This window comes from Stenomitos rutilans (assembly GCF_059505485.1).
The window spans coordinates 1-57,671 of sequence record NZ_JCACKR010000040.1; the positions used below are offsets into that span (position 1 = coordinate 1).

Annotated in this window: 52 protein-coding genes (1 of these 52 running past the window's edge); 25 read left to right on the top strand and 27 right to left on the bottom strand. The window is 50.7% G+C overall.

The genetic code is table 11. The features are described 5' to 3' along the window. Positions 1–205 precede the first annotated feature (205 nt). Positions 206–1,105 carry a prohibitin family protein gene (locus AC5JLP_RS06185; RefSeq protein WP_496067046.1) on the bottom strand — a complete coding sequence of 300 codons (900 nt, stop codon included), beginning with the start codon at positions 1,103–1,105 and terminating at the stop codon, positions 206–208. Positions 1,106–1,621: 516 nt separating this feature from the next. Here AC5JLP_RS06185 and AC5JLP_RS06190 point away from each other — a divergent pair. The 3 genes from AC5JLP_RS06190 to AC5JLP_RS06200 all read left to right on the top strand — a co-directional run bounded on the left by AC5JLP_RS06190 (position 1,622) and on the right by AC5JLP_RS06200 (position 4,847). Continuing rightward, positions 1,622–3,085 (top strand): APC family permease, encoded by a 1,464-nt coding sequence (locus AC5JLP_RS06190; RefSeq protein WP_496067047.1) that lies wholly within the window; start codon positions 1,622–1,624, stop codon positions 3,083–3,085. Between the two features lie 57 nt (positions 3,086–3,142). Then, the gene (locus AC5JLP_RS06195; RefSeq protein ID WP_496067048.1) at positions 3,143–3,871 is read left to right on the top strand and encodes a cadmium resistance transporter; all 729 of its coding nucleotides are present in this window, start codon (positions 3,143–3,145) and stop codon (positions 3,869–3,871) included. A 343-nt stretch (positions 3,872–4,214) separates the two neighbouring features. After that, positions 4,215–4,847, top strand: a complete 633-nt coding sequence (locus tag AC5JLP_RS06200) for a hypothetical protein (protein WP_496067049.1) — start codon at positions 4,215–4,217, stop codon at positions 4,845–4,847. A gap of 76 nt (positions 4,848–4,923) precedes the next feature. Here AC5JLP_RS06200 and AC5JLP_RS06205 read toward each other — a convergent pair whose 3' ends face one another. Genes AC5JLP_RS06205 through AC5JLP_RS06215 form a run of 3 tightly spaced genes read right to left on the bottom strand, consistent with a single transcriptional unit; the run spans position 4,924 to position 7,021 of the window. Further along, positions 4,924–5,715: an SDR family oxidoreductase gene (locus AC5JLP_RS06205; protein WP_496067050.1), complete on the bottom strand. Its 792-nt coding sequence runs from the start codon at positions 5,713–5,715 to the stop codon at positions 4,924–4,926. 30 nt (positions 5,716–5,745) lie between these two features. After that, a complete protein-coding gene (locus AC5JLP_RS06210; protein WP_496067051.1) occupies positions 5,746–6,222 on the bottom strand; it encodes a GNAT family N-acetyltransferase in 477 nt (158 codons plus the stop codon). A gap of 40 nt (positions 6,223–6,262) precedes the next feature. Then, positions 6,263–7,021 carry an enoyl-CoA hydratase/isomerase family protein gene (locus AC5JLP_RS06215; protein WP_496067052.1) on the bottom strand — a complete coding sequence of 253 codons (759 nt, stop codon included), beginning with the start codon at positions 7,019–7,021 and terminating at the stop codon, positions 6,263–6,265. A 49-nt stretch (positions 7,022–7,070) separates the two neighbouring features. On the opposite strand from AC5JLP_RS06215, the gene AC5JLP_RS06220 reads away from it, so the two are divergent. Continuing rightward, the gene (locus AC5JLP_RS06220) at positions 7,071–7,802 is read left to right on the top strand and encodes a class I SAM-dependent methyltransferase (RefSeq protein WP_496067053.1); all 732 of its coding nucleotides are present in this window, start codon (positions 7,071–7,073) and stop codon (positions 7,800–7,802) included. A gap of 39 nt (positions 7,803–7,841) precedes the next feature. Here AC5JLP_RS06220 and AC5JLP_RS06225 read toward each other — a convergent pair whose 3' ends face one another. Further along, the gene (locus tag AC5JLP_RS06225; RefSeq protein ID WP_496067054.1) at positions 7,842–8,570 is read right to left on the bottom strand and encodes a peroxiredoxin-like family protein; all 729 of its coding nucleotides are present in this window, start codon (positions 8,568–8,570) and stop codon (positions 7,842–7,844) included. Between the two features lie 39 nt (positions 8,571–8,609). On the opposite strand from AC5JLP_RS06225, the gene AC5JLP_RS06230 reads away from it, so the two are divergent. Both AC5JLP_RS06230 and AC5JLP_RS06235 read left to right on the top strand, forming a co-directional pair. Continuing rightward, positions 8,610–9,509 carry a LysR family transcriptional regulator gene (locus AC5JLP_RS06230; RefSeq protein ID WP_496067055.1) on the top strand — a complete coding sequence of 300 codons (900 nt, stop codon included), beginning with the start codon at positions 8,610–8,612 and terminating at the stop codon, positions 9,507–9,509. Positions 9,510–9,827: 318 nt separating this feature from the next. Continuing rightward, positions 9,828–10,262 carry a YidH family protein gene (locus tag AC5JLP_RS06235; protein WP_496067056.1) on the top strand — a complete coding sequence of 145 codons (435 nt, stop codon included), beginning with the start codon at positions 9,828–9,830 and terminating at the stop codon, positions 10,260–10,262. A 16-nt stretch (positions 10,263–10,278) separates the two neighbouring features. Here the strand turns inward: AC5JLP_RS06235 and AC5JLP_RS06240 are convergent, their stop codons facing one another. The 3 genes from AC5JLP_RS06240 to AC5JLP_RS06250 form a co-directional block, all read right to left on the bottom strand. Continuing rightward, entirely contained in the window at positions 10,279–10,965 is a 687-nt protein-coding gene (locus AC5JLP_RS06240) for a phosphatase PAP2 family protein (protein ID WP_496067057.1), read from the bottom strand. 138 nt (positions 10,966–11,103) lie between these two features. Beyond that, entirely contained in the window at positions 11,104–11,904 is an 801-nt protein-coding gene (locus AC5JLP_RS06245) for a sulfite exporter TauE/SafE family protein (protein ID WP_496067058.1), read from the bottom strand. A gap of 11 nt (positions 11,905–11,915) precedes the next feature. Then, a complete protein-coding gene (locus AC5JLP_RS06250; RefSeq protein ID WP_496067059.1) occupies positions 11,916–12,395 on the bottom strand; it encodes a DUF7980 family protein in 480 nt (159 codons plus the stop codon). A 461-nt stretch (positions 12,396–12,856) separates the two neighbouring features. Between AC5JLP_RS06250 and AC5JLP_RS06255 the strand changes: the two genes are divergently transcribed. After that, complete coding sequence (locus AC5JLP_RS06255) at positions 12,857–14,011, top strand: pyridoxal-phosphate-dependent aminotransferase family protein (RefSeq protein ID WP_496067060.1); 1,155 nt, start codon at positions 12,857–12,859, stop codon at positions 14,009–14,011. A gap of 168 nt (positions 14,012–14,179) precedes the next feature. Here AC5JLP_RS06255 and AC5JLP_RS06260 read toward each other — a convergent pair whose 3' ends face one another. The 7 genes from AC5JLP_RS06260 to AC5JLP_RS06290 form a co-directional block, all read right to left on the bottom strand. Further along, on the bottom strand, positions 14,180–15,283 hold the full coding sequence (locus AC5JLP_RS06260; protein ID WP_496067061.1) for a hypothetical protein: 1,104 nt from the start codon (positions 15,281–15,283) through the stop codon (positions 14,180–14,182). Positions 15,284–15,639: 356 nt separating this feature from the next. After that, a complete protein-coding gene (locus AC5JLP_RS06265) occupies positions 15,640–15,834 on the bottom strand; it encodes a DUF2949 domain-containing protein (protein ID WP_496067062.1) in 195 nt (64 codons plus the stop codon). Positions 15,835–16,754: 920 nt separating this feature from the next. Next, complete coding sequence (locus AC5JLP_RS06270) at positions 16,755–17,156, bottom strand: DUF192 domain-containing protein (protein WP_496067063.1); 402 nt, start codon at positions 17,154–17,156, stop codon at positions 16,755–16,757. A 13-nt stretch (positions 17,157–17,169) separates the two neighbouring features. Beyond that, entirely contained in the window at positions 17,170–17,442 is a 273-nt protein-coding gene (locus AC5JLP_RS06275) for a hypothetical protein (protein WP_496067064.1), read from the bottom strand. Then, positions 17,423–18,118, bottom strand: a complete 696-nt coding sequence (gene nblR, locus AC5JLP_RS06280) for a response regulator transcription factor NblR (protein ID WP_496067065.1) — start codon at positions 18,116–18,118, stop codon at positions 17,423–17,425. Before nblR ends, AC5JLP_RS06275 begins: the two co-directional genes overlap by 20 nt. Positions 18,119–18,324: 206 nt before the next feature. Further along, positions 18,325–19,242, bottom strand: coding sequence for an NAD(+) kinase (locus tag AC5JLP_RS06285; RefSeq protein ID WP_496067066.1), 918 nt, complete (start codon positions 19,240–19,242; stop codon positions 18,325–18,327). A 199-nt stretch (positions 19,243–19,441) separates the two neighbouring features. Further along, positions 19,442–20,422, bottom strand: coding sequence for an SDR family oxidoreductase (locus tag AC5JLP_RS06290; RefSeq protein ID WP_496067067.1), 981 nt, complete (start codon positions 20,420–20,422; stop codon positions 19,442–19,444). A gap of 980 nt (positions 20,423–21,402) precedes the next feature. Here AC5JLP_RS06290 and AC5JLP_RS06295 point away from each other — a divergent pair. The 5 genes from AC5JLP_RS06295 (at position 21,403) to AC5JLP_RS06315 (ending at position 33,390) form a co-directional block, all read left to right on the top strand. After that, positions 21,403–23,799, top strand: a complete 2,397-nt coding sequence (locus AC5JLP_RS06295; RefSeq protein ID WP_496067068.1) for a beta strand repeat-containing protein — start codon at positions 21,403–21,405, stop codon at positions 23,797–23,799. Between the two features lie 83 nt (positions 23,800–23,882). Beyond that, on the top strand, positions 23,883–24,452 hold the full coding sequence (locus AC5JLP_RS06300; RefSeq protein ID WP_496067069.1) for a hypothetical protein: 570 nt from the start codon (positions 23,883–23,885) through the stop codon (positions 24,450–24,452). Positions 24,453–24,574: 122 nt separating this feature from the next. Next, complete coding sequence (locus tag AC5JLP_RS06305; protein ID WP_496067070.1) at positions 24,575–26,146, top strand: hypothetical protein; 1,572 nt, start codon at positions 24,575–24,577, stop codon at positions 26,144–26,146. Beyond that, a complete protein-coding gene (locus tag AC5JLP_RS06310; protein WP_496067071.1) occupies positions 26,143–29,940 on the top strand; it encodes a TonB-dependent receptor in 3,798 nt (1,265 codons plus the stop codon). Before AC5JLP_RS06305 ends, AC5JLP_RS06310 begins: the two co-directional genes overlap by 4 nt. A gap of 165 nt (positions 29,941–30,105) precedes the next feature. Next, positions 30,106–33,390: a beta strand repeat-containing protein gene (locus AC5JLP_RS06315; RefSeq protein ID WP_496067072.1), complete on the top strand. Its 3,285-nt coding sequence runs from the start codon at positions 30,106–30,108 to the stop codon at positions 33,388–33,390. 13 nt (positions 33,391–33,403) lie between these two features. Here the strand turns inward: AC5JLP_RS06315 and AC5JLP_RS06320 are convergent, their stop codons facing one another. The 7 genes from AC5JLP_RS06320 to AC5JLP_RS06350 form a co-directional block, all read right to left on the bottom strand. After that, the gene (locus tag AC5JLP_RS06320; protein ID WP_496067073.1) at positions 33,404–34,117 is read right to left on the bottom strand and encodes a rhomboid family intramembrane serine protease; all 714 of its coding nucleotides are present in this window, start codon (positions 34,115–34,117) and stop codon (positions 33,404–33,406) included. 174 nt (positions 34,118–34,291) lie between these two features. Next, positions 34,292–34,621 carry a cytochrome c6 PetJ gene (petJ, locus tag AC5JLP_RS06325; protein ID WP_496067074.1) on the bottom strand — a complete coding sequence of 110 codons (330 nt, stop codon included), beginning with the start codon at positions 34,619–34,621 and terminating at the stop codon, positions 34,292–34,294. Between the two features lie 250 nt (positions 34,622–34,871). Continuing rightward, positions 34,872–35,246 carry a plastocyanin gene (gene petE / locus AC5JLP_RS06330; protein ID WP_496067075.1) on the bottom strand — a complete coding sequence of 125 codons (375 nt, stop codon included), beginning with the start codon at positions 35,244–35,246 and terminating at the stop codon, positions 34,872–34,874. A 172-nt stretch (positions 35,247–35,418) separates the two neighbouring features. Continuing rightward, entirely contained in the window at positions 35,419–35,916 is a 498-nt protein-coding gene (psbV2, locus tag AC5JLP_RS06335) for a photosystem II cytochrome PsbV2 (RefSeq protein WP_496067076.1), read from the bottom strand. A gap of 118 nt (positions 35,917–36,034) precedes the next feature. Further along, entirely contained in the window at positions 36,035–36,526 is a 492-nt protein-coding gene (psbV, locus tag AC5JLP_RS06340) for a photosystem II cytochrome c-550 (RefSeq protein WP_496067077.1), read from the bottom strand. A 396-nt stretch (positions 36,527–36,922) separates the two neighbouring features. Beyond that, positions 36,923–37,852, bottom strand: a complete 930-nt coding sequence (gene accD / locus AC5JLP_RS06345; RefSeq protein WP_496067078.1) for an acetyl-CoA carboxylase, carboxyltransferase subunit beta — start codon at positions 37,850–37,852, stop codon at positions 36,923–36,925. A gap of 156 nt (positions 37,853–38,008) precedes the next feature. Next, positions 38,009–38,221: a hypothetical protein gene (locus AC5JLP_RS06350; RefSeq protein ID WP_496067079.1), complete on the bottom strand. Its 213-nt coding sequence runs from the start codon at positions 38,219–38,221 to the stop codon at positions 38,009–38,011. A 190-nt stretch (positions 38,222–38,411) separates the two neighbouring features. Between AC5JLP_RS06350 and AC5JLP_RS06355 the strand changes: the two genes are divergently transcribed. Continuing rightward, positions 38,412–39,467 carry a squalene/phytoene synthase family protein gene (locus AC5JLP_RS06355; RefSeq protein WP_496067080.1) on the top strand — a complete coding sequence of 352 codons (1,056 nt, stop codon included), beginning with the start codon at positions 38,412–38,414 and terminating at the stop codon, positions 39,465–39,467. Between the two features lie 59 nt (positions 39,468–39,526). Next, the gene (locus AC5JLP_RS06360) at positions 39,527–39,985 is read left to right on the top strand and encodes a phosphohydrolase (protein ID WP_496067081.1); all 459 of its coding nucleotides are present in this window, start codon (positions 39,527–39,529) and stop codon (positions 39,983–39,985) included. Between the two features lie 79 nt (positions 39,986–40,064). Here AC5JLP_RS06360 and hemH read toward each other — a convergent pair whose 3' ends face one another. Then, entirely contained in the window at positions 40,065–41,228 is a 1,164-nt protein-coding gene (gene hemH / locus AC5JLP_RS06365) for a ferrochelatase (RefSeq protein ID WP_496067082.1), read from the bottom strand. 244 nt (positions 41,229–41,472) lie between these two features. On the opposite strand from hemH, the gene AC5JLP_RS06370 reads away from it, so the two are divergent. The 5 genes from AC5JLP_RS06370 to rpmA all read left to right on the top strand — a co-directional run bounded on the left by AC5JLP_RS06370 (position 41,473) and on the right by rpmA (position 44,975). Then, on the top strand, positions 41,473–42,756 hold the full coding sequence (locus AC5JLP_RS06370) for a site-specific integrase (protein ID WP_496067083.1): 1,284 nt from the start codon (positions 41,473–41,475) through the stop codon (positions 42,754–42,756). A gap of 25 nt (positions 42,757–42,781) precedes the next feature. After that, on the top strand, positions 42,782–43,411 hold the full coding sequence (locus tag AC5JLP_RS06375) for a class I SAM-dependent methyltransferase (RefSeq protein WP_496067084.1): 630 nt from the start codon (positions 42,782–42,784) through the stop codon (positions 43,409–43,411). A gap of 9 nt (positions 43,412–43,420) precedes the next feature. After that, entirely contained in the window at positions 43,421–44,023 is a 603-nt protein-coding gene (locus AC5JLP_RS06380; RefSeq protein ID WP_496067085.1) for a 5-formyltetrahydrofolate cyclo-ligase, read from the top strand. Between the two features lie 181 nt (positions 44,024–44,204). Then, entirely contained in the window at positions 44,205–44,597 is a 393-nt protein-coding gene (gene rplU / locus AC5JLP_RS06385) for a 50S ribosomal protein L21 (RefSeq protein ID WP_496067086.1), read from the top strand. 105 nt (positions 44,598–44,702) lie between these two features. Continuing rightward, positions 44,703–44,975, top strand: coding sequence for a 50S ribosomal protein L27 (gene rpmA, locus AC5JLP_RS06390; RefSeq protein WP_496067087.1), 273 nt, complete (start codon positions 44,703–44,705; stop codon positions 44,973–44,975). 233 nt (positions 44,976–45,208) lie between these two features. On the opposite strand, the gene AC5JLP_RS06395 is transcribed toward rpmA, so the two are convergent. Next, positions 45,209–46,780, bottom strand: coding sequence for an ArnT family glycosyltransferase (locus AC5JLP_RS06395; RefSeq protein WP_496067088.1), 1,572 nt, complete (start codon positions 46,778–46,780; stop codon positions 45,209–45,211). A gap of 241 nt (positions 46,781–47,021) precedes the next feature. Between AC5JLP_RS06395 and AC5JLP_RS06400 the strand changes: the two genes are divergently transcribed. From AC5JLP_RS06400 to AC5JLP_RS06410, 3 genes are all read left to right on the top strand, one after another. Next, the gene (locus tag AC5JLP_RS06400) at positions 47,022–48,146 is read left to right on the top strand and encodes a THUMP domain-containing class I SAM-dependent RNA methyltransferase (RefSeq protein ID WP_496067089.1); all 1,125 of its coding nucleotides are present in this window, start codon (positions 47,022–47,024) and stop codon (positions 48,144–48,146) included. 312 nt (positions 48,147–48,458) lie between these two features. Continuing rightward, a complete protein-coding gene (locus tag AC5JLP_RS06405; protein WP_496067090.1) occupies positions 48,459–49,004 on the top strand; it encodes a GNAT family N-acetyltransferase in 546 nt (181 codons plus the stop codon). Between the two features lie 147 nt (positions 49,005–49,151). Further along, positions 49,152–49,868, top strand: a complete 717-nt coding sequence (locus AC5JLP_RS06410) for an SDR family NAD(P)-dependent oxidoreductase (protein WP_496067091.1) — start codon at positions 49,152–49,154, stop codon at positions 49,866–49,868. A gap of 131 nt (positions 49,869–49,999) precedes the next feature. On the opposite strand, the gene AC5JLP_RS06415 is transcribed toward AC5JLP_RS06410, so the two are convergent. Then, positions 50,000–50,185 carry a hypothetical protein gene (locus AC5JLP_RS06415; RefSeq protein WP_496067092.1) on the bottom strand — a complete coding sequence of 62 codons (186 nt, stop codon included), beginning with the start codon at positions 50,183–50,185 and terminating at the stop codon, positions 50,000–50,002. A gap of 279 nt (positions 50,186–50,464) precedes the next feature. On the opposite strand from AC5JLP_RS06415, the gene AC5JLP_RS06420 reads away from it, so the two are divergent. Further along, positions 50,465–53,209, top strand: a complete 2,745-nt coding sequence (locus AC5JLP_RS06420) for an ATP-binding protein (RefSeq protein WP_496067093.1) — start codon at positions 50,465–50,467, stop codon at positions 53,207–53,209. Positions 53,210–53,445: 236 nt separating this feature from the next. Here the strand turns inward: AC5JLP_RS06420 and AC5JLP_RS06425 are convergent, their stop codons facing one another. Further along, positions 53,446–54,534 (bottom strand): glycerate kinase, encoded by a 1,089-nt coding sequence (locus AC5JLP_RS06425; protein WP_496067094.1) that lies wholly within the window; start codon positions 54,532–54,534, stop codon positions 53,446–53,448. A 12-nt stretch (positions 54,535–54,546) separates the two neighbouring features. After that, on the bottom strand, positions 54,547–55,011 hold the full coding sequence (locus AC5JLP_RS06430; protein WP_496067095.1) for a hypothetical protein: 465 nt from the start codon (positions 55,009–55,011) through the stop codon (positions 54,547–54,549). Between the two features lie 229 nt (positions 55,012–55,240). Between AC5JLP_RS06430 and AC5JLP_RS06435 the strand changes: the two genes are divergently transcribed. After that, a complete protein-coding gene (locus AC5JLP_RS06435; protein ID WP_496067096.1) occupies positions 55,241–57,253 on the top strand; it encodes an ABC transporter substrate-binding protein in 2,013 nt (670 codons plus the stop codon). Between the two features lie 183 nt (positions 57,254–57,436). Next, positions 57,437–57,671 carry the 5' end (the start) of a nickel pincer cofactor biosynthesis protein LarB gene (larB, locus tag AC5JLP_RS06440; protein ID WP_496067097.1) on the top strand. Its footprint extends 704 nt past the window's final position, so only the first 235 of its 939 coding nucleotides appear in the window; the start codon lies at positions 57,437–57,439; its stop codon lies beyond the right edge, outside the window.

The following is a 57,671-nucleotide window of genomic DNA, read 5'->3' on the forward strand; positions in this document are numbered from 1 at the left end:
AGCCTTCGGCATTCTCCATCAACCCATTGTTAAGATACGGATGCGTTCACCCTGCAACTGTGACTGATTGGCTTGATACCAGACTGAATTAAAATGCGTTGCATTCTGTGGAGGCAAGGGCATTGCCTTACTCCTACTCAACGGTTATTCGTAGCGATTGTTGTTTAAATCGGTATGAGAACCGCTATACATACTTAAGCCACGTTCATTTTGGCTGAGCATTCAGAATGCGGCTCGTTTCAATCAACTGTTTCAAGTCCAGCACTTTGGTGCCGTCGCTACCGATGATAAACGGCAAATTGCCATTCCACTTTTCGATCGCTTGTCGCTGCAAAAGCTCAGGCGTTAAGTTTTCCCGCAACAGCCGTTGGGCTTCTGCGTCTCCCCTCGCTAAATGGACTCTGGCTTCGGCTTCTTTCACCGCCTTTAACGCCACAAATTCTGCCCGTTTTGCCTCTTGCTCTGCAACCTGCTTTGCCTCTACAGCATCGCTAAACCGTTTGGTAAAGTGAACGTGGACTAGCGAAATGTCATCCACCGCAAGGTTATAAGGGGTGAGACGTTCAGTTAAGGCACGATCGACGGCTGTTTTCACTTCTCCTCGTTTAGTGATGATTTCCTCTGCTGTATACATTGCCATCACCGCTTTCAAGACTTCTTCAACGGCTGGATTGATGATGCTTTCTACGATCGCGCGTTCATCGCCGATCCGTTGAAAAATAACATTGGCTTTTTCAGGTGCAAGATGCCAATTCAAAGCAACGTCTGTATAAACATCTTGGAGATCTTTAGAGGATGCCTCTGCTGTAATCTGATGGCTTTGCACACGTACACTCAACTTTTGCACCGTTTGAGCAAGCGGGATGATGGGATGGATGCCTTCGCCCAGAACGGATGCTTGAACTTCCCCAAAGGTCATCAGCACGCCCCGTTCGCCAGCATTGACAATGACAAAAAAGCTAGAGAGTAAGGCCAGCAGTAATAACAGCAAGAAAACTTTGGCCGCCGCATACACATCTTTGTGGCTTTTGAGGTTGCCTTTCACGGGACTAATGTTTAGTACCGCTGCTTCTGGCTTCTTGGGTGGCTCTAGGAGGTCAGTCATACCGATTTCTGATGCTCAAGCCTTGAATGAGGGCAAAGCAGATTCTACAGTAAGCAAGTGTGAATGTATTCGAGACGCAGAGGCTCAATGCTGGACGAGTGCAAGAGACTCTCAAGTTACGTATATCAATCTATTCAACTCTAAGCGATCGCTGCAACCAAGTGCCATTCTGCAAGCGATCATTTGGGAAATGTGAGATGAGAAACCAACCCGATTCTCTAAAATTTCAGGAAGCCCTAACAACATTTGCTGAGAACAGCCAAGACTAAAAATTTTCAGATATTGAATTGTCCGCTCAAAGGTCTGCCAAAGCAGGTTTTAAGAAAGAGCCTTACTGGTCAATAAGTTCGGTTTATCGTCTCAACAAATAATACTATTTGCTTCTATGGGTTGAAATCCATAAAGTGAAAGCATTGATTTGCAATAGATCCTTGTAGAAATAGCGGAGACGACAGTGATTGCACCGTGCAGTCGCCTGATGTTCTGCTGAAAACCCATACTCTAGAAGCCATCAGCATGACTAGTGAAATTCAATTGCATCAAACAGAGCGAAGTACTCACGGTTTGAAATCTGACTGTCTCTCGTTTGGAGAAGTGCTGGCTCAATCATTTGCGGTGATTGCTCCAACGACCATTCCTGCCTCTAATCTCGGTTTAATTGTGGCGCTGGCTGGAAACGGTGCGTGGTTGAGCTTTTTGATTGGTTTGATAGGTCTGGTGTTTGTTAGCATCAACATTAATCAATTTGCCAGTCGCTCTGCGTCTCCAGGTTCTCTTTACTCTTATATTGTTAAAGGTCTGGGGCCAACGGCAGGTGTGATCTGTGGTTGGAGTTTGGTATTGGCTTATCTGTTTACAGGTATGTCGGTTCTATGCGGCTTTGCAAACTTTAGTGCTGTATTCATTGGGCATTTAGGCATTCATCCCTCAAGTATCACGTTGCTGGCGATCGGTGCTGGTATTGCCTGGTACACAGCGTATCGAGACATTCAACTTTCTGCGATTGCCATGCTATGGATTGAAGGCTTATCGCTGGGTTTAATTACGCTGCTGTGTTTGATTATCTGGGCACACAAAGGGTTTGCGCTGGATCTATCGCAGCTAACGTTGCAAGGTGTCACACCGGGTCATATTGCCACAGGGATGGTGTTAGTAATGTTTGCGTTCTCCGGCTTTGAAAGCGCGACTTCGCTGGGTGATGAGGCTAAAAAGCCATTGAAAACCATTCCCAGAGCGGTGATGGGAAGTGTTGTGTTGGCAGGGCTATTCTTCACGTTCACGACCTTTATTGAGGTGATGGGCTTTCAGGGAACGGGTGTGGCGATCGCGACTTCAGAAGAGCCGTTGAGCTTTTTATCAGAACATTATGGTATCGGCTTTTTGGGGCAATGGGTGGCGATCGGTGCGCTGGCAAGTTTCTTTGGTTGTGTCATTGGTACCATCAACCCAGCCGCCCGCATTTTCTTCTTAATGGCACGGCATGGTTTGTTCCATTCCAGGTTGGGAGCCGCACATGCTGCAAATCGAACGCCCCACATTGCCGTGTCGCTGTGTACATTAGTGATGTTTCTGGTGCCTGCGATCATGTCTATGTGTGGCATCAAACTGTTTGAGAGCATGGGCTATTTGGGTGCGATGTGCAGCTATGGCTTTTTAACGGTCTATGTGTTGATCGCGATCGCGGCTCCCATCTATCTACACCGTTTGCATCAGCTACGTCCACGAGACTTGATCATTTCCATGCTTTCGATCGGGTTCATGATGATTCCGGTGCTGGGGAGTGTGGGTATTCCGGGCAGTGAGATGTTTCCGGTGCCAGAAGCGCCCTACAATCTCTTCCCTTACCTGTTCTTGCTCTACATTACCGTTACGTGTGGTTGGTTTCTTGTGCAACGACTGCGATCGCCCCATGTCATTCAATCCATGAAGCGGGGCATTGATACGATTCATGCCCACTTTGATGAGCCAACAGTGCCTTAAATGAGCCATTACAGACTCACCACCAACCACTCAAAACTTCAATAGAGGAGGCACGGAATGAATGGATTATGGACTGCCATTACAACTGGGTTTACCGCTTTTACAGCCACAAATCTAGATGACATTGTGATTTTGCTGCTGTTTTTCTCACAGGTCAACGCTGTTTTTCGTCGTCGCCATATTGTGGCAGGTCAATATCTTGGCTTCGGCGCACTGGTGCTGACAAGTCTTCCTGGTTTCTTTGGCAGTATGCTTTTTCCACGTCCGTGGATCGGGTTATTGGGCCTTGTTCCGATCGCCATCGGCATGAGTCGGATGCTGAGCCAGGTAGAGGAGCAGATGGAAAGCACAGAGGCTATGCAACCATCAGAACAGCCCTGGTTTGCCAGTGTCCTATCGCCGCAATCGTATAGTGTCGCAGCCATTACCTTTGCCAATGGAGGTGACAACGTTGGCATTTATGTACCGCTGTTCGCAAATTGCACATGGGAAAGTCTGGCTGCCATTCTTGGTGTGTTTTTCTCGCTAGTGGGCGTTTGGTGCTACAGTGCTTTTCAGCTCACGCGTCTGCCAGTGGCTGCTGAAACGCTGACTCGCTATGGAAACCAATTGGTGCCGTTTGTCCTCATTGGTTTGGGCATTTTGATTTTGGTTGATAGCCACACGTTAGAAAACCGGGGTTTGGCGACACTCACGCTTGCCATTAGTGGACTCATTTTGCTGATGCTGCTGAGAAATGAGAGCCGCATGGCTGTGACCACACCAGAGCGTGAAGAGATGTTATAACGCCTGGGTCTAATAGTGCCTTAGTTTGATGCTTTAGAGCCTTTATGCTGCTTGAAAGCTTCACCTATAATGATGAATTCTGTCCTGACCGCCTTCAACGGTGTTCGCTGTCAATCACTTTACGGCTCTAGGCCCTTCCTACATTCACCTGTGGCTTTTCATCACAGCGTTTTTATCTGGTAAGCTACAGTCTTGTCAAGACGGGTATGAGGGCAGGGTATCGGGCTTGGTGAACGCAAATGAAAACGGCTGTAATTGCTGCTAAAAAGCATTTAGCAGGGTATGTGGTTTTCTCTCAAGTTCCATCTAAAGACTATCCACTCAACGTTTAAAGAGAACAACAATGATGAAACACTTGAAAGTAATGCTCATTGCGCTGATGGTTTTGGTGAATCTGGCGATCGCCCAACCCGCCAAAGCCGATCGCGGTAAATTTATGACCAGTCCTGACTATACGACGGTGACACAGGCGATCGACGCGTTGTTGAAGGTCAAAGATAATCCTGAAGAAGCAAATTTGACTGCCGCAGACTTGCAGGAAAAAATGGCAACCTTGCAGTTTCAGAAGTATGTGTTGGAAACGGCTGAGGGACGATCGCAGTGTGCCAATCAAACAGGCAAAACGATCGCTGTTTACGTATCGCCCAAAAAAGCCACCCAGCCGCCCACACTTTACTATCTGGGTGATGGACAGGTGACAGATGATGATTATGATTGCAAAGGCGCTTATCTGCCAGGTGGAGCAAAGCTTGCCTCTTCTCCGTTCGATACGCAGGGGCAGGAGCTAGCAGAACCTCTCGCCCTTCGCGTGGTTGATGGAACTCAACTTATTCTCACGTCCAATCCGAGTACAGGCGTGGTTGGACTGAATGCACCTGTCGCCCAGTCGTTTAAGGCAGGGGAAGGCAACTGGTCAATTCCAACCCTGACTTCAGCAGAGATTGAAGCACAGGCACCCAACTCACCAGCAGATTGATACAGCTAACCCATGAGTGAAGGCACGTTTGAAAGGTTATAGCTAAAGTCAAGTGTGTTGGTTTTGCAGGAGATGCTCAAAAGCCAAATGCTGAAAAACCTCCATCTACAGCGATACATTGTCCCGTAATGTAGGATGCGGCGGGTGTACAGAGAAATGCGGCTAAGCCTGCGATCTCTTGAGGTTCTCCCACTCGTTTTATGGGAGTTTGCGCGATGATGGCAGCTAACGTCTCTGAATTCTCTAATAAAGGTTCTGTCAGTGGAGTGCGAATGAACCAGGGAGCAATGGTATTCACTCGAATGCGATCGCCAGCCCATTCCACTGCCAGATTCCGCGTCAATTGCACCAGTGCGGCTTTAGTCATACCGTAAGGCGCACCTGTCCGAATGGCGACTAAACCAGCCACAGAACCGATGTTGACAATGCTGCTGTTATCGCTTGTTTTGAGCAATGGATATGTCAGACGACATAGTTCAAACACTGAAGTCAGATTAGTCTGAAAAATTGACTCATATTCCGCTGGTGTATAGTCTAAGGTTGGCTTCCGGATGTTTGTCCCCACGTTATTAATCAGCAGGTCTAACCCACCCATTTTCTGAACCACCTGATCGAGAATGTCCTGTCGCCCAGCCACTTCTACGACATCGGCAGCAATCCCATGAACGGGTAAGCTTGACTGCTGCCACGCTTCAAGCTGCTGTTGCACGGCTTCGGCATGGCGCGCCACAATCATCACTTCTGCACCTAAGGCTAGAAATTCTTGCGCGATCGCCAGCCCAATTCCCTTAGTAGCGCCAGTAATCAGCGCTTTCTTGCCAGTTAATGTCCACCGTTCTCGTATGCTTTCTAGAACTGTAAAATTCATCGAACCATCCTTACCAACTTGATCAATAATCTATGCATCAACACTGCTATCAGGCACCGTCTCCGCCAACCATTTCGTCATGAGGAAGCGATCGTGACGCTGATAGCCTACTTTGTGATAAAGCTTTTGAGCATCGACGTTCTCAAAATCTGCCTCCAAATGCAGCGCTTGCACCCCCAAAGCACGGCACACTTCTTCGGCAAACGCCAACGTCATCGTGCCAATGCCCTGCCTGCGGTAAGCAGGACGGAGGTAAAATTCATCAACAAATGCATCTTTTCCGCGATATTCGATGCTGTAACCTAGCGTCAAAAGAATGTATCCAATTGCCTCATGACCTTGCTGAATCAGCCAAGCCTGACCCAGAGATTCGTTGAGTAAAAGATCTTCCAGCGCTTTACGATCTGCCTGAGCATCGAATGGCAACTGCTCACCTTCATGAAACTCTTTGACAAACTCTAAAAGAAGCGTCAGGTCAGCGATCGTTGCCATTCGGTAATCAACCATCGTATTCATCCTTGCTGAATGATCATTTTTCTTGGTTTATTCAACCATTTCGCAGATCTGTTGCAGTGATTCCCTCTAGCGCTAACCCATAACCGATGCCTTCACTCACCAGGCGTTTTAGACGTTGGGTCAGGGCAACGCGAGTGTAGCGCAAATTAAGTGTTGGTTGCTTGGCAAGCTGTCTAGCCAGTTCCCACGCTCGTTCCATGAGTTTATCAGCAGACAATATCTCATTTATAACTCCTAGTTCATGCGCCTGTTGAGCTGTGAGTGTTTCCTGAGTCAGTAGGAAGTAGCGACCACGAGACGGACCTAAAACGAGTGGCCACAAAATATGCACACCATCACCCGGTACAATCCCTGCATTCAGATGAGGCATATCTTGAAATGTGGCATTTTCAGAGGCAAGCACAATGTCAGTCGTGAGGATATATTCGGAGTGCAAAAGGGCGGGACCATTGACGGCAGAAATGACTGGCACTTCAATGTCGAGGAGATTTTGCAGTACTTTTTTGCCTTCCCAGAATGTTTTGTCCCACTCACGCGGGTTGGTGACATCGCCTAAACTGTTGAAATCAATTTGTGCCATCCAAGCATCGTCTGTGCCTGTCAAGATGACAACTCGATTATCACGATCGCGGCTAATGTCATAGAAGGCATCAGGAAACTCTCTGTGAGTTTTTCCAGTGAAGACGAGTGGTCCGCCATTGGTATGCATCCTGACTTCAAGAATGCCGTTTTCATCGCGGTAGAAGTGCAAGTTTTCGTACTTGGTGAAATAATCCGGTTGAGTTGTCATGTTGAATTCTCCAAAATAAGTTAAGCGAAACAATGATTGAGGCTAAGAAATGAACACAGCAAAAGATCACTATGACCAGCACCTTGCCGCAGTGTACAGTTGGATGGCGGGTGCTCCAGAAGCGGCGATCCAACGCAACCACGATCTTTTTCATCAGCTTGGAATCGATTCAATGCCGCGAGGCTTAGCAATCGATTTAGGTGCGGGGTCAGGATCTCAATCCATTCCACTGGCAGAGTTAGGATTCTCAGTTGTTGCTGTCGATTTTTGCGAGGCACTGCTGTCTGAGTTGAACAATCGAGCAAATCATCTTTCCATTCGCATAATTCACGACAACATTCTCAATTTCCTCAACTATGCTGAGGAGCAAGCACAGGTGATTGTTTGCATGGGCGACACATTGACACATCTAGAATCCTTGAGTTCAGTCCAGTCTCTACTCACAAGCGTTGGAAATGCGCTGGCGATACATGGAAAATTCGTTTTGACTTTCCGCGACTACGTTTCCACAAAGCCACGTGGAGCGAAACGATTTATCCCTGTTAGGAGCGATGAATCTACAATTCTCACCTGTTTTCTTGATTACCATGAAGATGTTGTAGAGGTTTATGACCTGCTTCATCGAAAAGATGGAGATCAATGGGAATTGAAAGTTAGCTCTTATCCAAAGCTACGCATCGATAGCAACTGGGTTTGTGTCCAGTTACAGAAAGCAGGTCTTGAAGTGGTTCGGCATGAAATGATCAATGGAATTATGTGCATTGTTGCCCAGAAAATTTAGGCTGTCACAGCGACCATTCAAACCATTTGCCAATCTGGTCTAGACTCGCGCCGTTGTAGTTTGCGCGATCGCGCGAATTGCTTCTGTGGGTTCCAGTCGGTTGCGGTAATCTACGTCGATGTGAGCTAGCAGAATTCGCCGCTGCGGGTCAATCACAAACGTGGCTGGAACGGGTAGTTTCCAGTCATTCGTACCGTTGTAGCCGGGTAGTGGATGCCCTAGTTCGGTGTATAGTGCTTTCAACTCATTGGGTAGCTCAAACGCAATACCATAGGCATCGGCAACGGTTGAACCGATATCACTTAATACCTCAAACGATAAGTTATTCTTCTCGACTGTGCTAAGTGAGGCATCCGACGTTTGCGGCGAAACGGCAATCAATGTAGCACCTGCTGCCTGAATTTGCGGTAGAACTTGCTGATAAGCCCGTAGTTCTAGATTGCAGTAGGGACACCAGCCGCCGCGATAGAACGTCAAAATTACAGGGGCTTGCGACAGGCGATCGCTCAGTCGAACTGGGGTACCGATCGCGTTGGCGAGCGTGAAATCAGGAGCCAGATCGCCGACTTGCAGTAGGGGTTTGTCTTTGAATCCTCGCACCAGTGTATCGGTAGCTTGCTGCATGATTGCCGCTTTTTTAGCCGGAAACTTCTCTAAAAACTCAGCCCGAAAGACGTTTAGTGCTGCTTCTAAGTTCATCAGATTCACCGTTGAGTTGTGTACCTGATTCCAGGATGATTGATTACCAATAATTTGAGAAGACGGCAAAATAGAATATGATTTATTCCAAAACGGAATGGTTAACTGATGGATCGGATTGAATGCATGAAGACATTTGCGCGGGTGGTAGAAGCGGGCAGTTTCTCGGCTGTGGCGAGAGAACTAGATACGACCCAGCCAACTATCAGCAAACAAATCGCAGCATTAGAGGAGCATTTGGGAGTGCAACTGCTGCTACGATCGACCCGCAGGCTCAACTTGACTGATGAAGGGGCGCAATTTTATCAACACTGCCAGCGAGTTTTAGAAGTGGTGGCAGAAGCAGAATCGAGTGTCGGGCGGCAACAGAAACCTTCAGGTCTGTTACGGGTGAGTTGTCCCATTTCGTTTGGGCAATTTCAAATCGTGCCGCGTTTGAAGCAATTTCTCGATCGCTATCCAGCTATCAAGATCGATCTGATCATGGCAGATCACTTTATCAATCTGGTTGAAGAAGGCGTTGACTTATCCATCAGAATTGGCAACATTCAAGATACGTCACTAATTTCACAGCAAATCGGTGTGACAAGGCGTGTCACGATCGCTTCTGTCTCTTACTTTGAGCGGGCAGGTGAACCTCAAACGCCTGATGATTTATTGCATCACAATTGCATTATTTACACACAACTGGCAACCGGCAACGAGTGGCACTTTCAGAAAGAACAAAAGGTGATAAAAGTTGTCGTAAACGGCAATTTTCGAGCGAGTAATTCAGCAGCAATTCGTGAAGCTGTTTTATCTGATTTGGGAATTGCCGTAACACCGATCTGGTTATTCGTTGATATGCTTGATCAGGGAAAGCTTAGGGTCGTGCTAAAAGACTATCAACCTACATTGCTGCCAATCTATGCCATTCATCCAAGAGGTCGCTTTCGATCGGCAAAAGTCCATTGCTTTATTGACTTTTTGGCTGCTGAGTTTAAGCTCGATCCCTACGTGTCAGGCTAAGGGCAATCCTCTCTGGCGAACATGAGTCAAGGAAAATGTTCGATCACGCGGTCTAACAAGTCCTGCACCGGAACTCTCAGGGCGATCGACGAGCTTTAAAGGTTATCTGTGTCCGATGAGCTTAGTCGATCTCCAACAAGTAATGCCTCTTCTTTCACACAAGGAGGGGCATTATTTTCCATCACTATGTGTACTATAGCAGTCCTAAATCATTTGTGAGATTGAGAGGCTTTGTGAGAAAGGATTCCACTGGAATCCTTTCTCACAATCCAAATAGGATCGCTATATTACAATAAATTACCTGCAAGATAAAGGGTCATGTTCTCGCTCTTTAAGCCCAAAACAGACAATGCTGAAGCCTCTGAGGTTCCCGCAAAGCGCAATCCTAATCGCATCCGTGACCACCTGGCAAATGAACGCACCTACTTGTCCTGGGTACGGAGTGCGATCGCGCTAATGGGATTCGGCGTCCTCATTGTGCGTATCCGCCTCTTGCGCCCGCCACTGGCACCGCAACCCCCCGGTAACGGTTGGCGCTTGGGGCTTGCGTTTGCGATCGTGGGTCTTTTGACGGTGCTGCTCTCAACCCAACACTACTTCGCCATCCGCGACCACATTGAAGAAGATACCTATGAAACCCCTGATCGCTGGGTAATTTTGTCTAGCCTTGCCATTCTGCTTTTAGGCGCAGGAGTCGTCTACTACGTTTTCACCATTCCAATGGAAGCGACAGGAGCCGTTCTGCTAGAGTAGAGCGCAATTGGTAAGGCTATGGAAACTCTGGGCTGTTGCTCTCAACTGGAGTGTCAGTCGATGGTTGTTGCGGTTGAATGAGAAGGTTGGCACCTACTGCCCATGCCAGAGAGAGCATCCATCCAGCGAGGATATCGCTAGGGTAGTGAACGCCTAAATACAGTCGCGTCCAGGCGATCGCTACCACAAACACACTGCCACCGACCAATACCCATCCACACCAGCGAGTGCTCCACATCAGAGCCACCAACACGACGACGAGCGTCATACTTGACATCGCGTGACCACTGGGAAAGGAATAATCAGGTTCAGGGAGGGGTACTTCCCACAAATGGGGGCGCACTCGATGGAAGAAGATCTTGGCAGTGCGATTGATCACAATATTGCTGAAAAGAGTGATTGCCACGTAAAGCAACGATCGCCATCGCCGTTGATAGAGCAACACCAACCCAGTGACAATTGCGACTGGAAAGACACCCCAAAAGACACCAAATTTCGTTAGCGTTCTCGCAAAGCCATCTAACTCAGGCTGAACCGTTGCATGCACTGCTTGCAGAATGGGGATTTCCCACAAAAAACCATCTCCATACCAACCTACTGTCACAGCTAAAACTGAAAACACGAGCAGGGGTAGCCATATTCCAACGATGAGCGTTAACCAATAGCGATGCGATCGTCCAATCGGCTCTCTAAGTTCAGTCATATCGCTTTAGTAGGAGTCAGAAGCCAGAAGTCACAGGAGACAACGTCATTGGCTCCACAAGCGAAGCGGGAATCAATGACTTTAGAAGGAGTCACGAGTCAGAATTAACTCAAAACTCAAAACTTTATCCCTCATCCCTCACGCCTGATTCGCCAATTTCCAACTCACCATCACCAAAATAGCGTAAACCACAAAGCGGAGTAGCTTTTGCGGTGCGATCTTACAGAGCTTTGCGCCCAGAAGCACCCCTGGAACTGAACCTACCCAGATGGGCAGCACTAAACTCCAATCAACTGTTCCCAGTGTGAGATGTCCTAATGACGTGAACAGAAGCAGAATGGCTGCTTGAGTAATATCGGTGCCTACCAGCTTGCGGGTGTCAAGCTGAAAAAAGGCGATGATCACCAGTGCAAACATAGACCCCGACGACACGCTGGTAAGACCAACGACACAGCCCAAGACCAAGCCGATCGCCACTGCTAGCGATCGCCCTTGCCACGTATCCAAATCTAACTTTGGCAGTTCAGGTAATTGAAGATTAGGCGCAAAGGTTAACAGCAGCAATTGGATAAGAGCAGCGAAGGTCACAAAGAGAATGGCAAACCCCACGAGATGCAGCAAAAAAGCATCCAGATTCAACTGCTTCACGCCTCTAAGGGTGTGCAAAACAGCAACGCCCGTGAGCGATCCCGGCACACTCCCCAAAGCCAACCACTTCACAACTTGCAAATCCAGGGTCTGCTGCTGCCAGTGCTTCCAGCCACCAACCACTTTCATTAAGGTGGCAGCCACAACATCGGAGCTGACAGCAACGGCAACGGGAACCTGAAAGCCAAAAATCAACATGGGCGTAATGAGCGAGGCCCCGCCAATGCCTGTCAAACCGACGATCGTTCCCACGACAAAGCTAGAGGCAACCAAAAGCAACGCACTGGTCATCTCACGTTCTCCTAATGCTTGCCAAAACTTAAGAATTGCTCTCCAGGAAGAAGGGTTGAGAGGTCAATCACCTTAAAGTGGCATAGCACCAGAACAACGAGCGTGTAGGCTGTAGAAGTCCCTACACCAATCAAAAGTTCTTTGACCAAGCTGCGATCGCTAGTTGAATTCTGTAGAACATCAACGGCACCAAACTGCATCAGTAGAATACCGACCAGATTAGAGAGCCAGTACCCCACGATCGTCCCTGGTAAAAAATAAGTCGGCGACAGCAGACTAAGGACATAGCCAACCCCCCACGCTACAGGCAGGTTAAAGATCAGATCATTCCACCAGCACAGTGGCGACAGCAAATAGCCCAACCCCACCAAAAAGCTCCCTCGCAGCTTTCTCAACGTAATCGGGCCTGCTCCCAGAACGAACAGCTTGGGCTGCTCCAAGTCGTCTGGCACAGCCGGAAACTTCGAGCTAATTTTTTTAGAAGGCTCCATGTTTTAGTACGGTAATTCTACGCGCTTACCGTATTTTATCAGCTTGGGGATCAAATTACGAAATCTTGATAGACTTTTTGTATTTGTGTCTACACCTGGCAGGGGATCAATCAAAACGAAGTTGGGATCAACTTAGACAGGCTGCTCTCTTTATATTGTGTTACACAATCACCAAAACCGCTACCAATTAGGCGAATTTAGCGCTTTTCTCTTGCCGCGCCATCCACTCAGCGACGTATGGCGATCCCTTTCACTCCCAACCGCTGGCGCAGTTAATACTTGAACGGGAACAGGCAATGATTTAGGAGCGCTGTATCTAGTTGATGGATGTTTTCTCTCTATTGGTTCCCCTTTATTTGCGTTAAGAAGCCACGATAAGCAGTCGCTTAAAGGTTAGAAATTGTGTCATCCTGGAAGATGCCGTCAATAAGGGCGGCGATCGCGACTCTCAGGGCAGATTCATGGACGACAAGTTGATGCTGATGATTCCGGGGCCAACCCCGGTACCGGAACAGGTTTTACTCGCAATGGCGAAGCACCCGATCGGGCATCGCAGCGGCGACTTTTCCAAAATCATGGCAGAAGTGACTGATGGGTTGAAATGGCTGCACCAAACGCAGAATGACGTGCTAAGTCTCACAGTCAGCGGTACTGGTGCAGTCGAAGCGGCGATCATCAACTTTTTGAGTCCGGGCGATCGGGTGCTGGTCGGCAGTAATGGCAAGTTTGGTGAACGCTGGGTTGAAGTTTCTCAGGCGTATGGATTGAATGTGTCCCCGATCACGGCTGAATGGGGACAGGCACTTGACCCAGAGAAATTTCGGGCAGCATTAGAGGCTGACACTCAGAAGGCCATCAAAGCTGTCATTATCACCCATAGCGAAACGTCAACTGGGGTGCTAAATGATCTGGAAACCATTAACCGTCACGTCAAAGCGCACGGCGAAGCCCTCATCATCGTAGATACGGTCACCAGTTTGGGTTCCTACAATTTACCTGTTGATACGTGGGGTCTAGATGTCGTTGCGTCGGGTTCTCAAAAAGGCTACATGGTGCCGCCTGGTTTAGGCTTTGTTGCTGTAAATGCAAGAGCGTGGGAGGCGTACAAAACCGCTAAATTACCTCGCTACTACCTGGATCTAGGCAAATATCGCAAGGATGCAGCGAAAAACACCACGCCTTTTACTCCACCCGTCAACATGTTTTTTGCCTTGCAAGTCGCCCTTCGTATGATGCAGACAGAAGGGCTAGAAAACATTTTTGCTCGTCATCAGCGCTTGACGCATGCCACGCGTGCCGCTGTAAAAGCATTGGGATTGCCGCTGTTGGCCCCTGATCAGTCGGCGAGTCCAGCGATTACCTCCGTGATTCCCGATCGCGTCGATGCAGAACAAATCCGCACCGTGATGAAAAAGCGGTACGACATTATTCTCGCTGGTGGTCAAGATCACCTTAAAGGCAAGATCTTTCGCATTGGGCATCTGGGCTTTGTAAGCGATCGCGATATTTTGACCGCGATCAGCGCGTTGGAAGCGACGTTGCAAGAGCTTGGTTACGAAGGCTTCACTGCTGGAGCGGGTGTTGCAGCCGCTGCCAAGGTTTTTGCCACCGTGTAGATTTTGCCGATGTGCCGATGTGCACAGATGGCGCAGGGTGTGTTAGGTAACGCCGTAACGCATCAATCAGTAGCCTTTCGGTGCGTTACGCTCTCGCTTTTCTTGAATCCGAGGCTATACCGAACCCTACGAGTTGCGACAGATCTTTTACTGCCGGGTGAATAGCGACTACGGAGTCGTAGTTTTGACGGCTGGCATGGCGTAGTTAGCGGGACTGATTCGGTTCCTACCAGTTTGTTCTGGGTAGGCTTGCGAATGCAGCTTTTGGATGGCATCTGTCCATTGACCAATCTTGTCTTGCGCTTCTTGATAGAGTGCGCTGCCAAAACTGACGTTGCTGGCTTCGGTGATCGCCGCTTGCAGTGACGACATATCTCCTTTGCTTGCCAACTGCACAGCACGAGCGAGATAAGGACGATCTTCCATTTCTTGCAGTTGACGATTCCAGCGATCCACTGATCGTTGCGCTTCCTCATACCGAGGCGTGCCGTAAAGGACTAAACCCGCTGCATCCATCGCTGCACGTAGCCCTTCTGCTGTACCCGCGCTTGCCAGTTTACGAGCGCGATCGAGGTTTTTGGCGGCTTCGCGTGCCTGATCTTGTTGCCAGTTCGATATCAGGTCAGGTTGAGCGGTGTATTTTGCCTCAGAAGCTTGCTGGCGATCGCGGTCTGCTTTCGCCTGGGCAGCTTTTCCTTCTTTAGCTTCCTGAATTTTCTGCACTAATTCCTGGTAACGATCGCTGTTCCAATAGCGATTGCCTAACTGCCGCAACTCTCTCGCTTTCTCAAATGCTTGATCCCACTGGTCACGTTCAGCCGAAGCCTGAGCATCGCTGTAAATTGTCTGTGCATCATCCCAAGCCGACTGCCATGACTCGATGCGCCCATCGGCAGTTTTGTACGCCTCTGTCGTGACTGGAATGAGGCGTGCAACTCTGATTGCCTCTTCAAGATTGCCGTCCTGAAAAGACGTTTCTGCTAGCTCCAGCAGCTTCTGGGAGGCCTTTTCGATCAAACCATTGCTCTGGGTCGCTAAGGGATGATCGGCAGGCACCAGACGCGCTAGCCGGATGGCTTCTGATAGACTATCGATCGTTTGCTGACTGGCGCTTGCCTGAGCACAGTAAAAACCTGTGGCGATCGCATCATCCGTTTCTGCGTCTGTACTGGCCTGACAACCAGCAAGTTGCTGAAAGCGCAGCATATCAACAGCCCACCACCCCACTCCAAAGGGCAAGACCAGCAGCAACCCAAAGCTAATTAGTCGCAAAGAGAATATGTGCTTCATCTTTTGGAGCTTACATCATTCACAAGAGGTTCACCAGCGCTTTTCAAGGACGTTCACGTTTAAGGGGCAAGCTATCACCAGTTATAGCAAGACCGCATACGCAAAAAGAGCGAACTGAGTCCAGTTCACTCTTTGATTGTGAGATAAGTAGAAGCTCTTAATTAAACTGTTGATGCTCACAGCGGTCAGCCGTCAGCCTGCCTGGCATGTTGGAGTTTAATTGTGTCCGGTTACTGGTTGCAAGCACTCGTGTTTTAGGCTCGTTGCGTTTGTCTCAAAAACACGGCTGGCCTTTTTCAGTCAGCTGACTTTCTTCAGTGGAAGAGGCTAACCAGCGCTTATGCCTGCTCAAGCCAGTCATAAATTTGGTCTAACTGTTCAAGCGTCACCAGACCGTACTGCCAAAGAATCATCGGCAGGGGGCCGGGGTCATGCTCCCGATGGCGGAGTGCAATGGCGATCGCGGCAGCCGAAAGGGACAGGTCTTCCTGTAGAAACCGAATTAAACGAGTGTAGGTTGACGGTGCCGTCATGGTTCGCCTCTGGACTAGGACACTATTGTGGGTTAAGGAACAGTTGGCTGAGAAGGCTATCAGCCAGTCTTTAAGCTGACTACACAATTTAGGATGGACTATGTAGTTTCGTTTCATGAACGATCGACAGAAGCCGTTTTGTCATTCAGATCCTTAATGCCTACTTAAGCAAGCTCAACGGCTAACAGGCATCTGCGAATCTACAGAAGCAGGCTAGTATTCTAAAAATGCCTTTAGCTTTTCTTCAGCTTTTCTACTGAAGACGGATTCAGTGAAATGGAGTGAACGATCGTACCCAGGTCAAAGATCTTGATGCGCTAATCGTTCTCACTCGGCATCTCGTCGCTCTCCAGCCGATTGCTTGAGTAGGATGCATTACGCTGCGCTAACACATCCTACTCAAGCAATCGGAGTGCTTAAATCCACGATCATTAGAAACGGTATGCCTGCTGCTAGACGTGCACTATCTCATTAGACGATTGAAACATTGCTTTGGTTCATGCAGCTTTCCAGTCATGTCTGCGCGATGAAGTTAATCGCTTACAGAGTTAATTGCTCACAGCCTCACATTAGATGTCAAGATAACGACAATCCTCAATCACAAAATCTATCTACCGAAAGATTGCAACATTTGATTTCTAAAAGAGAAAATTAGTATTAAGAAGACAGGTAATGCTTGGTTAGCGGCTAGGGCGCGTCATCAATTAGGCTTAGACACCTTGAGTATCAGCCCTACCACGCCCGTCCTAACAAGGCTAGGGGCTGAAGCCCTTGCTGCGAGTTGTGTGTATGCGTAATTGATGACAGCCCCTAGTACACCTTGTCGGAAATAACCGATCACATTCAAACGCTCAAAGGCAGAAACAACAAAGTTTTTGCCTTTTGACCTCTGCTTTCTTACTTCTGCCTTCCTGCATTAGCTATTGCGGTTGCAGCACCAGGCGATCGCCCTGCTTCAGTCCCAATTCCTGTGCGCGTCCAGCGCGTAGCTCAATCACCTGATCCACTAAAGCATTGGGGCCATAAATCGGGCAGGGGTCGGCTTTGCAAGGCTGAACATTGCTGGAGACCGCCTGTACCTTGCCTTTGAGCAGAAAAACCATGTCTAGCGGAATCAAGGTATTTTTCATCCAAAAGGCAACCCGGCGTGGTGGATCAAAGGGAAAGACCATCCCTCGATCGTTTGCTAGTTCCGTGCGGTACATGAGTCCGATTTCTTGCTGTGCTGCGGTACGAGCGACCTCAAGCTGGATCACCTGATCGGCGACATTAATACGAGCCGAAAGCGGCAGAGTCTGACCAGAATTAGTTGCTGTTCGCACCGTTGCCGATGGATTAGCTGAAGGTGTTGTAGCAGAAGGGGGCCTTATAGTAGGTGGCTCGGCTGGCACTGAGGACGAACAACCGAGTAAAATGCAAGCCAGTAGAATACTGGTCATGTGTCGCCATGTCTGCCGATAGCTTGATATTTGGCGATCGAGCTTTTGTCTTATCATCCAACTCAACAGCCTGTTCCTTTGTATTAAACGTCTTTTGTTTAGTCTCATCCAGTGGCGATCGAGTTCCCAACGCATTTATTAATTCAGGCTCAAGCTTCGCGCATGACATATCCGACGCCCCGCACTGTTTGAATGAGGCGCTTCTCACCTTCGTCTTCAATCTTCAGCCTCAAGTAGCGGATGTATACTTCAATCACGTTTGATTCACCCACAAAATCATAGCCCCACACGTTTTCCAGAATTTGCTCACGGGTCAGCACTTCACGGGGATGCTCCATCAGGTACTTAAGCAATTCAAATTCTTTCATGGTGAGGTCGATCGCTCGTCCATTGCGTAAGGCGCGACGAGTGACCAGATCTAAAATCAAGTCGCCAAAGCGTAAGCGTTCACTGGCGGGGTTATCGGGCTGTAGATAAAGGCGCACCAGCCTCAAAAATTCCTCGGTTCTGTAGGGTTTGAGAAAGTAGTCATCAGCGCCTGCTTCCAAACAAGCGACACGATCGTCTACGCTGTCTCGCGCCATCATCAACAAAACGGGGATGCGGTTCCCTAGCGATCGTAAACGATTACAGAACCATAGTCCCGACTCGCCCGCCAGCATGCGATCAACCACAATCAGCGCCGGTTGTAGCTCTGTTGCTTGACGCAACCCTCCTACGGCATCGGGTGCCATCACAATGTCATAACCAGACTCTTTTAAGTCAAGGCTGACATGATTTGCCAGCGCTTCATCGGTTTCAACCAGCAGCACGCAGGGAGGTGAGTCGGGCAGAACGCTATTCATACAGATATGTAGACAGTATCAGTTACAAAATAACTGAGTTTATAAGAATCTTACTAGGAATGAATACCTAGTGACTCTTCCTGTTGTAGCACGTTCAAAGAAGACTTGGATACCGTGCGGTCTGTTGACAAACTTGACAGAGCGTTTCCACTAGTGAACAAGGTTCTCACTGAATGCTGTAAACGTCCACTACTGAAGGTTTATGACTACGGCAATTCTACTGATGAGGGTTTAGCCACATGAGGCAACCCCCAGCCAAGCTTTTCACGCAGAAGATGAAAAAATTCTGGCGATCGCAAGCGAATGAAGCGCGCATGATAGGACGATCGCTCAATGCGCACCCGATCTTCTGGAAACACGTAGCAGCCTCCGTTCCCATCTACCACCATCACCATACGGTTAGGCGTAGCCGGAAAAATGGTTACTGGCTCGGTATCAGCAAAGACCAGCGCCCGTGATGCCAGCGAATGGGGACAAATCGGCACCAACTGAAGGACAGGGACTCCAGGTGTGACCACTGGGCCACCAGCCGATAGTGAGTAAGCGGTTGACCCGGTGGGTGTGGACACAATTAAGCCATCTGCTGCGATATCAACGGGGGCGTGGTCGCCAATCTTGACCTCAAAATGGCACATGCTGGTCAAAGGTTCCCGATGGATAACCATTTCATTCAGGCACAGCGCTTCCCACAGCATGGCTTCGCTACGGTGCACCTGCACGCGCAGCATCGCCCGTTCTTCAATCTCATACTCATCCGCTAAAATGCCCTCAAGCGCCTGGGGCAACTGGTTCAAATAGGTTTCGGTCAGAAAGCCCATGTGCCCTGTATTCACGGTGAGCAGCGGGATGCCATAGGGCGCGACCTGCCGAAACGCAGACAACACGGTGCCGTCGCCCCCCAGCACGATGGCAAAAGTCATGTCGCGATCGAACCCAGGCGCGTTCAGGTAATCGATCGGCATATGGCAAACCGGGCCTTGCGGATCGGAATAACCAAGAATGCCGCCAGCACCCGTTGCCAGAAAAACCTCCCAGCCACACGCAACAAGCTTGTCTTTCAATGCTTCGGCAGTTCGACAAGCTACAGGCTTGATGTCGTTGTAAATAATGCCAGCTTTGGGCACAGCGCAGACTCACCTGAAAGGGCAATGCTTGAGTATTGGGACTATACCATTTCGAGTAGCCTACCTGTTCGAGTAAATAGGTAGCCATAATGATTTGTAAAAAGGGACTTGGGAGCTTTGCCCCCAGTCAGGAGGGCACCCCCCACCTCCCAACATCCTCGTTTCATTACGCCCAGCCGCTTAGTCTACCTGGAGTAGGCTAGAAGCGGGGGTAGGTTCGCTTTTTATCCGTTTTCTTCTTCCCTTTGGATTTTTCATAGTCAAGCTCCTTCAGCTTTTTGAGGATGCGGCTGAAGTAATCTTGCAAATACGCTTCTAACGTGGTTGTTTCGTTTGGATCTAGCCCAAAAACCGTGTAGACCTCATCCATCGGCGCGGTTAGAGGCTTGCCAGAAGAAACAACTTCGGCAAATGCCAGTCGATCGGAAATGTTCCACGTCCACTGAAAAAGCCGCGTCATTCGTCTCACAGACCGCATCAGACCGATCGGCATTCGGCTAATCTTTGCTTCACGCCCTGAGAGCCGCTCACACAACCGAATAATTTCATACGCACCCCAGTCGCGCGGACCCACAACTGGAAACACTTTCTTTTCCGTTTCGGGCACGGTCAATGCACGTACCGCAAACTTGGCAACATCCTGCGTGTCCATATAAGCAGTTGGTGACGTATCACCCATAACCCAGACGGACTGACCTTCCAGAACTGGAATTGCATATTGTCCAATGAGACCCTGCAAAAACCCGCAAGGACGAAGAATGGTGTAGTTCAAGCCTGACTCGGTTAGAAAGAGTTCAGCGCAGCGTTTCACTTCCATCAACGGCACATCGGGATACTTCTCAGCATCGAGAATTGAAACGAAAATAAAGCGCTTCACGTTTGCCGCTTTGGCCGCCTGAATAAGATTGACGTTACCTTCCCAATCAACCTGCTTGACGTTGAGTGAATCCGTTGCCCGTGTTGTTGCAGCATCGATTACTGCATCCACATCTTTAAGTGCTGGTGGCAATGTTTCTGGCACACACAGGTCACCCTGCACTAACTCGGCACCCCACTCCTTTAAAAAACCTGCCTTCTTCACGCTGCGGACTAGACAGCGAACCTGATATCCCTCATCTAACGCGCGGCGAGTTATTTGTCTTCCTAACGTGCCAGTGGCACCCACAATTAATAAATTCATGAGGGAGTCGCAGTTAATTCTTAACTTTTTATAAGATTTTATCAGAAATTGCTTCACTGTCTGACGGAGTTGACCAGAGACAGCCGATCGGACAATTGCCTGACTTGGTTGACTCTAACTCAATTCAGACGGTCTTACAACGTCGATCGAGCGCCCCTCCTCGCTATGCCTTAACTGAGAGGCTGAAACGAAAGTTGGCAAGATAACACGTTCATGCACATCCAAGCTGAAGAATGGTTCTTATACAAGCCAGCGATCGTGCCCTTGAGTTTTAAGGCGAGCAGCCTCAACTAAGTTCAATGTCTACTCGGCTAACCATTTGTGCTTCAGAGAAGCGTTGGGTGCTTGAGGCGAATGTGCTGCGCAAAACGTTGTTTTTGAGGTGATAAACTTCAGCATTTAGGCTGAGAAGCCGCTAAACCGTGCTGGGAACGTTTAAAAACAGAAACCCTGGATCTTCGCTAAAACTTGCTGTAACAAATTTTATGTGAGGCGGTAAGTTCCGGTGTTTGCACTGAGAAACCCTTACACCGCTCAGGGAATGCTAAGAGCAAGAGTCTCAGGTTTTTGCTAAAAAACAGTTTAGTAATACCTGTCGCTGAGGAAGCAATCCATTCGATTACCTCCAGCCCAGACGTTCATTGATCGCCCCCAACAAGCCCCAAATTTCACGACTTTTCTCATACGCATCCAGTACAGCTCCCTCAACAGGAAAACTCTGGAGCCATTGAGGCTTCTACTGCACCTATTGCCCTACTCCCAATCACGTTCCCGTAGACCCGGCCCCTAAGAAACGTCCCATTTCTAATCGGACGAATCGGTTTACGAGCCGCTTGGCTACTGGAGCGCTGTAGTTTGCTGGCTGTTCACTGTCTGTAAGCCGCTTTTGCAGCGCAGGCTCAGTTTTTGGGGTGAGTCTTCTCAACGCATGGGTGCAGAGACACTGCTGACCTCCCTACGTTCTTATTGTTTATACAGTCATGCAAAGACGAACCCGTTGTACCTATCGCCGACTGCTAGCGACGACTCTTCTCGTTGGCGGTGTGTTATCAGTCTCCACGTCTGCCCTTGCAGATGGCACAGCCGCCGGAACGACCATCAGCAATACAGCAACCGCGACCTATGAAGACCCAAACGCACCTGGCACTACGATCAACGCCACGTCTAACACAGTCACTGTTACGGTTGCAGAAGTGGCTGGCATCACCGCAACGCCTCTAGCGATTAATGACGTTAATGGTGGCACCGTGCTGCCAAATGATGTTCTCAACTACGACTATCGGCTCACGAATGTTGGCAACGACCCCACCCGCTTCTTTATTCCAGGCAGTGCCGTAGTGACAGGGCCAGGAACCGCTGGAACACTCCAATACAGCACTGATGGCGGCACGACGTTTAACCCTGTTCCAGGGGGCGGACTGACGACGGCTTCGATCGCAGCGGGTAGTTCGGTCATTGTGCGTGTGCCTGTCACCATTTCTGGGTTGGCTTCTTCCGGTGCAACCGTTGCGGTGCGACTAGGCGATACGGGCCCTAATGACAATAGCGCTGCTACCCAGAACCAGCCTGATGCTCCCGATGGCGCTAATACCACCGAGATTCGGACGATCGACAATTTAGACGGTACGGCAACAGGCGAAGCCGCAGGTGCGCCCAGCAACGGAGAACGGGAAGCCAGCGTGACGCAACAGGTATTGGTGGGTTCGCAGCCCCAGGCGTTTGCTGCCGTTCTGAAGACCCGCACAGCTTACAGTGACGCTGGTACAGCCGCACTCAACGATGATGTGTTGACCTATGGTTTGTCGCTGCGCGTAGATGCCACCGCACCAGCAGGCACGAGTGGACTTAGCCCTGCAAACCTGGTGGGCACAACCGTCAATGGCATTGGCACGAACCGAGTTCTGGTCTCTGATGCCATTCCAGTCGGAACAACGCTGACTGGAACCCCTACAGCCCCTACAACCCCAGCTGCCTGGACAGTTGTTTATACGACCGACCCAACGACTACTACGGCAAACAACGCGACCTGGACAGCGACTCGACCGGCCTCAGGTATCACGCGTGTTGGGTTTGTCTACGACGCAACAACAACTCCTATTGCCGCAGGTACAACCGTGACAGGCTTTAGCTTCCAGGTCACAACGACGGGCGTAACGGCAACTACGACGATTGCCAACTTGGCTCAAGTCTTTGGTCAAACATCCGGTGGCGGTACCACTTTGGTGTACGACGAATCGGGTGACCAGGCTCCTAGCAACTTCAACGACGATGGTACCGTTGGTTCCAACACGCCGACTACAGGTGTGGCTACCCCAACAGCAGATGGGGTAGACAGCAATGGCAACAACACAGGTACGGGGCCAGGTGGTGAAGATAACGTTTATACCGTAGCGGCGGCGGGTACGATTCTCAACGGGCCAAACGGTCAACCTGGAGCCGTAGGGCCAACGAATAACAATGACGACTTTACCAATAAGTCATCTACGATTCCAGTCAATACCGCACCCAATACAACGATCGATCCAAACTCAGTCACCTTCCTGAATACGATCAACAACCCCACAACAGGCAGCCTCAGTAATATTCTGCTAGTGCCTGATTCTGCTAACTTTACGCTTGGTGCGGGCGAGGTTCTGCCACCAACAGGCACAACGGTCACGCTGACCTATGGTGCTCAAACAGCCGTTTACACCTACAACGGCACCAACTTTATCTTTACGTCTGGTAGCGCGATCACGATTCCCACCCTAACTGCTGGAACGTCGGTGAACTATAGCGTCGCTGTAGACTTGCCAGCGGGTACGGCCCTTTCTACTGATACGGGTAATGGTTTCTCGATTCCTATCTACGCCTTCCAGGATGTGAATGGTAATGGTAGACCTGATCTGGCAACGGCAGAACCCACCCAAAACCGATCGATCGATCGCGTTTACACAGGCTTTTTGAAAATGGTGAAGGATGCACGCATTCTAGACACCAATGGTACGACGGTGGTTGAGAACTATACGCAAACTCCAACCGCTGCCAATCTGCGGGTTGGTCGGTTTATTGAATACCGCATTACCTACACCAACATCTCGATCGCGCCAGTCGGTGCAGGCAACGTCACGCTCAATGCGGGCAATGTGGTCATCACTGAAGATGGCACCACAGGTACCAACACCTGGGCAAAAGACAACGATACCAACGGCACGATCGACACCAGCAATGTAGTGGGTTCGACAACCGCTCAGTTTGGCACCGTTACCTACTCTCCCAGTGGTGATCAAACGGGAACGACGCAGGCAACGGATGTGACTCGGTACGTCAATACCTTGGGTATCGCCATACAACCCGGAGCCAGTGGCACCTTCATCTTCCGCCGCCGGATCAACTAGACCAATGCGCCAGCATCAGTAAGTTCTAGCAGGACTTGCTGATGTTCCCCTGTTAATCACCTAATTTGTAAGAGGCTGAAATCATGAAACGTCAATTCGCACTGGGTCTAGGAGTCGCAGCAGTAATCCTGACTATTCCCTTTGCCAGCAAATTGCCCGTTGTGGCAGGGTTATTTCATTCAGATGTGGCGATCGCCAAAGCGATGCAGCATCCCAAAGTGGCATTAAACCTGGTGGGTGAAAAGCAAATCATCAGTAAGGATGCTCAAGGCAAAGAAGTTATCTCCTGGCAGGGTACAAACCAACTGTCAGTGCAATCGGGTGATGTCTTGCGGTATCGCTTGGTGGGCAAGAACGAGGGCGATCGTGCGGTCAAAAACCTGACTCTGAATCAGCCCATTCCTAAAGGGACTGTCTTTATTCTGAAATCAGCGCAAGCAGTGGTAGCCAGCCAGTCGGCTCAGATCACTTACAGCATTGATGGTGGACGCAGTTTCGTTGCAGCGCCTACTGTGCAGGTCACTTTGGCGAATGGCAAAGTTGAAACCCGTCCTGCACCCGCCGAAGCCTATACCCACATTCGCTGGAACCTTCCTGGCACGCTGGCTGCAAAAGCCCCCATCAGCGCTGAGTACCAGGTGAAAGTGCGTTAGTCGTCACACGCCCTCTAGCGCCTGTGTTGACTGCTAGAGGGTTCGCTTTTCGATTCTGAGATTTTAGCTTACGGAGGGCTTTAACGCTTTCCGGTAGGGTTTGCATGTCTTTTTGATTACCGATGTCACACCTACCCCTTCCCAAAGACTGGCAGCCATTCGCCGCCGCTCTACTGCTTACCAATATGCTAGCCGCGACAACTGTGCGAGCACAAACCCCAGCACCCGCCGCTGCGGCCAGTATTCGGTTGCAAAATACCGCATCGTATCAGTACGACGCAATCAATGCACCCTTGTGCAATGCACAAACGGGGAGTAGTCAGAATTGTGGGTTGACGCAATCCGTGCAAATTCTGAACTCGACGAACCAAATTGGCGGCACGTTTACACCAAAGCTGGTTGACCCGCTGGGCCGCATTGTGGGCTGTGCTGGAGAAGCCTTGAGTGATTACACCGGCTTCAGCATTGCGCTGTATGAATCGGATGCGGCAGACCCAACAGGCATCAATTTGGGGCGGTTGATTTCGCTGACACCAACCGAGGTGCCGGATCAGCCAGGGAATGGGATTGCAGAAGGTCGATCGCCCAACACCGAAAACAGCAATCCCTTCTCGCTAACCAATAGCGATCGCGGCGTTTACAACTTCATGCTGGATGTGCGAAAAGGGCAACTCGATCAGGGACGGTCTTACGTCCTGGTGATCAATCCGCCTCGAAACTCTATCTATGCTCAACGACGGTTCCGCTTAACGATTGGGGCACGCAGCGGCAGTCAGGTGTCCTACACAGCAACGGCGATCGATGGCAAACCGATTAGCAGCGGTAGCAGCAACACCTCAATTACCGACAGCATCACCATTGAAGATGCGGAACAGTCCAGCCTGGTGATTGCCGCTCTCAGTTTTGGGGCAGGTATCTGTCAGGCACAGGAGATTCAAATTACCAAAACGGGCGATCGGGCTACGGCTGAACCGGGCGACACCGTGATCTATCGCCTCATTATCAGAAATCTTGCCAGCGCTCCAATCACGAATCTGACCGTCACTGACACGCTGCCGCTGGGTTTCCGCTTTCTGCCCAAATCAGTGCGAGGCGATTTTCGCGGGTCGGCTGTTCCTATTACGACAGCTCAAAGCGGCTCTACCGTCACCTTTAGCATCGGTACGGCCCTACCCCAAGGCGCAACTGACCCCAGCGCGGTGTTGAACATTGCCTACGCTGCCGTCGTGACCCCTGATGCCATTCGTGGTAAAGGGCGGAATAGCGCGATCGTTCTGGGACAACGAGCCGATAACGGCTTTGGGGTGAAGGATGGCCCCGCTGTGCATCAACTGCGGCTGCGATCGGGCATCATCACCGACTGCGGCACCATTCTGGGACGGGTATTTATAGATAAAAACTTTGATGGTGAACAGCAGCCAGGAGAGCCAGGTGTGCCCAATGCCGTCATCTTCATGGACGACGGGAACCGCATTACCACCGATGCGAATGGCTTGTACTCAGTTGCCAATGTGCTGCCCGGATATCGCACGGGTGTACTCGATTTGAGCAGCATTCCGGGCTATACCCTGGCTCCCAATCTTTACTTCAGTGAACGTAATAGCCAATCTCGCCTGGTGCATCTGGAGCCTAACGGCATGGTGCGGATGAACTTTGCGGTCACGCCTTCGTTTCGGGAAGGGGCAAAGCCATGAAACCGCAGAAACGTCACCCAAAAGTTTGCTGGCTGTGGCTATCCCTAACAACCGAATTGCTGCTGCTGTTTTGCCTCAAGCCCCAAGCGAACGCAGCCACTCCCGCTTTAAACGCGCCGTTTACCAGGGTTGCTCAAGCCGTTACAGAAGAAAAGTCAGCTAGTGAACCTGCTGCTACCCCATTGATTGCGCCCAGTTCCGTCGCTCAACCAGCGCCGATCGCCACTCCCGCAACACGCCCATCTGTTCCACCGCTTCTGCCATCCTCGATCGCCGCTCCCGAAACCATTACACCCACCCCAGCACTGCAAACACCCGCTACTCCCCCTGCTTCCCCTCCCTCCCCTGCCCCCCTCTCTTCCTCCGCCCCCTTCTCCCCCAACGAAATCCGCATTCTCCTACCAGCAGCGCAGACTGTTCTAGATGTCCCTGCGGCAACGGTGATTTTGCAATACACCCAGGGCAGCCAGGTTGAATTGAGCGTGAACGGTACGAAGGTGTCTGACAGCCTGGTTGGGCGCACAGAGACAGACAAAGTGACTGGCATCGTGACGCAAACCTGGTATGGAGTCGCATTAAAGGAAGGCGAAAATACGCTCACGGCCCAGAGTGTCAACAATGGCGTTGCAGGTGTATTGGCGACCGTGCAAGTACAGGTACGCGGTGACGTGCAGCAAATGACGCTCAGCACGATTGAGACAAGAATTCCGGCAGATGGGCGATCGACCGCCACCGTGCAAGGCCAACTGCTGGACGATAAGGGCAACCGCTCCAACCGAGATTCGATCGTCACGCTGGTTGCTTCTGAAGGCGAATTTGTGGGTGCAGATGCCAGCCCTGACCAACCGGGCTTTCAGGTGAAGGCCACACAGGGGCAGTTTACCGCATCGTTGCGCTCTGGCCTGAATGCTAGAACGGTGAACATTCGAGCCGTGTCGGGCACGCTGGAAGCATTTACCCAACTCTTGTTTGAAACCAATCTGCGTCCGTCGATCGCCACTGGTGTCATCGATATTCGCTTTGGCAAACGGGGCACCAACTTCTACGACAGCTTCCGAGATTTTCTACCCGCCGATCGTGACAACCGTTACAAGCTAGACGTGCGGGGAGCAGTCTTTACTACTGGAAAAATTGGCGAATGGTTGTTCACCGGAGCTTACAACAGCCATCGCAACCTGAACGAAACCTGCGACGGCACTACGAGCTTGTTCCGCAATACTCAGTCCTGTGATCAGGTTTACCCAACGTATGGCGACAGTTCTCAATCTACCGTGCTGGCTCCGTCTACCGACAGCCTGTATCTTCGGGTCGAGCGCACGTCACCGATTCTGGGTGCAGGCATCGACTACGCCATGTGGGGCGACTACAACACCGAGGAGTTTGCGCGGCGATCGCAGGAGTTTACCGCTATTACGCGCCAACTGCACGGTCTGAAGGTCAACTACAACCTTGGTAATCTGCAATTGACGGGCTTTTACGGCAATAATGTTCAGGGCTTCCAACGAGACACGATCGCCCCTGATGGCACCAGCGGCTATTACTTTGTCTCCCGGCGCTTGCTCGTCGAAGGCAGTGAAAACGTCTTCCTGGAACTGGAAGAACTCACTCGTCCTGGAACCGTCATTGAACGCAAAACGCTCAACCGGGGCACTGACTACGACATTGACTACGATCGTGGCACGTTGCTCTTCCGCCAACCTGTTCTGCGGACAGATATTGGAACGGATGGGGAAACTCTGGTACGGCGGATTGTCGTCACGTACCAGTACGATACACCCGGTTCCAACAACAGTATTTATGCAGGACGGGCTGTCTACCATCTGTCGCGAGAGCAAAACCGAGAAAGCTGGATCGGTGCCACCTACCTGAAGGAAGACCAGGGCAACCGTGATTTTGAGCTTTACGGAGCCGATGCTCTGATTTCTCTCGGCTCTAGTGCTCGTCTGATTGCTGAATATGCCCATTCCAGCAACCTTTCGGTCACGCTGGGTCGGGTTAGTGGTGCAGCCTACCGTGCAGAACTGGAAGGAGACATTGCGAATGGCATTCATGGGCGTGCCTACTTTCGATCGGCTGAAACGGGTTTTGCGAATAATGCAACCGTAAGCTTTGTACCGGGTCAAACTCGCTATGGTGCTCAGGTCACTGCCAAACTTTCCCCCATCACAGCGCTTCGGTTCCAGTACGATCGTGAGAATAACAGAGGGATTGCACCACGCCAGCTAACTACTCTGGAAGATCTGATCACGCCCCGGTTAGAAGCCGTTCCTGGCTCTAGAGTAGACAACTCGCTGACCACGATTTCTGCGGGTGTTATCCAAAAGCTTGGAGCATCAGAACTGGCGGTTGATTGGTTTCACCGCGATCGCACCGATCATATGAACTCTGCGTTCAACACCACGTCTGACCAGTTGCGATCGCGCCTGACGGTGCCCCTCAACCCACGCCTCACCTTCCTGGCGCAAAACGAAACGACACTTTCTGCAAAGACGGACGCAGTTTATAACGATCGCACCTTGCTGGCATTAAACTGGCAAGCCATGCCCGGTGTCAATGTGCAGTTGGCGCAGCAGTTCTACACGCGGGGACAATTTGCCGGACAGTCTATCACCAGCTTGGGAGTGGCAGGAGACTACAAGCTGGGAGCCAACACCACCGTCAGTGGACGGCTCTCGCTGCTGAGAAGTGCTGATGAGATGACCATGTACGGGACAGCGGGCATCAGTCATCAGATCATCCTGGCACCCGGCCTGAAAATGGATCTGGCCTATGAGCATGTGTTTGGCAACTTCTTTGGCAGAACGGCGGCTGGTAGCCAATTTGCTCAACCGTTTGCGCCGGGTCAGTCGAGTGCGTCCGTTGGGCTGCAATCGGGTGATACCTATAGCGTTGGCATCGCTTACACCGATAATCCCGCGTTTCAGGCCAGCGCTCGTTTTGAGCACCGCACGTCTTCTGAAGGCAGTAATACGGTGATTTCTGCTGCTGCTCTGGGCAAAATTTCGCCTTCTCTGACAGCGTTGTTGCGCTTCCAGCAAGCCAGCGCTGCGAACCAGAAGCTAGCTGGGCTGGGCGACACCGCTACATTGAAGTTGGGATTGGCCTATCGCGATCCAAACGATGACAAGTTTAATGCGTTGTTGCGGTATGAGTATCGCAAGAATCCTTCGACCATTCCTGACACCATTCTGTTTGGTAGTGGCACAGGGTCAGTCGATCATGTTCTAGCTGCCGAGGCAATCTACGCACCTAACTGGCGCTGGGAGTTCTATGGCAAATTTGCCCTGCGAAGCAGCACCTCTTACCTGGCTGATGATTTTGTCAATACGGGACTGGTCACGCTTGGTCAGGTACGCGCCACCTACCGCCTTGGTTATCAGTGGGATCTGGTGGGGGAAGCTCGCTGGATCAATCAACCTGGTGTTGGATACAGCGAGACTGGTTTGGTTGCAGAGGTGGGCTATTATTTGACCCCAAATCTTCGGTTAGCAGCGGGCTATATGTTTGGGCGGGTGGGCGATCGTGATTTCGATGGCAACTCCCGTTCTGCTGGCGGCCCGTATCTCGGTATCACCATTAAACTCAACGAACTCTTTAGCGGCTTTGGTCAACAGCGTGTGCCGCCCCCGCAGCAACAGCCGTCAGTTCCTGTTGCGGCCACTCCTACCAACGACGCTTCGACGGCTCCTGCGATCGCGACTGCCTCCCCTGCTCCCTCCTCTTCCCCACTTCTCACACCCAATATCCCACTTCCTGGAACCGTACCAACTTCAGCCGTCTTCCTGAACCCATAAATAATCACGGATCAGAGTGCCTTTGTGGGCAATATGAAGCTAACGGCTGCTCATCAACAAAGGTGCTAATCAAGGTCGTTGCTGTCGAAGCGAGTGTCCTTAGATTCCTGGTATCACAAAACTCTTGATTCCCATGCCTGTAACTCTTATCCAGTAAAAAAGACGATGAAACCCCCCTTACGCCTTTTAGGAACGCTACTCATTTCGGGCGTATTCCTGGCTCCACAGTTACTCTTGCCGACACAACCTGTACTGGCAGATAAAGCTGGAGTGTGTGCTACACCGGGCAAAGATGGGGTTGCATCTGCTTTAAGCGGTGCGGTGAACACCTACTACCCAGGCACATCGGCAAGTGGTACCAACATCAATGTGAGTACAGCACGCGGTTCAGCCGCCATTCAGCCTGGTGATCTGCTGCTAATTATTCAAATGCAGGGTGCAGATATTGACTCAACAAATAATACTAGCGCAACAAATCCAGGCACTTATGGTGATGGCGACGCATCAAACAACGGCGCTGCCCCTGGATTTATCAACGGCAACTTAAGTAACGGCAACTTCACTGCTGGCAATTTTGAATATGTTGTAGCAACGAATGCCGTCGGGGTGGGTGGTGGCACAATCAATATCAGCACCAGCTTAGTCAACACCTACAGCAACGCCAATAATACAGGTGGTGCTACTCAAGGGCAGCGGCGCTTTCAGGTCATCCGCATCCCTCAATACACCACCGCCACTCTTAGCGGCACCGTCACAGCTCTACCGTGGGACGGGGCAACAGGTGGCATTGTGGCGATGGACGTCGCTGGGACGCTGAATATGGGTGGAGGAAGTATCAACGTTACTGGGCAAGGCTTTCGCGGCGGTGGCGGTCGTCAGCTTTCCGGGGGGGGAGGTGCGAATACAGATGTCCGCACGCTGACGAGTGTAAACACGAATGCTGCCAAGGGTGAGGGCACGGCAGGAACGCCCCGATACTTGTACAATGCAACGACGAGCGCACTGGTCGATACAGGTGTAGAGGGCTATCTCAATGGTAGTAACGGTCGTGGAGGACCCGGTAATGCAGGCGGTGGTGGTACCGATGGGAACCCTGGTTCTAACGATCAAAACTCGGGTGGTGGTGGCGGCAGTAATGGGGGCGTTGGGGGTAAAGGCGGCAACACCTGGAGCAGTAATCTTCCCTATGGTGGTGTGGGAGGCGCAGCCTTTTCGGTAGCAGCGGCTAATCGATTAGTGCTGGGTGGTGGCGGCGGTGCGGGCACCACCAACAACGGCACGGGTACGCCCAATGCTGGGTTAGCCAGTAGTGGTGCCGCAGGTGGCGGGGCTGTGCTGATTCGCACGGGCGCGATCGGCACAGCGGGCACTATTACTGCTGATGGCGCGACTGCAACGCTCATACCAGATAATGACTCCAGCGGTGGCGGTGGGGCGGGTGGTAGCGTCCTAGTCATTTCGCAGAACAACAGTGCAGCAGGTCTCACTATTAACGCACGCGGTGGGCAGGGGGGAACGAATACAGGAGGGGGGGCTCCTCACGGCCCTGGTGGTGGTGGTGGTGGCGGTGTTGTGTTTGCCAGTCCTGGCACCATCACACAACTGATCGGTGGTTCAGCCGGAACCACTGCTGGAGGAGTATTCGGTGGGGCAACTGGCGGGACAGGTTTAAGTGGGCCAGTTAGTGTGGCACCTACAAATGCCACTACCAGCATTGCCGGGGCCACCTGTGTACCGCAGCTCACCGTGACAAAGACGACTAGCACACCGACGATCGTCGCAGGTAATACTGCTACTTATACGATTACGGTTGCCAATGCTACGAATAAAGCGAGCGCGACTCAGGTTGATATTTCTGATGCCTTACCGACGGGCTTTACCTATGCTTCTTTAGGCGCGGTTAACCTGAGTGGTGGTGCTACCCGACCCACACCGACGAATCCTAGTGTAGGTGCAACGAATCCGAGTTTTGGGCAGTTTACTATTCCAGGTGGGGGGCAGGTACAGATTACCTTCACAGTCAATGTGGGGGCGGGTACAACACCAGGCACCTATCAGAACCCAGCCACTGCTACTTATCTCGATCCTACTCGCACGACCGCTACTGGAACGACCACTGCCACGTATAACCCAGCCTCTAGTACCGGAGAAGACGTGACCGTCAGTGCTCCTGTTGTCACGGTAAGCGGCACTGTCTTTAGCGATGCAGATGGCAGCATTACTATCAACGGCAGTGATGCTGGCACCAATGCCGGATCGGCCAGCTTGACGGTTTATGCCGTCGATAGTACGAGCAAGGTCATCAGTAAGGCCACCGTTGCGGCGAATGGCACTTATACGCTCACCAATGTTCCTCAAAGTGCTACTGTGACGCTGCGACTCTCTAATGATGCCACTGTGACTGTTGGGGCAACTGCACCTGCCGTTCCTAGCTTGCCAGCAAACTGGGTCAATACGGGTGAAAACAAAAATGGCACCACTGAAACAACGACTCCCGGTGACATTGCCATCACGACAACGACGACCAACATCACCAATCAAAATTTTGGCATTGAACAACTCCCGAACACGATCGACTTAACGCCCTCGGCTCAAGCCAATCCAGGTGGAACGACAACTGTGCAGGTGCCAACCTTAACGGGAACCGATCCCGAAGACGGAGCTTTGGGCAGCGGCAAGAGTTTCAAGATTGTGACGCTGCCTACTAATGGCACGCTGTACTACAACGGTACTGCCGTTACGACTGGGCAGGTGATCACAAATTACGACCCCACGAAGTTGACTCTCGACCCCAACGATGGCGCGATTACGGTGAGCTTTACCTACGCCGCGATCGATGCCGCAGGCAAAGAAGATCCGACCCCTGCTACTGTAACGATGCCTTTTACCGTTGCAGGGGCCACCCCTCAAATTTTGTTGGTTAAACGCATTACAGCGATGAATGGAGTCAATATTACAACCACTGTGGATGACCCGGGCTCCACCAACGACAATGCTGTCAATTGGCCCACTCCCATTGACGCAACCAGTGGTATCAGCACTTACCTGCGAGGCACAACGAATGGCGGGACGATTCGTCCAGGGGATGTGCTGGAATACACCATTTACTTCCTGTCCAACGGTGGCAAAGCAGCAACTAACATTAGCCTTTGTGACTTAGTGCCGAGTAACAGCACGTTTGTGCCTGGCTCGTTTAGCACTACACCAGAGTCAGGTATCAACCTGACGATCGGCTCTACATCAACCAACCTCACGAACGTCCCCGACAGCGATGGAGGGCAGTTCTTCAATCCCGGAGCAACCCCATCTGTTTCCTGCTCTGCCACCAATACAAATGGAGCGGTGGTTGTAAATGTGGTTAAAAGTCCTGCGACCCTACCCAATGCCACTGCACCGGGAGCACCCAATAACTCCTATGGCTTCATTCGCTTTCGTGCCAGAGTGAATTGAGCAAAGAAATGACTCAAAACGCCTGAGGCTTGGATTCATCCGAGAATAACCCCAGTAAGGGACCCAAAATCGCGCCAAACACAAAGCCTCCCGCGTGTGCCCAATATGCAACGCCACCGCTCTCCATACCAATGTTCATTGGAGCTTCCAAACTCGCTAAGCCGTACAGCGCCTGTTGCAAAAACCAGAAACCCAAAAAGGCAAAGGCGGGTACCCGAAAAGTCCAAAAGAAGAAGCCGAGCGGAATCAGCGTCAAAACCTGCGCTTTTGGGAAGCGTAGAATGTAAGCTCCCATCACGCCTGCGATCGCTCCACTGGCTCCCAACGATGGAATGGCTGATCCAGACGAAAAAAACCACTGGGTGAGGGCTGCCAAAGCCCCGCAGGCAAGGTAAAAAATTAAATACTTGATGTGTCCTAAGCGATCCTCGACATTATTGCCAAAAATCCAAAGAAACAGCATATTGCCAGCGACGTGTAAAAAGCCGCCATGTAGAAATTGAGATGTGAAAAGCGTAATCCACTCTGGTAGGGGTTGAGCGGTAAGTTGCCCAGAAAAACTGGCGGTTAGCTCTCTAGGGACGACAGCCCACACCCGAAAGAATTGCTCAAGCTGAGGCGGCGAGAGCGTTAGCTCGTAGAGAAACACCAGAACATTGGCTGCGATCAACGCATAAGTGACAATCGGCGTAATGCTTGTGGGATTATCGTCACGAAGAGGAACCACGAACTTTTCCTTCTTTGTAGTGATCTAGAAGCGAGAATACTACACTTCCCTTAAAATGAGTGCTGCTCTAAGGACAGATTGCCAAAAAAACCGCCTGGTATACTCAAGTTGCTTTAGAGACGAGATCGTTTCTAGTCTCTGTCACGCTGATGTGATCGATCGAGAGCCAAATCGCTACCAACCTTTCTCGGATTGCTCTAATACATAGGTTGCGACATCTTCAATTTGCATCGCATTTAACCGTCCACGAAACGAAGGCATCGCGTTTTTGCCGTTGGTTACCTGGGTTTTAATGGCTTCTAAAGAGGCCATGCCATACTTCTCCAACGCTTCTTTCTTTAAAGTCTTTTTAGCCAGAATGACGTTATTGCCACCTGTATGGCAGGCAGCACAGGTGGCGTTAAAAAGCTTTGCACCGTTTGCCGCGTTTGCTGCCTGTGCAGGAGAGCCTGCCAGACTCATCAAGAACACGATCGCGATCAGCGCGAGCGATAGTCTCTTCAAACAGGTTTCCTCTACTTGTAATAAGTTTGATAGGAACATCAAATTACGCAGCGCCCTAACCTTGCTTCACGGCTGCTGTACAAGACTTTCATTGCTGTGTAAGACGTGCGAGAAGTATGAGTAGACGATGGAGCGTATTCTGCGTTTCAGCAATGATTCTGAAATTAATTGCCCATAAAGTCAATGTTTCTAGAAGCGAAAATGGAACTACCGCCGAATCCTAGCAGCCAGTTCCATTTCGCCCTAATTGTTAGCCTGCAACGGTGACTTTGCCGACCATACCAGCACCCCGGTGAGGAGCACAGAAGTAAGAATACTCACCAGGTGCGAGATCTTTGGGGATGGTTAACTCGTAGCCTGAGCCAGGAGACATCTCAAGCTGGGGGTGAGAAAGGGATTTTGCCAGTGCTTTGTCATTACCGGGGATGGCTTTGTCATCAAAAATGACGTTGTGAGGAGGCACCTTGTTAACCACCCATTTCACGGTATCGCCAGGCTTGACCGTTACACTGGCGGGTTGGAAGACTAACAGCCCATTGTCAGCGCCCATCTTAACGGTAACGGTTTCGGCAGCGGCTGGCGCTACTGACACGAAAAAGCTACCAACAACAAGTAAAGCAGCCATCAATGTGAGGCAAAGGCTTTTCGTAACAGAATGGATTGATTTCATAGCTCTCTTAAGGGTTTAAAGCGCACATAACACCTTATAGATCTTAAACCAAATCTACGACAGCGCGTCGAAGAAACCAAACGGGTATGCAGCAGAAACAACGAGGCTTGACCAATACTCGCGACGCCTACTGATCTTGAAACTCAGAGCCGCCCCACCCTGGAGCTTTCTGGGCGGCTCTGAGCACAAAGCCAGCCAGACTTTCAATTTGCGCTTGAGGCAACCAACTTTCGGGTACTTGGCGGCACCAAAAGGTTTCTTCGGTACCGTCATGGGTTATCGGTTGCCTGAGATAGGCCACTAGGCTATTGATGGTATCCCGCTGCGGTATCGCGCTCTGCAAATCTGCCAGCGATAGAGAAACGGTTGGATCTGGTAACGTTGCACCACCTACATGGCAGTTTAGGCAGTTGCGCTCAAACAACTGCTTCCCTGCCGAAAGCTCTTCGGGTGTAAACAGGCGCGTCTTACCTTGCTCATCTAACACTAGTGGGACTGGTTCAATGACCCGCAAGTACCGAGCAACATAGGCATCAGCCGCATACACAGGGGAAGCGATCACCAACAGCAGGCATACCCAAATCGCAACGATGAACCGACGAATCCAGATGATGCAGTGCTGCATAAGTTGTTGGTTTCCTTGAACGAAAAAGACCTGTAGTGCCAGCTTGTAGACTTTTGGTAAGTTTACAGCCTGCCACTATAGGTCTTTTGAGAAACGCGAAGGCGTGGTGTCTGCGCGTTTAATAGTAAATTTTACCGCCGCCCCATTTGTCGCCCACTACTTTGGGTTGCAGCAGAATGTGACCTGCGATCGCGACCAGATCATCTTCCGTCAAGTTGCGCATTTCGGGGAAGTTGTCCTTACTCTTGAGGCTAGGATGCACTTCTGCGATGGACTGTGCCCCATCGTAGGTGGTTGGGTCTTTCATGTAGTCCACCAGCGCGTCTACACTATTGCGGGATGGAGTTGCTAATGACAAAGACTCTGGATCAAGACCCACATTCGGGTCTGTTTTGGTGACGCCACCGGCATGGCATTGGGCACAAGCGTACTGAAACAACCGCTTGCCTTCCTTTACTTGCTTGAGGCTCAATTCGAGGGTTCCACCTTTGTCATCAAGCGGAATTGTACGGGTCGCAACATCCAACTCAGCCGCCGAGACGTTACCGACAAACATCTGAAAAGCGAAGAATACAGTGGCTACAACAAGCCAGATGTACCTTTTAAGCATGGTTCTCCTTACTGTGGCTCAGGTATTTGGTTTATTAAGACACCGGACTCAGTTAACGACACCTGGATGCCAGAGAGCACGCTTTAGAAGCAGTTTTCTCGGTAAAGTCCAGTTGTGTTCAACACACAAGCGTCAGGCATGGAAATGATGACCTTCACATCCGCCAAAGCTAGACGAGTCTGGGGGTTAAAATGAATTCCTTTTAGATTGTACAGGTGAAGCGTACCCTCAATAGAACGGTCAAAGTTCTTCACACGTGCAAACAGCATGACAGGCGACTTTGTTGTGACAACACGCTCTCAGCGATCACAACAATGCAGTTTGAGCCATTCCCTGGTTCAATGCCTATGAACAACTTTAGTCACCGCTAAAATCGACAATCAACGGCTTCTTAAGCTACGCCTCTGGAGTTGCCACATGGAGCGAACGGGCACTCGTTAAGTGAACAGGCAGATGCGTCGGTGCGATCGATGGTTGGTGCAGGCAAATGAGTTGCGCCAGTGTTTTCTTTAGCTGCGTCCGAGGCACGATCGCGTCTACAAACCCATGCTCCAGCAAATATTCTGCGGTTTGAAAATCATCGGGCAACTTCTCACGTAGCGTCTGCTCAACCACCCTGCGTCCCGCAAAGCCGATCGTGGCCTTTGGTTCTGCCAAGATGACATCGCCCAACATCGCAAAACTAGCTGTCACTCCACCTGTTGTGGGATGAGTCAGGACTGGAATATAAAGCAGGCGAGCGGCCCGATGACGCTCCAGCGCTCCAGAAATTTTTGCCATTTGCATGAGGCTGAGCATCCCTTCCTGCATTCTGGCTCCACCAGACGCGCAAATAATGATAACAGGGAGGCGCTCACGCGTGGCACGCTCAATCAGGCGGGTCAGCTTCTCGCCCACTACAGACCCCATGCTGCCGCCCATAAAGCGAAAGTCCATTACACCTAGCGCTACGGGCAATTCCTCAAGCTGCCCCAACCCGGTCTGCACCGCGTCCATCAGTTTCAGTTTGTCTTGGGTTTCGCGCAGTCGATCACTGTAGGGTTTGCGATCGCGAAACTTGAGCGGGTCAGTAGCATACAGTCCCTCATCCAATGCAATCCAGGTATTGAGATCGATGAGTTGACGAATACGTTCGTCGCTATACACCCGGATATGATGGTTGCATTCTAGACAAACCATCTGGTTTGTTCGCAGGTCTTTGGTATAAGTCAGCACACTACATGCTTCACACTTAGCCCACAACCCATCTGCAATTTCTCGTTCTTGCCGATCTTTGCTAATGGGACCAGCTTTTTGCCGATTGGCAAACCAATCAAATAATGACATGGTCGCGGTCTGTTCCTTACTAACTCGCTACCTGCTCCATTCCTCCACCAGAACTCTAAACGTGCGATCGGAAGTCGAACAGATAGCCTAATGTTGCTAACTTCAAGCGTTAAGACAATGGTTAGCCTTTTTAAGTTGCCGACTGATCATAGCAGGTTACTTGAACGCTTCTGCCTCTTCACCCAGCGCGTCCATTAGGAGGAGTGCTGTCTGCTCATTCTCAGCTAGAACCTGGAGTGCCGCAGCACTGCCTTGCCCTATGTAAGGCTCGATACCGAGATCAATGATGCGAGCTGATACGCCATGTGCCATGAGCACCTGCTGCATTAGCTCTGCTTCCCAACGAAAACGAGTTGTCTTAATCGTCATCCAAAGTAGGGCTGTTGGCCTACTGTCAAGGCTTTTAACGGTTAAGTCATCCCCTTGTGTAAGCAGATGAGTGATAAATGACACAATACGTACCAATCCGGTATGAAGCATATGTAATGTGTTTAATGGCACGACGTTAATTTCAGCAAAAGCTGGGAACCCTAAGTCAAGACCAAGGTTAGTAAATTACATGAATAGCATCAAAATTTCAGGATTGGTGGGTTCCTCTGAATACGATGCGATCGCAGACGATTCGCTGAAGGACGAAGATAACGCGGCGTGGGTAATGGAGCTGGAGCCTTGCGTGCGTGAGGAGTGGATTGAACGCATCGGGTGGATTCGCCTGATTGATCGACTGGCTGAAAATGAACTGGTAGATTCTGGTAGTTCTGAGTTTCGCAAGTTCTACTTCGGTTGGAAATGGCTCTTGCTCTGGGGGCGAGTGAAACCCGGATGCGCTTATCAGGAGATCCTAACTCGAATTGCTGCCCGCTGGTTTGGAGCCTCCTCTACCCCTGTTGATCGCCTCTCGCTCTGGTCGTGGAACCGCTATTTGAAAGCGATCGCCTGCTATCACGGGCATAACCTCATTGTGGATACGCTGGCTCAGTACGAAACCATGCTTAAGGATTTGGGCGGAGCCTATTTTCAGGTGCTGCCATTTCTAGCACCAGAGCAGTGGCAGGCTGCTTGCTACTTTGGAGCGCTAGACCAGTTTTTTAACAACCTACGCGATATTCAAGAAGATGCTCAGCGTGGCATTTGTTACATTCCCACCGATGTGCTGAACCAGTTTGGGGTCACACGCGAAGAGATCATCCAGCAAACTGCCTGCCAAAACCCTGGCTACTCCAAAATGATGCAGTTTCTACTGGATAGCTACCTGGCAGAGCTACGACAAAAAGCCTACCCTCTCATCACGGCAGACGACTTGCATCCATCTTGGGCGATCCTGCGCGATTGGTCAGTGCATCGCTATCAACGAATTGAGCGCGTTTTCCGCGAATGCAACTTTGATTACACCCAATTTCCTCAGCAGTATTGGTCTGAGGTGCAGCAAGATTTGCCCTTGCTCATTGCGCAAGTGCGCCAGCAATATGGCACGGCGCGTAAACCTACCAATCGCTTTTTGAAGCGCAACACAACCAGGATGCCAGTGTTGCTGCGGACGATCGGGCGTAAAGTGGTTAAGGTTGCTGGAACGGTTCTCAACCGTCCCTCCTTTTCTGGGCAAGAATCAAGCTAGAATTCCCTGCTGTTTGCAGCTACCATCCGAACAATCGTTGCGCTGTAGGATGAACGCTGATGAACCCCTCTTTGAACCAATTAATTGGGCGTGCTGTGGCGATCGCTGCAACGGCTCACCAAGACCAGGTGGATAAAGCCAATGCACCCTACATTCTGCATCCGCTGCGACTGATGCTGCGAGGACAAACGCCTCTAGAACAAATTGTGGCTGTGCTGCATGACGTGGTTGAAGATTCCACCTGGACGCTAGAACAACTGGCGGCTGAAGGCTTTCCCGGCGAAGCGATCGCGGCGTTGGATTGCCTGACGCGGCAGACGAATGAGAGCTATGACGAGTTTATCGATCGCGTGTTGACCAATGCTCTAGCCACACGAGTGAAACGCTATGACCTGGAAGACAATATGACGCTCACCCGTATGACAACCCTCATGCCTAAAGATGTCGAGCGGTTACAGCGATACCATGCCGTCTACCAACGCCTTTTGAAAGCAATGGCTGAGACACAGTCGTGCTAAGTCACTTAGCGAATCAGAGAGCAGGATCTGACTGACTCCTGCCTTCTGACCACTAACAGCCCCAAGCATCTTTGCCGACTTACAACAGCCCGATCGCGTGGAGCGGCCCACGTCCCACAAGGATTTCTAGCAACACGGCAAGAATCCCCAGCATGGCTAGGCGACCGTTCCACACCTCAGCCGACATGGTCATGCCCCACTCCCAGCGCTCCGGTGGATACATCTTGACCTGCTTCTCTGGATGCATCACTTCAGCCAGCTTCAGGTGAGGAGCGTTGATCGCTTCTACAACGAGATCTGCCAGATCATCAATAAAGCCAGGATGGGTATTAAGTGCAGAAACGCGATGGAAATGCTCAATGCCTGCTTCCTCTGCCAGTTCTCGATACTCCATGTCAATTTCTTGCAGCGTTTCAATGTGTTCTGAAACAAAGCTAATGGGCACAACCGCAAGATCTTTCACGCCTTGATCAGCAAGTTCTTTGAGTGCGTCATCGGTGTAGGGCTGGAGCCATTCCACAGGTCCGACCCGGCTTTGATAGGCTAGAACGTGTGGATTAGGTCGATTGAGCGTTTGCATGATGAGTGAAACGCAGGCTTCAATTTCTCGCTGGTAGGGATCGCCTGCTTCCTCGACGTAGCTCACAGGCACGCCGTGGGCACTGAAGAAAACATGCACCTGATCTGGCTCTGGAAACCGGTCTAACTCATGAGCAATCAGATCGGCCATTGCTTGAAGATAGCCTGGGCGATCGTACCAGGACGGAATCGCCGTGTAGTCAATCTTTGCCAGAGTGGGATCTTCGTGCCAAATTTGCTCTAGCAGGCGAAAGCTGGAGCCACTCGTACTAATGGAAAAGTGAGGATAGAGCGGGAGAATTACGAGCCTATCGACTTGATCGCGCTTGATGCGGGCGATCGCTTCTTCCGTATAAGGATGCCAGTAGCGCATACCAACGTATACAGTCGCATCGTGGCCTTTTTGCTGAAGCTGTACCTGAAGTGCTTGAGCCTGTTCTTCCGTAATGCGCCGCAGTGGTGAACCACCCCCAATCTGCCGATAGTTTTCCTGAGATTTTTTGGCTCGTGTGGTTGAAATTAACCAGGCAAGCGGACGTTGCAGCCAGGGAAATGGCAGGCGAATGATTTCCGGATCGGAAAACAGGTTGAACAGAAAGGGACGAACATCTTCCAAATGGTCTGGCCCGCCCAGATTTAGCAGCAATACCCCAAATCGACCCATAACGGCTACAGCTTTTTCTTGCTCTCAGGTTTGTAACTGATTTTAACCTTATGTTTGGAGTAAGGTAGGCGATAGAGTGGCATATCGCAGATTTTCTCTGAAAGTTCGTAACAGAACGTTAATTTTTGGGTGACGATCACGCTAATCTTTGCCCTTCAAGCCGCGATCGTCCTTTTAGAATGAGGTAGCATAAGCGCTTTGTGAAACAGAAAACAATCGACGTTAGCCTTGTTATGACAGAGTTATGACAGATGCCAATGCCGCGATCGATGCCCGTATTAGCCAAACCAATCAGCGCTTGAAAGCTGCTCAGATGGGCTTTCAGATTGAACGGCGGGGGCAAAAACTGGGCTTACGAGGAATGCTGCCGCCGCGCCCCGGCAGTTTACGCCTCAAGCCTACCCAGCAACGGCTAAGTTTGAGTTTGCCAGCCACCCCTACGGGTCTAAAGCAGGCAGAACAGACGGTCAAGGTGATCACAGCTCAACTCATTCAAAATACCTTTGACTGGCGCAACTATGCAGATGGTGCTGGTTGGGGACGACTCGACCAGATGGGGTTGGCGCAACAGGTGGAAGCCTTTAAGCACCACTTTTTGACGGCACCAGCGCGGGTCAGTCATCCTGCTTCTGCCAAAACAACCTGGGAGTCAGCTTATGTTCCCTATCTCCGCAAGCTAGAGGCGATCGCTCAGGCAAATCCTCAACTGAGCTTTGTTGAAGCCCTCTACGCCACCGTGCGTGCCACAGACGATCATTCGCGTAGTCGTCAGATTTGTTGCACTGCGCTGGGTGCCTTTGCGGCCTTCTTAAAGGTAGAGCTACCGATCCACCTCAAAACCTTCTGGGGACACTACGGCGTGAGCCAGACGCAAGCCCGTGAGTTGCCCCCCGATGAATTAATCGTTTCTACCTGGGCGACTATTCCCAATCCACACTGGCAGTTCGTCTACGCGGTCATGGCAACTTATGGGTTGAGAAATCACGAAGTCTTTTTCTGTGATTACTCGGCGCTGCTGCAAGGCAACCCAGAAGCAACGATTCGCGTCCTCAGCACTACAAAAACGGGTACTCATGACGTATGGCCGTTCTATCCTGAATGGGTGGAGTCGTTTAATTTGCGATCGCTCCAGCTACCCACCATCCAAACCGATCTCAGCCAAACGACCCTCCAGCGCATCGGTCAGCGAGTCACCTCCCAATTTCGTCGCTACGGTTTGCCCTTCTCGCCCTACAATCTTCGCCATGCCTGGGCTGTCCGCACGATCCACTTTGGCCTGCCTGATACCGTCGCAGCCCGGATGATGGGTCACTCCGTTGCCGTCCACAATCGCACGTATCATCAATGGCTCACTCACCGCGACCAGCAACAGGCCGTTGAAACAGCGTTGAGCCGAAGTCGGCTGACTGCACCGGGAGTAGGGAGTGGGCCAAAGGCAGCAGCCAGAAGGCAGGAAGCAGAAGGTGGGGAGTGGGGAGTGGGGAGTGGGGAATGGGGCAAAGAACAGCTCAAAACTCAAAACGTTTAACTCAAAACTCTCTCCCTTACCCTTTATGGCAACTATTCTCAGAGACTGGAGTTATCAATATCAGTGGGTTTACGACAGCTTCACGCGGTTGGCAGCGTTGAGTGTAGGTGGAGAGCGTCGGTTTCGGCAATTGGCGTTGGAGGGTTTACCGATCGCCCCTGAAACCACTGTCCTTGATCTGTGTTGTGGCAGTGGTCAGACAACGCAATTTCTGGTGGAGCGATCGCAGCACGTCACGGGTCTGGATGCCTCACCGCTGTCGCTTAAGCGTGCTCGTCAAAACGTGCCGCAGGCAACCTATGTCGAAGCTTTCGCAGAAGCCATGCCGTTTCCCGATGCTCACTTTGATGTGGTGCATACCAGCGTGGCGCTACACGAAATGGAGGCACAACAACTCCAGCAAATTCTAAGGGAAGTCCATCGCGTCCTGCGATCGGACGGTTATTTTGCGCTAGTTGATTTTCACAAACCCACAAACCCTGTGTTTGTACCCGGACTCACGCTCTTTCTGCTGCTGTTTGAAACTGAAACTGCCTGGGCGTTGATCAATGCTGATCTCGCTGCTCAGCTTGAAGCAACCGGATTTGAGCTTATGAAGCAAACGCTCCATGCGGGTGGCAGTCTTCAGGCGATTCAAGCCCAAAAGCGGCCCTGAAGGTGAACGATGGATAAACGCGCATTGCGGAAAGAACTGCTTGCTCAACGCCAAGCGATCGCGCCTGATCTTTGGCAAACGCAGAGTAACCAGCTTTGTGCGCAGTTGCGATCGTCTCCTCTTTTGACCCAGGCTCAAACGGTGCTGGCGTACTTCAGCATTCGGCAGGAACCAGATCTGCGTGGGCTGTTTGCGGTGGAGAAAGTTTGGGGGTTTCCGCGTTGTGTTGGCAAAACGCTGCACTGGCATATCTGGAGTCCGCAAGCATCTCTGCCGCTTCAACCAAGAGCCTACGGCATTCTAGAACCGCATCCAGATTCGCCCATGCTGACACCAGAGTTGGTGGATTTGCTTCTGGTGCCCGCGATCGCCTGCGATCAGCGTGGCTACCGATTAGGCTACGGTGGCGGCTTTTACGATCGGCTGTTGGCCTCGCCTCTTTGGGCAGAGAAACCGACGATCGGCATTGTGTTTGACCAGGCATATCTGCCTGTACTGCCAGAGGATGCATGGGATCGACCACTCACAGCCGTTTGTACCGAAAACGGCCTTTTTCACTCAATGCCCCCCCAAAATAATTCTTACTCACAGCTTGACAGTAGGCTTCAGTAATAGCGATACTGGTTAGCTGGCTGTCTATTCCTGCTCGGAACAGGTCAGGCACACAAAAAGCCCCAAGCAAGTGATGAATTCAGAGTGTTGAGTTACCCACCATTGGTTCAACTCAAAACTCTTAACTCAAAACTTAGAACTTCTTTCAGGCTACCTGTACGGCAACTTTCAGGACTATCTCATGACTACTTACGCAATTATTGAGGCGGGTGGCACACAGTTACGTGTAGAGCCAGGTCGGTTTTATGACATCAACCGCCTTCCGGCTGAACCCGATACTCAAATTACGATCGACAAAGTGCTGTTCGTTCAAGAAGACGGCGATATCAGCGTTGGGCAACCGCTTGTAGAAGGCGCTACGGTTGAAGCGACCGTGATGCAGCACCTGCGCGATCGCAAGATCATTGTCTACAAGATGCGCCCCAAAAAGAAAACCCGCAAAAAGCAGGGGCATCGTCAAGATCTCACCCGCTTGATGATCAATAGCATTAACGTGAGTGGTTCTAGCTCCAAGGCATCCAAGAAAGCCGCACCCGAAGAACCTGCGCCAGCAGACGAGGCTGACGAGAAATAACAAACGTGATCGACCAACAGGTTTGTCTCTAACGCTAGACCTGCTTCGACGACCAATGACCGATGTAAATTAGACTTCTGTTAGAAACGAAAGACTGAGGGAACTATGGCTCACAAAAAAGGTACAGGCAGTACACGCAACGGTCGTGACTCAAATGCTCAGCGCTTGGGCGTTAAGCGTTATGGTGGGCAAACTGTTAAAGCAGGCAACATTTTAATTCGTCAGCGCGGCACTAAGATTCACCCCGGTAGCAACGTTGGTCGTGGTAGTGACGACACGCTGTTTGCATTGATCAATGGCATCGTTACGTTTGAGCGCTACGGCAAGAGCAGGAAGAAAGTTAGCGTTTATCCTGTTGCTGAAGCTGTCGAAGCCTAGATTTCGCAAAGAGCGATTTGCAATGTCTACTCTCAATGCCTCGCTTTAATGGTGATGGGCATTGGGAGTAGATGTTGCTTGCAAAGACACTCAGAGGATGTCTAAGAAGTATGATTAGCAGCGGCTTCATACTGGATGAAACGGATAGATGACGGCTCTCGCTCAAGATTTACCATCCGATGCATCCGTTCCCTATCCGTTGCTCGCTGATCTGTCGCTTCTAAGACATCTTCTCATGAAACTCTGCCGCCACGAAACCCATAGCCTTTAATCAGGTAATAGTTTTTGATCCAGAGGCCGAACCGAGAGATCTCGATCGTGGTTCGTTCTGAGGTGTGATCAAACTGAGCCAGCAATTTCGGTTGTACGGGATGCCAATCGTCTGACAAAAGCAGCGCATTGCGACCTTTGAAGGTGGCATCGCTGGTGTACCAGAAGTCAAATTGATCCACACGATCGGAAATTGCCATCACATTTTTGTTGTTGAGCTGATATGCGAGTGCCGAAGCCGATCGATAATCTGTTGTAGCTAAAAATGGTTCACCACCTACTGATTCGGTTTGGCTTTTGACAACGGCTGCCACCTGACCCCATCCGAACAACATCCGCGAATCTGGATCAGTTTCCTTATCGAATAATGCCGATAGTGGAAAGATAGTGTAATGCACAACTAACAGTATCGCAAATAGCAACCCATAGCATTGTGTAGCGAAGAAAAGGAATTTTTGAAAGTTTTGAGTAGCGCGTTTCGCCGCTTCCCTAGAGAGTTTTAAGTTCTGAGTTGATTCTACTTTTTGGGCTTCTGACTCCTGACTCCTGACTTCTGACTCCTGCTCAAATACTGCTAGCAGCAACGGAAACAACAACAAATATGCTGTGATATTCCAGTAATATAATGCCGCAGAAAGCAGCGAAATTCCTATAAGAGTAACGGTAGATATAATGAATGTCCAAAACGCAACTGTTGGATAAATGGTGTGTATCGTAAGCGATCGCTCAATTCGCCTTAGCCCTCGAAAAAAGCCAACGCAAAGCATCGGCGAAACGAGCAAAATTGAGAACAGCACAAAGTTGAAAAAAGGCGAGAATTTAAGACTAAAACCATCTGATCCAACGCTACGATCGACGTAATAGCGAAACGACTGAAAATCATTAGAAACATTCCACAACACAATAGGAATTAAGGCCGTTAGCACGATCGCCCCTGCAAAATAGAGCCGTCGATCGCGCCACAACGGACGTAAGCGTTTGTCTACTATCAACGTTGCGACAAAACCCAGAACGACAAAAACTGCGTTGTATTTAGATAGCGTTGCCAACGCGATCGCCCCTGCTGCCCCATACAAGCGCCAGCTTTCGCCCCTCCTATTCTCCATATAACTGTCGAGAAAGCAGATGAATAGATACGATGAAACTAATGAAAACGTAATCAGTAAATGATCGTGCCATGCTAGCGCTAAAAATAAAAAATAGAGGGGTGATGCCAGTATTGACAGTGCAACTAGCCAGAACGATGGCTTGTTTCTCTTCCTGTAGAGATAGTGAATAACCTGATAGTAGGTGTAGAAAAAGGCAGCATTGCTCAATAAATTAGGTAGCCGTAATGTGAACGTAGAGCGTCCAAAAATTGCGTTAAAGAGTCCTTGAATCCAGGCTTCTAGCGGTGGATGATCGTAGTAAGAGAGTGCCGGATGCTGTCCCCATAGCCAGTAGTACGCCTCATCAGGATTGGGAAAGGTTGCGAACCAAAAGACCAATCGCAATAGAATAAAGGCTATGAGGAATGGCAAGAACGATCGTGGCATGAGAATAGGCTTCTAGGATTCACGCATTTTGCCAAAACTTCGGAGGTTTCAGCATTGCGGTTGGTTATATAGTCTCAATGCTTGATTAATACCATTTCTCTTTAGTTGAGCTTAGTTGAGCACTCAAAACTCAAAACTGAGAACTGGTATAAAACCTCCGAGGTTTGTCTAAGTCCATACGATCGATACAATTGTAAAGGGCAGTGGACTTCACGATGCCTGACAGTTATGAGCCTCATGCATGAATCAGTATTTTGCAACAGTGGCGCGGGGCTTGGAGACGCTGGCAGCGCAAGAGTTAGAGCAGTTGGGTGCTGATGCGGTAGCGCCGGGGTTTTGTGGCGTCGCGTTTGCGGGCGATCGCACGCTGCTGTATCGCGTGAACCTCTGGGCTAGATTACCATTCCGTATCCTCATGAAACTGCACGAGTTTCCCTGCCAGGATGCCGAGGATCTCTATCGGGGCATTCAGACGATCGACTGGTCGCAGTATCTCACACCCGACCTGACCTTAGCAGTTAAGGCAACGGGCAAGAGTGGGCAACTTAACCATACCCATTTCACGGCACTTCAGGTCAAACGGGCGATCGTCGAGCAGCAGCAAGAACAGGTGGGCGATCGCTCTAATGTCGAACTGCAATCACCGGATGTGCAAATCAGCGTGCATCTTGAACGTGACACCTGTACCGTCAGCCTGGATAGTTCGGGTCAAAGTTTGCACCGACGCGGCTACCGTCCAGCCGTTGGTACCGCACCACTGAAGGAATCGCTGGCAGCCGCGCTCATCCAACTGTCGGGTTGGCAGCCAGAGCAGATGTTTTACGATCCGCTCTGTGGTTCTGGCACCTTACCGTTAGAGGCGAGTTTGAAAGCGCTCAACATTGCACCGGGTCTGTTTCGCGATCGGTTTGGGTTTGAAACTTGGCTTGATGCCGATCTGCCCCTGTTAGAAAAGCTGATTGAAGCAGCGGAAGCCAGCCAGCGAGAAAGCCTTCCCGCGCCGATTTGGGGCAGCGATCGCGATGGCGATGTGATTGAGCAGGCGATCGCCAATGCAACCAATTGTGGTGTGTCGAACCACGTTTACTTCACTGCGATCGACCTTGAAGATGTGGCTGCACCGACCGATAGCGGTGTCTTATTCTGCAATCCACCCTATGGCGAACGGTTAGGGCGAGATAGCGACTTGGGCACGTTCTATAAACGGTTAGGTGATGTATTGAAGCAACGCTTTAAAGGCTGGACAGCCTTTGTGCTGAGTGGCAATAAGGAACTCGCGCAGTCGATTGGACTGAAATCATCCCAACGGTTTGCCGTTTACAATGGCACGTTGCCCTGTCAGTTAATGAAATATGATCTGTATTGAATTCAACGACAAGTATCAGTATTGCAGGCGTATCTTTTTGCCGATTAGCAAGACAGTCTGAATGTCAAAACTTAACAAGGCTAAGCCTGTCCTCAAGCAAGAGATTGATAGCGCTGAATCTGAAAAGAGACGGAAAGATTCTGGTTACTCGCCATCAGCGGCGTGTTATGTGGCAGTAATCTACCTAAGCACTAAATTTTGGGCTTTATGCCGAGTCATTCTGCCTATCTACCCAGATTGGATCTTATGCAGAAGCTTTCAGCCCAATATAGCTAAGCGTTGCTATGCTCCTCCCCTGAACAAAACCAAATTATGGAGTCTGTACAAAACATTAGGCTATTTAGTGTGCGCGTGCTCACTCCTGCCGATGCTGAGGCATACCGTTCTGTGCGCTTGCGTGCGCTGCTTGAGCAACCGCCCGCTTTTGGTTCACTCCCCGAAGCCGAGCCAAACCTCTGCGAGACTGCCGCAAAACTTGCAGAAAGCGATGAACGTTGCTTTTTTGGAGCGTTTCAAGGCGAACAGCTTATCGGTATTATCCGGCTTTCTCGCTATTCAGCATCTAATGAGAAGCACCGTGCTTATCTTGCAGGTCTGTATGTTCTCCCCCCTTTTCGCTATCATGGCTGCGGTAGGGCACTCGTCCGCAAGGCATTGAGTCGGGCAGCGAACACTCCGGGCATCAGAAGAGTCAATCTGACTGTAGTGACTCAACAAGAAACGGCAATTCACCTTTATCAGTCATTCGGCTTCCGTATCTATGGCACCGAACAGGAGACCTTTTCGAGAGATGGGCAGTTCTACGACGAGCACTTGATGACCTTAGAATGCAACTCTGTCTATGACTATGACGCTTAACAACTGCGCTACTCCGGAGTGCCCTGATATGCTCGGCTAAGCTGCAAAGGGTATCTGCGTCCGATGAGCGTGATCGTCAGCAGAATTAGGGAAAATGAAAAGAATAGGATTGTGACTGAAGGTAAAAACGGAGAGAGAGTTGCGCTTGTGACTGGTTCGACATCTGGAATAGGGATGGCGATCGCAAGGCGACTTGCTGAAGAGGAATTTACTGTTGCTTTTCATTCCAAGTCTTCAGTTGTGGTTGGACAGTCATTAGCAGAAGCGCATCCCGGTTCATCCTATTTTCAGGCTGATCTGTCCGACCAAACCCAGTCTCGCAATCTGATTTCCGAGGTGTTGTCACGTCATGGTCGGTTAGATGTGTTGGTCAATAATGCAGGTATCAGTACGACGATTCCACACGCATCTCTCAAAGAAGCCTCACCAGAGATCTGGCGCAGTCTATATGAAGTTAATGTCATCGCACCTTGGACACTGATTGCAGAGGCTGAGATCGCACTACGTCAGTCATCAAGGAGTGAACGTCCTAGCTGCATTCTCAACATTAGCTCTCACGCAGGTATCCGCCCGAAAGGAGCTTCAATCCCATACTCTGCTACCAAAGCTGCTCTAAACCATATGACAAAGCTGCTTGCGCTGAGTTTAGCACCACAGATTCGTGTCAATGCGATCGCACCGGGTTTGGTTGATACCCCCATGAGCAAAGATTGGACAGCAGCACGAAAGCTTTGGGAAGAACGATCACCAATGGGGCGAGGAGCACAACCCGAAGAGGTTGCACAGATAGCTTCTATGGTAGTTGCAAATCACTATCTCACGGGGGAGATCATCATTTCAGACGGAGGGTTAAACCTCACCTAGTAGGCGGAAATCATTTTTTATCGCTATTTCTGACCCCTGTCGCCATACTTTGGCCCAATGCCAGGCTTTTAGGCTTCCTGACTCAAAGCAGCTTAGGATTGATGCCTTTGCGTGCAGGCGATCCGTGCCGACTAGCAGATGCAGGGTAATAGGCTTGGCCAAATGCGATCGCGCATTCCTTGTCGGAATGCCTTTGCCACAACCAACCAAACCGATCGCGCTTGCAAAACAACGATCGCGCGATTAAACGGTGACCGATTCTGCTGACGACAGGTTGCGATCGATACGCTTTGTTTGACGATCGCTCCGTCCGCCACTGACCGTTCAAATGGTGATGGGAATCTACCGTTTTACAGGGGAACACTGTGAGAGAAAAAGCCAGCTCGCTCTTTACGAGAATCTGTTTATAAGGTCAGTAATCTATCTTCTTAAACATAAATCAGGCCGTTTAGCGCTCATTTATCGCGCTGCTTTTGTAGAACAAAATCATTTTTCAGAGCTTTAGAAGAGCTGCACAATCGTTGCGTAATCATCTTGAAGGAGTACTTGAGGATACTCATGATTACTCAGGACTATGACAAGTTGGAGTTCATCACATGCCTCATGCTCATCTGCTGTCTTACTTCAAGGGTCGATCGCTCCGCACTGTTTTAGTGATTCCCTTTGTCCTACAAATCTTTGGGACAGTGGGCCTGGTTGGGTACCTTTCCTTTCGTAACGGTCAGGCAGCAGTGAATGAACTTGCCAGCCAGTTACGAAGCGAAACCTCAACTCGCATTCAAGATCAGATCTTGCGCTATCTGAAAGCGGCAGCACTCGTTAATCAAATCAACCTGGACGATTTGCAGCGAGGGCAGTGGAGCTTAGAGGATCTCAAAAGCCAGGAGCGCCAAGTCTGGCATATGCTGCGACTGTTTCATCCCTCGATTCAGGCAAATGCTATTGCCACTCAAAAGACCTTTCGAGTGGCGCATCAGTATCAGGGAGATGCCCCGCGACTCCTTGCGGTAGACAGTCGTGGGGGACTCTTTCGCTCTTATGCCGTGGATGCAGAAGGTAAGCCCACCAAGGTAATGGAAACGGCTGCACCTTATGACGTGCAGACCAAGCCGTATTACAAGGCTGTGGCAAAAACTGGTAAAGCTGCCTGGGTTATTTTTCCGCACGCTACGCAACAGTATATGCTGCTGGGTCTTGCCAACCCCATTTGGGATCAAAACCGCCAGCTTGTGGGAGTTGTGATGGGAACATCTTCTCTGGCAGACCTTTCTCAATTTCTCAATAGCTTTCAAGTGAGTGCGCATGGGGAGATGTTTGTGGTCGATCGCTCTGGCCTGCTCGTCGCCAACTCATCCGATAAACAGTCGATTATGATTAGCGGCAACGGTAAGCCGCAACGCCTGAAGGCAAGCGAGAGTAACAATGCACTCATTCGTCAGACGGCTCAGTACTTGAATGGACGATCGAGCGGGTTAGCCACGATCAACGGTATACAACAGCTTGATTTTGCCGTTGATGGTGCACGCCAGTTTGTTCAGGTGACACCCTTAAAAGATGAACATGGCTTGGATTGGCTGGTGGTGGTTGTGGTGCCCGAAAAAGACTTTATGGGACAAATCAATGCCAATACCCGCACTACAATTGGGCTTTGTTTAGCTGCGCTGGGCCTTGCCACTCTCGTTGGCATTCTAACCGCTCGCTGGGTGACTCGTCCGATTCTACGCCTCAACCAGGCGGCCAAAGATATTGCGATCGGTAAATGGGACAGCGCGATCGACCTCAAGCGCAACGATGAATTGGGGGAACTTGGCGACTCGTTCAACAGCATGGCAAACCAATTGCAAACATCGTTTGAAACGCTGGAGCAAAAGGTTGAAGAGCGCACCGCCGAACTGGCAGAAGCCAAAGAGAAATCCGAAGTAGCGAATCAGGCGAAAAGTGAGTTTCTCGCCAGCATGAGCCACGAACTGCGAACACCGCTCAATGGCATTCTAGGCTATGCCCAAATTCTGCAACGAAGCGAACCCTTGAGCGATCGAGGGAAGAAGGGCATCGATGTCATCTATCAGTGCGGTAACCATTTGCTAAATCTGATTAATGACATTCTTGACCTGGCTAAAATTGAAGCTCGCAAATTAGAGCTACATTCCAGTGCTGTGTACTTTCCAGCCTTTCTTGAGGGCATTGCGGAAATTATGCGCATTCGTGCAGGGCAAAAGGGTATCTACTTTACCTATGCACCAGACGCAACGCTGCCAGTGGGGGTATGGGCAGATGAGAAGCGGCTGCGGCAGGTGCTGATCAATCTACTGGGCAATGCCATCAAATTTACCGAGCAAGGCGGTGTCACCTGGCGAGTCAAAACCCACAAATTAGAAAATGATCTCTATCAAGTTCGCTTTGAGGTTGAAGATACGGGCGTCGGCATCTCACCATGCGGGCTAGAAAAAATCTTTCAGCCGTTTGAGCAAGTGGGCGCTTTCGAGAAACAGGCTGAAGGCACGGGGCTTGGGTTGGCAATCAGTCAGCAAATTGTATCCTTGATGGACAGCAGTCTTCAGGTTAGTAGCGAACCGGGGCGGGGCAGTACCTTCTGGTTTGAGGTAACACTGCCTGAAGCCCTGGAATGGGCAGCATCGCAACGATCGACCCAGCGGAGCACCATCACCGGGTTCACTGGCAGGAAGCGTAAAATCCTGGTAGTGGACGATCGTTGGGAAAACCGCGCCGTATTGGTCAACCTGCTCGAACCGCTTGGCTTTGAGATGCTGGAAGTGAGTAATGGACAAGCAGGCTTAGACGCCGTGAAAGCCCACAAGCCTGACTTGATCATCACCGACCTGATGATGCCAGAGATGGATGGCTACGAGTTTCTTCGACAGTTGCGACAGTTGCCAGAGTTGAGCAAGATTCCAGCGATCGCCTCATCTGCCAGCGTCTTTGAGAGCAATCAGCACGACAGCATCACCGCTGGGGCAACGGCGTTTTTGCCCAAACCCGTCCAAGCACCTGCCTTGCTCAAACTCTTAGAAACCTATCTCAACCTGCAATGGGTTTACATCCATTTATCCAATGCTGCAGAGAAGGCAGAGGATGCGTCTCGCTCGATCACACCGCTTTTAGCCGTGATCGCACCGCCACCAGAAGACGTGCTAGCCCAACTGTATACATTGGCTCAACAAGGACGTTTAATGGCGATCGAGCAGCAGCTTAAAGCCCTGGAAAACACGAACGAACAGTATCAAGCCTTTGTACAAAGCGTGCGGCAGTACGCAGATGCCTTTCAAGCTGAGAAAATCTGCCTGTTTATTGAAGAGTACCTTCCCACTGCAAAAGCATAGAGCGACATTGAACTGCGGAGGCACAGCGGTACACTCCCTACAGAGAATCTCACTGGTCAAAGCGATTGAAGCCGCCATCCTAAGGAGCGTGGATTTAGTAACTCCGATTGCTTAAGTAGGATGTGTTAGCGCAGCGTAACGCATCGTCTCAGGGATTGATGCGTTACGGCTATCGCCTTCAGCGTAGCTATGCCGAAGGCTACACGCATCCTACAAAATGCGGTTTTATTAAATTCTCATTCCTTAGCAGTGGAGGGACGATCGCCCCCTCGATAGACCGCACCAACTGAGTGATCGGCCTGAATTTCAATGACTAAAGCGGCTTGACCTGGCGTTGCCACGAAGGGATTGATCACGAGTTCAGGATGCAATGCTTTCCAGAAATATTCGACAAACCTATCAATTTCAGCATCACTCATGCCCGATTTGCCGCTGTCTCGCATCTGTTGTTCTGCCTGCTTGCGCCACAGCTGACTGAGGCGGTAATCGGTAGGATGCAGCACCAGCAGGCTATCAAGACAGTCCCACAGGGGTAAGTAGTCATGCAGTTTAGCATTCATATCACGGGCAAAGGCTCGATCGTCCTCTGTCCAAAGGGGCGCGATCGGTGTCTCAAAAACGACGGCATCGACTGGATGTACACCTACAAACCAGCCTTCAAAAAGCACAATATCAATCTTGCCAACCAGTGCTGGCTCCACGCGATCGCCCGCACCGTTGTGTAACGCTTTGTCAAAGCGGGGAATGGCGATCGCGTCATCAGCCGTTGAGTGCCGTAGGGCGTTGAGAGTTTGAATGCCTAGCGCAACATCGTGCGTTCCTGGCGGGCCGCGCCAAAGGAGCCGAGCATCCTGGGTTTGCAGAGCGAGGCGATCAGTGCACGTTTTGTAAAAGTCGTCCAGAGATACGCTGATAACTGTGTAACCACAGCGTTGCAGAATCAGCGTCAGAATCGCTCCCAACGTTGTTTTACCCGTTCCCTGTCCACCCAGAATGCCTTGCACCCAGGGACGATCGTGCCGCTGGTGGTGGTGTGCTAACCAAAGTGCTAATGGCAACCACAGATGCCAGAGCGTTTCATGAGCCTGGGTTGTCTCTTTAAAGTGACGCTGGCAAAATGGTTCGATGGTGGGATAGACCATTTGCAGCAGGCGCGATCGCTCCCGCAAGCTTTCCCCCACGGTTTCTGCGGTGATGCCAAACGCGATCGCCCGCAGCGAATCTTGAAGTTCCTGATCTTCTAGCTGTTGCCATGCCTCTGCTGGCAGGGATTCACCAACGGCCAAACGCGCCACCCGCTCAGCCATCAACCCATGAAATGCCATACACCTAGTTCACTACGGCTTTACAGAGAGCGTATAGTCCCGACGAACGCCAGGTGCCGCTGTACCAACCCAAATTTTGTAGGTGCCAGCCTGCCAGTCGGTATCGGTAAGGCTGGCATCTTGCCGCCTTGCTGTGGTGTTATCGCTACAGCGGACATCGCGCGCGCCCTGAATCACTAATGTAGTGCCGCTACCACCGCTGTTTACGCGAAGGTTCAGAGTCGAAAAATTTTGCTGCAAGACTAGAATATGGTCGGGCGTGGGGTCGCCAAAGCCGAGACAGGTATTGTTGTTGCGATCGTGGTTGCTAACGATCGCAGGTAGCGAAGTTGAGCCACCCGTAGAACCGGACAAGGTACCTGTTTGTTTGCCACTGCCCAGCGTCAACCCACCAAAATTAGACTGCGCCAGCACAGGTAGTGCCCCCAACACGCCAAGTGCAATGAGCCAACTACCCCACCGTAAGCGACTTGCCATAACTCCCCCTCTTGTCTCCGTAACGGAGTTTGTTTGTGACGCAACGCCGTACATTCAATCAGCAATTGCTGCGACGATCGCACTACCATCATCGCTTACCGACCCTATGGTTGTGGGATAAAGCGCGAATTTAATACACAGATAAGACGTTTAGACGCAAACTAATAAAGAATAGTTCTTCCCTTTAGTCATCTTCAGCATGGTTTCTGTCTTTTCTCACGTTCGGGCAGTGCACAATTGGGTTCGGCAGACGAACTGGCTTTGGCAGACAAACTGGCTTTGGCAAACGAATTGGTTTCCGTGGGCGATCGCAATTGTCGTTCCCATCTGTCGTTTAAAGGGGGGCGATCGTCAGGGTGAAGCCATGCACGAGCAGAATAGACAGCTATTACTGCACGCAGAAGCACTGAGGATTCGCATGAGAACAAGCTGGATAGTATATCTGGCAAACGTCTGGTCTTGCAGGTTTTCTAGCATTGCTTTAAGCATTGCGTTTGCTCTTTTACTCACGGGCTGCCAGCCCAGTCAGCTTCGCACACAGGCCGCGCAAAGCAGCCAACTGATTCTCAGCACTGTCACAGACCCAAACACCTTTAACTTCGCAAACAAAAATACCTTTCCCAGCATTTTTCTGTTTACCTACGACTGCCTGACTCAGGAGAACGGAGTAACGGGCGCGATCGAGCCTGCTCTAGCAGAGTCCTGGCAGATTTCAGACGACCAGAAGCGAATTGTTTTTAAGCTGCGTGCTGGCTTGAAATGGTCTGATGGGGTACCACTCACTGCTGATGATGTGGTGTTTACCTACCGGGACGTGATTGCAAACCCAGAGGTGCCCACCGATGCGAAAGAAGGCATTCAAATTGGGGTGAACAAAGCTTATCCTAATGTGCGCAAGCTCGATGATTTGCGGGTCGAATTCTTATTGCCAGAGCCTTTCGCGCCCCTGTTAAACGCAACCGCAGGTCTGGATGGCATTGTGATTTTACCAAAACACGCGCTTGCAGAAACGCTGAAAACCAAAGGCTCGGATGGCAACCTCAAGTTTCTTTCCACCTGGGGTACCGATACCGACCCAACCAAAGTTGTCGTGAACGGCCCTTACCTGATGGAGCGCTACATCCCTGGACAGCGGCTCATTTTTCGTCGCAATCCTTACTACTGGCGCAAAGACGCTCAGGGAAGGCAACTGCCTTATATCGATCGCATCATTTGGCAAGTGGTGGAGAGCCTGGATACACAGCTTTTGCGGTTTCGATCGGGTGATATGGATGTGCTTGGCGATGTGCGACCGTTGCGAGCAGAATATGTGCCCCTGCTTAAACGGGAGGAAAAACGTGGTGGGTTTACCATTCGTGACGGTGGACCGTGGTCAGGCACCCTCTACCTCACCTTTAATCTCAACACCGCTAAAGATAAAAACGGCAAACCGCTTGTAGACCCAATCAAATCGGGCTGGTTCAATACACTGGCCTTTCGGCAGGCCGTGGCCTATGGTATCAATCGCCAGCGAATCAACAACAATCTGTTTCGGGGACTGGGCGTCATTCAAAATTCACCCATTTCTGTGCAAAGCCCGTTCTTTCTCAAAGACGGTCTCAAAGTGTATGACTATGACCCCGAAAAAGCCAGAGCTTTGTTAAAGCAGGCAGGCTTTAAGTATAACGCCCAGGGACAATTGCTCGATGCAGAGAATCACCGTGTTCAGTTCAGTTTGATTACCAATGCCAATAATCCTGTAAGAGTGGCGATCGGTGCTCAAGTGCAGCAAGACCTCGGCAAAATCGGCATCAGGGTTAACTATACGCCCATCAATTTCAATGTTTTGATTGACAAGGTCAATACGACACGCGACTGGGATGCTCACATGATTGGCTTTACGGGCGGCATTGAGCCACACGCCGCCGCCAATTTGTGGGTCAGCAGCGGTGCGTCTCATGGGTTTAATCTCAAGCAACAGCCCGGTCAACCACCCCTTCAAGGCTGGGCACCCAAAGAGTGGGAAACCACCATTGATCGTCTCTTCATCGAGGGCGCACGCGAACTGGATGAAACAAAACGCAAAGCCATCTATGGAGACTTCCAGCGCATCGTGCAAGAGCAACTCCCTGTGATTCATCTCGTCAACGATCGCGCGTTAATGGCCGTCCGCGATCGCGTAGAAGGACTGCAATACACAGGCTTACCTAGTTGGGGGCTGTGGAACATTCAAGAACTTAGAATAAGAAAGGATGAAGGCTAAAGGCTCAAAGCTAAAGGCTCGGACTTATCCTTAGGACTTACGCATTTGCCCCCAAACCCCCAATGCTGGGGGCTTTAATTGGCTCGGTTCCCCCAGCATTGGGGGCTAGGGGGCGAAAGATGATCGCTTTTGCGTAAGTCCTAATCCTTCATCCTTTATCCCTTATCCTTTAATGCTTTCCCCGTGACTCAACCTGAACAGCTTAAGCACCTCCTTCAAGCGGTTGCTGCTGGTGAAATTGCTCCAGAGCTTGCGTTTGACAAACTCAAAAACTTGAACTTTGAAACAGTTGAAGACTTTGCTCGTATTGACCATCACCGCGCGCTCCGCACTGGTTTTCCTGAGTTCATTTGGGGTTTAGGTAAAACGCCCGATCAAATTGCTCAAATTATGGGAGTCATGCGCGATCGTTCTGCGG

What these genes read in the sequence shown, in the direction of transcription:
- rpmA (WP_496067087.1), top strand. Translation starts at nt 44,703, where the DNA reads ATGGCTCACAAAAAAGGTACAGGCAGTACACGCAACGGTCGTGACTCA.
- rplU (WP_496067086.1), top strand. Translation starts at nt 44,205, where the DNA reads ATGACTACTTACGCAATTATTGAGGCGGGTGGCACACAGTTACGTGTA.
- AC5JLP_RS06400 (WP_496067089.1), top strand. Translation starts at nt 47,022, where the DNA reads ATGAATCAGTATTTTGCAACAGTGGCGCGGGGCTTGGAGACGCTGGCA.
- AC5JLP_RS06235 (WP_496067056.1), top strand. Translation starts at nt 9,828, where the DNA reads ATGTTCTCGCTCTTTAAGCCCAAAACAGACAATGCTGAAGCCTCTGAG.
- psbV2 (WP_496067076.1), bottom strand. Translation starts at nt 35,916, where the DNA reads ATGCAGCACTGCATCATCTGGATTCGTCGGTTCATCGTTGCGATTTGG.
- AC5JLP_RS06430 (WP_496067095.1), bottom strand. Translation starts at nt 55,011, where the DNA reads ATGGCAAGTCGCTTACGGTGGGGTAGTTGGCTCATTGCACTTGGCGTG.
- AC5JLP_RS06195 (WP_496067048.1), top strand. Translation starts at nt 3,143, where the DNA reads ATGAATGGATTATGGACTGCCATTACAACTGGGTTTACCGCTTTTACA.
- AC5JLP_RS06395 (WP_496067088.1), bottom strand. Translation starts at nt 46,780, where the DNA reads ATGCCACGATCGTTCTTGCCATTCCTCATAGCCTTTATTCTATTGCGA.
- AC5JLP_RS06250 (WP_496067059.1), bottom strand. Translation starts at nt 12,395, where the DNA reads ATGGAGCCTTCTAAAAAAATTAGCTCGAAGTTTCCGGCTGTGCCAGAC.
- AC5JLP_RS06305 (WP_496067070.1), top strand. Translation starts at nt 24,575, where the DNA reads ATGTCACACCTACCCCTTCCCAAAGACTGGCAGCCATTCGCCGCCGCT.
- AC5JLP_RS06200 (WP_496067049.1), top strand. Translation starts at nt 4,215, where the DNA reads ATGATGAAACACTTGAAAGTAATGCTCATTGCGCTGATGGTTTTGGTG.
- AC5JLP_RS06215 (WP_496067052.1), bottom strand. Translation starts at nt 7,021, where the DNA reads ATGACAACTCAACCGGATTATTTCACCAAGTACGAAAACTTGCACTTC.
- AC5JLP_RS06405 (WP_496067090.1), top strand. Translation starts at nt 48,459, where the DNA reads ATGGAGTCTGTACAAAACATTAGGCTATTTAGTGTGCGCGTGCTCACT.
- AC5JLP_RS06245 (WP_496067058.1), bottom strand. Translation starts at nt 11,904, where the DNA reads ATGACCAGTGCGTTGCTTTTGGTTGCCTCTAGCTTTGTCGTGGGAACG.
- AC5JLP_RS06220 (WP_496067053.1), top strand. Translation starts at nt 7,071, where the DNA reads ATGAACACAGCAAAAGATCACTATGACCAGCACCTTGCCGCAGTGTAC.
- AC5JLP_RS06300 (WP_496067069.1), top strand. Translation starts at nt 23,883, where the DNA reads ATGAAACGTCAATTCGCACTGGGTCTAGGAGTCGCAGCAGTAATCCTG.
- AC5JLP_RS06310 (WP_496067071.1), top strand. Translation starts at nt 26,143, where the DNA reads ATGAAACCGCAGAAACGTCACCCAAAAGTTTGCTGGCTGTGGCTATCC.
- AC5JLP_RS06240 (WP_496067057.1), bottom strand. Translation starts at nt 10,965, where the DNA reads ATGACTGAACTTAGAGAGCCGATTGGACGATCGCATCGCTATTGGTTA.
- AC5JLP_RS06185 (WP_496067046.1), bottom strand. Translation starts at nt 1,105, where the DNA reads ATGACTGACCTCCTAGAGCCACCCAAGAAGCCAGAAGCAGCGGTACTA.
- AC5JLP_RS06265 (WP_496067062.1), bottom strand. Translation starts at nt 15,834, where the DNA reads ATGACGGCACCGTCAACCTACACTCGTTTAATTCGGTTTCTACAGGAA.
- AC5JLP_RS06375 (WP_496067084.1), top strand. Translation starts at nt 42,782, where the DNA reads ATGGCAACTATTCTCAGAGACTGGAGTTATCAATATCAGTGGGTTTAC.
- AC5JLP_RS06290 (WP_496067067.1), bottom strand. Translation starts at nt 20,422, where the DNA reads ATGAATTTATTAATTGTGGGTGCCACTGGCACGTTAGGAAGACAAATA.
- AC5JLP_RS06420 (WP_496067093.1), top strand. Translation starts at nt 50,465, where the DNA reads ATGCCTCATGCTCATCTGCTGTCTTACTTCAAGGGTCGATCGCTCCGC.
- AC5JLP_RS06210 (WP_496067051.1), bottom strand. Translation starts at nt 6,222, where the DNA reads ATGGTTGATTACCGAATGGCAACGATCGCTGACCTGACGCTTCTTTTA.
- AC5JLP_RS06205 (WP_496067050.1), bottom strand. Translation starts at nt 5,715, where the DNA reads ATGAATTTTACAGTTCTAGAAAGCATACGAGAACGGTGGACATTAACT.
- AC5JLP_RS06275 (WP_496067064.1), bottom strand. Translation starts at nt 17,442, where the DNA reads ATGTCATGCGCGAAGCTTGAGCCTGAATTAATAAATGCGTTGGGAACT.
- nblR (WP_496067065.1), bottom strand. Translation starts at nt 18,118, where the DNA reads ATGAATAGCGTTCTGCCCGACTCACCTCCCTGCGTGCTGCTGGTTGAA.
- AC5JLP_RS06255 (WP_496067060.1), top strand. Translation starts at nt 12,857, where the DNA reads ATGGACGACAAGTTGATGCTGATGATTCCGGGGCCAACCCCGGTACCG.
- AC5JLP_RS06315 (WP_496067072.1), top strand. Translation starts at nt 30,106, where the DNA reads ATGAAACCCCCCTTACGCCTTTTAGGAACGCTACTCATTTCGGGCGTA.
- AC5JLP_RS06350 (WP_496067079.1), bottom strand. Translation starts at nt 38,221, where the DNA reads ATGACGATTAAGACAACTCGTTTTCGTTGGGAAGCAGAGCTAATGCAG.
- petE (WP_496067075.1), bottom strand. Translation starts at nt 35,246, where the DNA reads ATGGCTGCTTTACTTGTTGTTGGTAGCTTTTTCGTGTCAGTAGCGCCA.
- AC5JLP_RS06360 (WP_496067081.1), top strand. Translation starts at nt 39,527, where the DNA reads ATGAACCCCTCTTTGAACCAATTAATTGGGCGTGCTGTGGCGATCGCT.
- AC5JLP_RS06370 (WP_496067083.1), top strand. Translation starts at nt 41,473, where the DNA reads ATGACAGATGCCAATGCCGCGATCGATGCCCGTATTAGCCAAACCAAT.
- AC5JLP_RS06230 (WP_496067055.1), top strand. Translation starts at nt 8,610, where the DNA reads ATGGATCGGATTGAATGCATGAAGACATTTGCGCGGGTGGTAGAAGCG.
- AC5JLP_RS06355 (WP_496067080.1), top strand. Translation starts at nt 38,412, where the DNA reads ATGAATAGCATCAAAATTTCAGGATTGGTGGGTTCCTCTGAATACGAT.
- AC5JLP_RS06425 (WP_496067094.1), bottom strand. Translation starts at nt 54,534, where the DNA reads ATGGCATTTCATGGGTTGATGGCTGAGCGGGTGGCGCGTTTGGCCGTT.
- AC5JLP_RS06190 (WP_496067047.1), top strand. Translation starts at nt 1,622, where the DNA reads ATGACTAGTGAAATTCAATTGCATCAAACAGAGCGAAGTACTCACGGT.
- AC5JLP_RS06380 (WP_496067085.1), top strand. Translation starts at nt 43,421, where the DNA reads ATGGATAAACGCGCATTGCGGAAAGAACTGCTTGCTCAACGCCAAGCG.
- hemH (WP_496067082.1), bottom strand. Translation starts at nt 41,228, where the DNA reads ATGGGTCGATTTGGGGTATTGCTGCTAAATCTGGGCGGGCCAGACCAT.
- psbV (WP_496067077.1), bottom strand. Translation starts at nt 36,526, where the DNA reads ATGCTTAAAAGGTACATCTGGCTTGTTGTAGCCACTGTATTCTTCGCT.
- AC5JLP_RS06295 (WP_496067068.1), top strand. Translation starts at nt 21,403, where the DNA reads ATGCAAAGACGAACCCGTTGTACCTATCGCCGACTGCTAGCGACGACT.
- accD (WP_496067078.1), bottom strand. Translation starts at nt 37,852, where the DNA reads ATGTCATTATTTGATTGGTTTGCCAATCGGCAAAAAGCTGGTCCCATT.